48 protein-coding genes and 1 pseudogene (2 of these 49 cut by a window edge) are annotated in these 56,409 nt (G+C 71.3%); 20 read left to right on the top strand and 29 right to left on the bottom strand.

The window, feature by feature from the left end; all coding sequences use genetic code 11:
• From ACBI99_RS17175 to ACBI99_RS17160, 4 genes are all read right to left on the bottom strand, one after another.
• Positions 1–317, bottom strand: partial view of a DUF742 domain-containing protein gene (locus ACBI99_RS17175; RefSeq protein WP_219498903.1) — the 5' portion only. The gene continues 46 nt to the left of window position 1, outside the view; the window shows 317 of its 363 coding nt (coding positions 1–317); its start codon is at positions 315–317; its stop codon lies beyond the left edge, outside the window.
• Positions 314–718, bottom strand: a complete 405-nt coding sequence (locus ACBI99_RS17170) for a roadblock/LC7 domain-containing protein (RefSeq protein ID WP_049557807.1) — start codon at positions 716–718, stop codon at positions 314–316. Before ACBI99_RS17170 ends, ACBI99_RS17175 begins: the two co-directional genes overlap by 4 nt.
• On the bottom strand, positions 715–2,784 hold the full coding sequence (locus ACBI99_RS17165; RefSeq protein ID WP_375072676.1) for a nitrate- and nitrite sensing domain-containing protein: 2,070 nt from the start codon (positions 2,782–2,784) through the stop codon (positions 715–717). The genes ACBI99_RS17170 and ACBI99_RS17165 overlap by 4 nt, the downstream gene beginning before the upstream one ends.
• A 189-nt stretch (positions 2,785–2,973) precedes the next feature.
• Positions 2,974–4,659, bottom strand: a complete 1,686-nt coding sequence (locus ACBI99_RS17160) for an FAD-dependent oxidoreductase (protein ID WP_375072675.1) — start codon at positions 4,657–4,659, stop codon at positions 2,974–2,976.
• Between the two features lie 255 nt (positions 4,660–4,914).
• On the opposite strand from ACBI99_RS17160, the gene ACBI99_RS17155 reads away from it, so the two are divergent.
• Complete coding sequence (locus ACBI99_RS17155) at positions 4,915–5,571, top strand: hypothetical protein (RefSeq protein WP_219498911.1); 657 nt, start codon at positions 4,915–4,917, stop codon at positions 5,569–5,571.
• Between the two features lie 94 nt (positions 5,572–5,665).
• Here ACBI99_RS17155 and ACBI99_RS17150 read toward each other — a convergent pair whose 3' ends face one another.
• Positions 5,666–6,271, bottom strand: coding sequence for a TetR/AcrR family transcriptional regulator (locus ACBI99_RS17150; protein WP_219498914.1), 606 nt, complete (start codon positions 6,269–6,271; stop codon positions 5,666–5,668).
• A gap of 62 nt (positions 6,272–6,333) precedes the next feature.
• Here ACBI99_RS17150 and ACBI99_RS17145 point away from each other — a divergent pair, with 62 nt between their 5' ends.
• Positions 6,334–6,741 carry a RidA family protein gene (locus ACBI99_RS17145; RefSeq protein ID WP_219498917.1) on the top strand — a complete coding sequence of 136 codons (408 nt, stop codon included), beginning with the start codon at positions 6,334–6,336 and terminating at the stop codon, positions 6,739–6,741.
• Between the two features lie 26 nt (positions 6,742–6,767).
• Here the strand turns inward: ACBI99_RS17145 and ACBI99_RS17140 are convergent, their stop codons facing one another.
• The 3 genes from ACBI99_RS17140 to wecB all read right to left on the bottom strand — a co-directional run bounded on the left by ACBI99_RS17140 (position 6,768) and on the right by wecB (position 10,614).
• Positions 6,768–7,337 carry a TOPRIM nucleotidyl transferase/hydrolase domain-containing protein gene (locus tag ACBI99_RS17140; RefSeq protein ID WP_219498919.1) on the bottom strand — a complete coding sequence of 190 codons (570 nt, stop codon included), beginning with the start codon at positions 7,335–7,337 and terminating at the stop codon, positions 6,768–6,770.
• Between the two features lie 43 nt (positions 7,338–7,380).
• Complete coding sequence (locus ACBI99_RS17135) at positions 7,381–9,417, bottom strand: glycosyltransferase (RefSeq protein WP_219498922.1); 2,037 nt, start codon at positions 9,415–9,417, stop codon at positions 7,381–7,383.
• Between the two features lie 66 nt (positions 9,418–9,483).
• Complete coding sequence (wecB, locus tag ACBI99_RS17130; RefSeq protein ID WP_357591732.1) at positions 9,484–10,614, bottom strand: non-hydrolyzing UDP-N-acetylglucosamine 2-epimerase; 1,131 nt, start codon at positions 10,612–10,614, stop codon at positions 9,484–9,486.
• A 173-nt stretch (positions 10,615–10,787) separates the two neighbouring features.
• Here wecB and ACBI99_RS17125 point away from each other — a divergent pair, with 173 nt between their 5' ends.
• The 6 genes from ACBI99_RS17125 (at position 10,788) to hisC (ending at position 18,472) form a co-directional block, all read left to right on the top strand.
• On the top strand, positions 10,788–12,353 hold the full coding sequence (locus ACBI99_RS17125; RefSeq protein ID WP_308125564.1) for a glycosyltransferase: 1,566 nt from the start codon (positions 10,788–10,790) through the stop codon (positions 12,351–12,353).
• Between the two features lie 118 nt (positions 12,354–12,471).
• Positions 12,472–13,734, top strand: coding sequence for a nucleotide sugar dehydrogenase (locus ACBI99_RS17120; RefSeq protein ID WP_219498932.1), 1,263 nt, complete (start codon positions 12,472–12,474; stop codon positions 13,732–13,734).
• A 19-nt stretch (positions 13,735–13,753) separates the two neighbouring features.
• Positions 13,754–14,842, top strand: a complete 1,089-nt coding sequence (locus ACBI99_RS17115; RefSeq protein WP_219498936.1) for a glycosyltransferase — start codon at positions 13,754–13,756, stop codon at positions 14,840–14,842.
• A gap of 43 nt (positions 14,843–14,885) precedes the next feature.
• Entirely contained in the window at positions 14,886–16,676 is a 1,791-nt protein-coding gene (locus ACBI99_RS17110; protein ID WP_375072674.1) for a DUF4434 domain-containing protein, read from the top strand.
• 30 nt (positions 16,677–16,706) lie between these two features.
• The gene (locus ACBI99_RS17105) at positions 16,707–17,372 is read left to right on the top strand and encodes an NUDIX domain-containing protein (protein WP_219498941.1); all 666 of its coding nucleotides are present in this window, start codon (positions 16,707–16,709) and stop codon (positions 17,370–17,372) included.
• A gap of 38 nt (positions 17,373–17,410) precedes the next feature.
• Positions 17,411–18,472: a histidinol-phosphate transaminase gene (hisC, locus tag ACBI99_RS17100; protein WP_375072673.1), complete on the top strand. Its 1,062-nt coding sequence runs from the start codon at positions 17,411–17,413 to the stop codon at positions 18,470–18,472.
• A 16-nt stretch (positions 18,473–18,488) separates the two neighbouring features.
• Here the strand turns inward: hisC and ACBI99_RS17095 are convergent, their stop codons facing one another.
• Positions 18,489–19,427: an EamA family transporter gene (locus ACBI99_RS17095; protein ID WP_219498949.1), complete on the bottom strand. Its 939-nt coding sequence runs from the start codon at positions 19,425–19,427 to the stop codon at positions 18,489–18,491.
• A gap of 163 nt (positions 19,428–19,590) precedes the next feature.
• Between ACBI99_RS17095 and ACBI99_RS17090 the strand changes: the two genes are divergently transcribed.
• Positions 19,591–20,037, top strand: coding sequence for a rhodanese-like domain-containing protein (locus tag ACBI99_RS17090; RefSeq protein WP_219498952.1), 447 nt, complete (start codon positions 19,591–19,593; stop codon positions 20,035–20,037).
• Between the two features lie 232 nt (positions 20,038–20,269).
• Here the strand turns inward: ACBI99_RS17090 and ACBI99_RS17085 are convergent, their stop codons facing one another.
• The 4 genes from ACBI99_RS17085 to purD all read right to left on the bottom strand — a co-directional run bounded on the left by ACBI99_RS17085 (position 20,270) and on the right by purD (position 25,155).
• Positions 20,270–21,559 carry a GTP cyclohydrolase IIa gene (locus ACBI99_RS17085; protein WP_219498955.1) on the bottom strand — a complete coding sequence of 430 codons (1,290 nt, stop codon included), beginning with the start codon at positions 21,557–21,559 and terminating at the stop codon, positions 20,270–20,272.
• Between the two features lie 201 nt (positions 21,560–21,760).
• The gene (murA, locus tag ACBI99_RS17080; protein ID WP_219498957.1) at positions 21,761–23,026 is read right to left on the bottom strand and encodes a UDP-N-acetylglucosamine 1-carboxyvinyltransferase; all 1,266 of its coding nucleotides are present in this window, start codon (positions 23,024–23,026) and stop codon (positions 21,761–21,763) included.
• Between the two features lie 78 nt (positions 23,027–23,104).
• Positions 23,105–23,941, bottom strand: coding sequence for a phosphoribosylaminoimidazolesuccinocarboxamide synthase (locus ACBI99_RS17075; RefSeq protein WP_219498959.1), 837 nt, complete (start codon positions 23,939–23,941; stop codon positions 23,105–23,107).
• Entirely contained in the window at positions 23,938–25,155 is a 1,218-nt protein-coding gene (gene purD, locus ACBI99_RS17070) for a phosphoribosylamine--glycine ligase (protein WP_219498961.1), read from the bottom strand. Before purD ends, ACBI99_RS17075 begins: the two co-directional genes overlap by 4 nt.
• A 324-nt stretch (positions 25,156–25,479) precedes the next feature.
• Between purD and corA the strand changes: the two genes are divergently transcribed.
• Positions 25,480–26,592: a magnesium/cobalt transporter CorA gene (corA, locus tag ACBI99_RS17065; RefSeq protein ID WP_219498962.1), complete on the top strand. Its 1,113-nt coding sequence runs from the start codon at positions 25,480–25,482 to the stop codon at positions 26,590–26,592.
• Here corA and ACBI99_RS17060 read toward each other — a convergent pair whose 3' ends face one another.
• The gene (locus ACBI99_RS17060) at positions 26,593–27,498 is read right to left on the bottom strand and encodes a glycerophosphodiester phosphodiesterase family protein (protein WP_219498964.1); all 906 of its coding nucleotides are present in this window, start codon (positions 27,496–27,498) and stop codon (positions 26,593–26,595) included.
• A gap of 64 nt (positions 27,499–27,562) precedes the next feature.
• The gene (locus ACBI99_RS17055; protein WP_219498966.1) at positions 27,563–27,982 is read right to left on the bottom strand and encodes a GNAT family N-acetyltransferase; all 420 of its coding nucleotides are present in this window, start codon (positions 27,980–27,982) and stop codon (positions 27,563–27,565) included.
• Positions 27,983–28,155: 173 nt separating this feature from the next.
• On the opposite strand from ACBI99_RS17055, the gene ACBI99_RS17050 reads away from it, so the two are divergent.
• Positions 28,156–28,725: a GNAT family N-acetyltransferase gene (locus ACBI99_RS17050; protein WP_375072672.1), complete on the top strand. Its 570-nt coding sequence runs from the start codon at positions 28,156–28,158 to the stop codon at positions 28,723–28,725.
• Here ACBI99_RS17050 and ACBI99_RS17045 read toward each other — a convergent pair.
• From ACBI99_RS17045 to fbaA, 3 genes are all read right to left on the bottom strand, one after another.
• On the bottom strand, positions 28,706–29,989 hold the full coding sequence (locus tag ACBI99_RS17045; protein ID WP_219498968.1) for an adenylosuccinate synthase: 1,284 nt from the start codon (positions 29,987–29,989) through the stop codon (positions 28,706–28,708). The two genes, ACBI99_RS17050 and ACBI99_RS17045, sit on opposite strands and share 20 nt — an antisense overlap.
• Positions 29,990–30,087: 98 nt before the next feature.
• Entirely contained in the window at positions 30,088–30,498 is a 411-nt protein-coding gene (locus tag ACBI99_RS17040) for a DUF3151 domain-containing protein (RefSeq protein ID WP_219498970.1), read from the bottom strand.
• Between the two features lie 34 nt (positions 30,499–30,532).
• Positions 30,533–31,555: a class II fructose-bisphosphate aldolase gene (gene fbaA, locus ACBI99_RS17035; RefSeq protein WP_219498972.1), complete on the bottom strand. Its 1,023-nt coding sequence runs from the start codon at positions 31,553–31,555 to the stop codon at positions 30,533–30,535.
• Between the two features lie 135 nt (positions 31,556–31,690).
• On the opposite strand from fbaA, the gene ACBI99_RS17030 reads away from it, so the two are divergent.
• Positions 31,691–32,113 (top strand): hypothetical protein, encoded by a 423-nt coding sequence (locus ACBI99_RS17030; RefSeq protein ID WP_219498974.1) that lies wholly within the window; start codon positions 31,691–31,693, stop codon positions 32,111–32,113.
• 1 nt (position 32,114) lies between these two features.
• Here ACBI99_RS17030 and pyrE read toward each other — a convergent pair whose 3' ends face one another.
• Positions 32,115–32,648 (bottom strand): orotate phosphoribosyltransferase, encoded by a 534-nt coding sequence (gene pyrE, locus ACBI99_RS17025; protein ID WP_219498976.1) that lies wholly within the window; start codon positions 32,646–32,648, stop codon positions 32,115–32,117.
• A 121-nt stretch (positions 32,649–32,769) separates the two neighbouring features.
• Between pyrE and ACBI99_RS17020 the strand changes: the two genes are divergently transcribed.
• The gene (locus tag ACBI99_RS17020) at positions 32,770–35,118 is read left to right on the top strand and encodes a sigma factor (RefSeq protein WP_375072671.1); all 2,349 of its coding nucleotides are present in this window, start codon (positions 32,770–32,772) and stop codon (positions 35,116–35,118) included.
• Positions 35,119–35,302: 184 nt separating this feature from the next.
• Positions 35,303–36,565, top strand: coding sequence for an NYN domain-containing protein (locus ACBI99_RS17015; protein ID WP_219499452.1), 1,263 nt, complete (start codon positions 35,303–35,305; stop codon positions 36,563–36,565).
• Between the two features lie 135 nt (positions 36,566–36,700).
• Here the strand turns inward: ACBI99_RS17015 and ACBI99_RS17010 are convergent, their stop codons facing one another.
• A complete protein-coding gene (locus tag ACBI99_RS17010) occupies positions 36,701–37,456 on the bottom strand; it encodes a TetR/AcrR family transcriptional regulator (RefSeq protein WP_375072670.1) in 756 nt (251 codons plus the stop codon).
• Between the two features lie 102 nt (positions 37,457–37,558).
• Here ACBI99_RS17010 and ACBI99_RS17005 point away from each other — a divergent pair, with 102 nt between their 5' ends.
• Both ACBI99_RS17005 and ACBI99_RS17000 read left to right on the top strand, forming a co-directional pair.
• Positions 37,559–38,758 (top strand): DUF418 domain-containing protein, encoded by a 1,200-nt coding sequence (locus tag ACBI99_RS17005; protein WP_375072669.1) that lies wholly within the window; start codon positions 37,559–37,561, stop codon positions 38,756–38,758.
• Positions 38,759–39,068: 310 nt separating this feature from the next.
• Positions 39,069–40,143: pseudogene (locus ACBI99_RS17000) on the top strand (serine hydrolase domain-containing protein).
• Positions 40,144–40,182: 39 nt separating this feature from the next.
• On the opposite strand, the gene ACBI99_RS16995 reads toward ACBI99_RS17000, so the two are convergent.
• Complete coding sequence (locus tag ACBI99_RS16995) at positions 40,183–40,809, bottom strand: two-component system response regulator (RefSeq protein WP_219498983.1); 627 nt, start codon at positions 40,807–40,809, stop codon at positions 40,183–40,185.
• Between the two features lie 3 nt (positions 40,810–40,812).
• A complete protein-coding gene (locus ACBI99_RS16990) occupies positions 40,813–44,988 on the bottom strand; it encodes a HAMP domain-containing protein (RefSeq protein ID WP_219498985.1) in 4,176 nt (1,391 codons plus the stop codon).
• A gap of 120 nt (positions 44,989–45,108) precedes the next feature.
• Here ACBI99_RS16990 and ACBI99_RS16985 point away from each other — a divergent pair, with 120 nt between their 5' ends.
• Positions 45,109–46,653 carry a PP2C family protein-serine/threonine phosphatase gene (locus ACBI99_RS16985; RefSeq protein ID WP_246643607.1) on the top strand — a complete coding sequence of 515 codons (1,545 nt, stop codon included), beginning with the start codon at positions 45,109–45,111 and terminating at the stop codon, positions 46,651–46,653.
• A 368-nt stretch (positions 46,654–47,021) separates the two neighbouring features.
• On the opposite strand, the gene ACBI99_RS16980 is transcribed toward ACBI99_RS16985, so the two are convergent.
• The 3 genes from ACBI99_RS16980 to rho form a co-directional block, all read right to left on the bottom strand.
• Positions 47,022–48,788, bottom strand: coding sequence for a prolyl oligopeptidase family serine peptidase (locus tag ACBI99_RS16980; RefSeq protein ID WP_357591712.1), 1,767 nt, complete (start codon positions 48,786–48,788; stop codon positions 47,022–47,024).
• A 144-nt stretch (positions 48,789–48,932) separates the two neighbouring features.
• Positions 48,933–49,898: a putative RNA methyltransferase gene (locus ACBI99_RS16975; RefSeq protein ID WP_219498989.1), complete on the bottom strand. Its 966-nt coding sequence runs from the start codon at positions 49,896–49,898 to the stop codon at positions 48,933–48,935.
• Positions 49,898–50,962, bottom strand: coding sequence for a transcription termination factor Rho (gene rho / locus ACBI99_RS16970; RefSeq protein WP_219498991.1), 1,065 nt, complete (start codon positions 50,960–50,962; stop codon positions 49,898–49,900). Before rho ends, ACBI99_RS16975 begins: the two co-directional genes overlap by 1 nt.
• Positions 50,963–51,278: 316 nt before the next feature.
• Between rho and ACBI99_RS16965 the strand changes: the two genes are divergently transcribed.
• Complete coding sequence (locus ACBI99_RS16965; protein WP_219498993.1) at positions 51,279–51,419, top strand: hypothetical protein; 141 nt, start codon at positions 51,279–51,281, stop codon at positions 51,417–51,419.
• 9 nt (positions 51,420–51,428) lie between these two features.
• Entirely contained in the window at positions 51,429–52,172 is a 744-nt protein-coding gene (locus tag ACBI99_RS16960) for an MBL fold metallo-hydrolase (protein ID WP_308125566.1), read from the top strand.
• A gap of 25 nt (positions 52,173–52,197) precedes the next feature.
• Here the strand turns inward: ACBI99_RS16960 and ACBI99_RS16955 are convergent, their stop codons facing one another.
• Both ACBI99_RS16955 and ACBI99_RS16950 read right to left on the bottom strand, forming a co-directional pair.
• Positions 52,198–54,099 carry a nitrate- and nitrite sensing domain-containing protein gene (locus ACBI99_RS16955; protein ID WP_375072668.1) on the bottom strand — a complete coding sequence of 634 codons (1,902 nt, stop codon included), beginning with the start codon at positions 54,097–54,099 and terminating at the stop codon, positions 52,198–52,200.
• Between the two features lie 108 nt (positions 54,100–54,207).
• Complete coding sequence (locus tag ACBI99_RS16950) at positions 54,208–54,648, bottom strand: hypothetical protein (protein WP_375072667.1); 441 nt, start codon at positions 54,646–54,648, stop codon at positions 54,208–54,210.
• 96 nt (positions 54,649–54,744) lie between these two features.
• Between ACBI99_RS16950 and ACBI99_RS16945 the strand changes: the two genes are divergently transcribed.
• Positions 54,745–55,272, top strand: coding sequence for a DUF6886 family protein (locus tag ACBI99_RS16945; protein WP_375072666.1), 528 nt, complete (start codon positions 54,745–54,747; stop codon positions 55,270–55,272).
• Here the strand turns inward: ACBI99_RS16945 and ACBI99_RS16940 are convergent.
• Positions 55,238–56,209, bottom strand: a complete 972-nt coding sequence (locus ACBI99_RS16940) for a ketopantoate reductase family protein (protein ID WP_219499000.1) — start codon at positions 56,207–56,209, stop codon at positions 55,238–55,240. The two genes, ACBI99_RS16945 and ACBI99_RS16940, sit on opposite strands and share 35 nt — an antisense overlap.
• 59 nt (positions 56,210–56,268) lie before the next feature.
• A protein-coding gene (locus ACBI99_RS16935) for an AAA family ATPase (protein ID WP_219499003.1) crosses the window boundary here: on the bottom strand, positions 56,269–56,409 show its final stretch. It continues 381 nt past the right edge of the window; 141 of the gene's 522 nt are visible here — the last part of the coding sequence; its start codon lies off the right edge, out of view — the gene reads right to left on this strand; it ends in the stop codon at positions 56,269–56,271.

Below are 56,409 nucleotides of genomic sequence, written 5' to 3'. Positions count from 1 at the left end.
TTCGGGCGCGACCCAGCCGCTGCGGGGGCCGACACAGAGATGAGGCCGTGGTCACGCAGGTCGCCGAGCATCACCCGGACGACGCCGACAGGCAGGTCGAGCTCGACGGCCACGTCGGCCACCGAGATCGGATGACGTGCGACACGCAGGATGAGCGCCTGTTCGGGGCCGAGGTCTGCGGGAGGTTCCCCGACGGCGCTCACGGTGGCGATGAGATCGAGATTGTCCCCCGAGGACCTCGTGCGGCCGCGGATGAGGGCGTAGGGCCGGACGACCGGCCCCGCGTCCTCGTCCAGCCACCGCGGGGTCTCGCTCACGGTGTTGCTCGCGGATTGGTGGTGATGTGCTGGCCCACCCGCTTGACCAGCATCGCCATCTCGTAGGCGATGTGCCCGACGTCCACGTTGGCGTCGGCCAGCACCGCCAGGCAGGTGCCCTGTCCGGCCGCCGTCACGAACAGGAACGCCGACTCCATCTCCACGATGGTCTGGCGCACGTCGCCGCCGCCGAAATGCCGCCCGGTGCCGCGCGCCAGGCTCTGGAAACCGGCCGCCACGGCTGACAGGTGTTCGGCGTCCTCCCGGCTCAGGCCCTTGGAATGGCCGACGGCCAGGCCGTCGGTCGACAGGATGACGGCCTGCCTGACCGCGCCCACCCTGGTCGTCAGGTCGTCAAGCAGCCAGTTCAGCTCACCGGTGTTGGTCGTCGGCACACTCATGCCTCCCCCTCCTCGTTCACATCTTCTCGGGCACGTTGGGTTCCCCGCTGGAACGCGGAGAACAGGTCGCGTACCTCGTCGGGAGAGCGTTCGTTCTTCCGCTCAGGTCCCGGCTCGGACCGCTGGAGCCGGGATGAAAGGTTGGCCTGCCTGACCCGCCTTGGCAACCCCGCGTGCGTGCCGCCGCTCACGACGGCGAGGGCCTTCTTCCGGGTACGGCTGGGCAGGGCGGGCAGTTCGTCACCGGAGGCGGTCAGCTCCTCCTGGTCGGTGACGAGCGGGCGCGGCACCAGCAGGATGGCGGTGGTGCCGCCGAAGGGGGAGCGGCGCAGCACAACCTTGATGCCGTGCCGCTCCGCGAGCCTGGCGACCACGAACAGGCCGAGCCTGTCGCTGTCGGCCAGGTCGAACTCGGGTGGGTCGACCAGCAACGCGTTGTACGCGGCGTACTCGTCGGCCGACAGCCCCAGCCCGCGGTCCTCGACCTCGATCGAGTAGCCATTGCTCACCCGGTCGCCGCGGACTTCGACGGCGGTGTCGGGCGGGGAGTAGATGGTGGCGTTCTCGACCAGCTCGGCGACCAGGTGGGTGAGGTCGGCGGCGGCCGCGCCGTCGATCGCGCCCGAGGGCATGGTGGCGACCGTGACGCGGGTGTAGTCCTCGACCTCGGCGACGGCGGCGCGCACGATGTCGACCACCGGCACCGGCTTGCGCCAGGCCCGGCCGGGCGCGGCCCCGGACAGGATGATCAGGCTCTCGGCGTGTCGCCGCATGCGGGTGGTCAGGTGGTCCAGGCGGAAGAGCTCCTCCAGCCGGTCCGGGTCGTGGGTGCGGCGCTGCATGCTGTCGAGCAGCGAGAGCTGGCGGTGCAGCAGCCCCTGCTTGCGCCGGGCGAGGTTGAGGAAGACCTGGCCGACGCCGCGCCGCAGCGCCGCCTGGCCGACGGCGGCGTGCACGGCCGTGCGCTGCACCGAGCCGAACGCCCTGGCCACGTCGGTGATCTCGGCCGAGCCGCTGACCTTGATCGGCTTGGCCTCCTTCTTGACGTTGACCTCCTCGCCGGTGCGCAGCCGCTCGACCAGGCCGGGCAGGCGCCGCTCCGACAGCTCGACGGCCGCCGAGCGCAGCCCGGCCAGCTCGGCGCCGAGCCGCCGGCCGAAGCGCACGGAGATGATGATGGAGGCGAGCACCGCGAGCAGTCCGACGCCGCCGGCCACGCCGATCTCGATCTTGGTAGTGGTCGCCCCGGAGGCCGCCCGCGAGGCCAGCGTGAGCGCCGACTCCGAGCCGATCCGGTCCAGCTCGGCCATCAGCCTGTCGGCCGCCGCCGCCCAGGACGGCGCGTCGGGGGGCGGCGCGCCGGTGCGGATGATCCGCGCCTCCATCGTGGCGAACGACTGGAACGTCTGGCTCTTGAACAGCTCCTCGTACGGGGCGCGGAACTGGACGTCGAGCCCGGCCTGGCCGCGCGCGTGCAGGAACTTGCGCGAGGACACGTACTCGGTGAAGGCCGCCGCCTCCGGCTCGGTGAGCTGCCGGTCGAGGAGGGCCGCCTTGATCAGCGCCCGCTCCCTGGAGAGGAACTCGCGGGCGTTGCCCATCGTCTGCAGGGCGGAGGCCTGCTGGTAGATCGTCAGGTCGGGCACCGGGGTCAGGTGGTCGTAGAACCGGAACACCGCGTCGAGCACCCGGTTGTACTCGGTGAGCCCGGTCAGCCGCGAGCTGTAGCCGTCGTCGATGCCGTCGCGGATGGGGCCCAGCCGGCGCAGCTCGGCGTCGAGGGCGTCGATCTGGCCGCGCAGCTCGGCGCTGACCGCGCCGCCGGCCTCGGTGACGGCCTGGCGGAACTCGCCGAGCGCCTGGTCGGTCTGGGCACGCTGGGCGCCGAGGTCCTCGGTGAGCTTACGGGTGGTGACCGCGACCATGGACCGCTCCCGTTCGGCCTGAAGCTGAAGCCCCAGGTCGGTGGAGGCGATGCCGATCGTCTGGTAGAGGGTGTCGCCGCGGAGGAGGGCCTGGCCGTCGCTCACGGTGAGGTTGAGCACGAAACCCCAGAGCGCGCTCAAGGACAGGAGGGGTAGCAGTAACAATAAAAAGATCTTGAACCGAATTGACCGGTTTTGCGAGCCCATGTCCCAACCTCGGAGTCGAGGGCATTTCACACCTTCGTGTAAATACACCTCCGGAAGATCGCACAGGAGACTAGCACCGATTATGCGTCTGGCGCAGGGGGAGCAAGGGGATGTTCAACGCGATTACCCGGCGAGGAGTTCCGTCACGGCGCGGTGTGCCGCGCTGATGGCCGCGTCGGCCCGCGCGCCCGGCACGGCGTCGGATCCGGCGATCGCGATCCGGCCGAACCGCCGCCGCGCGGCCTCCGCCGGCGACGGCCCGTCCGGATGGAACGGGTGCCACGGCCGGCAGTACTCCGGCGCGAACCCGTGCCCCCACCGGTAGACGGTGATCGCCTCGACGTCCCCCGCCGGGTCGAACCCGCTCCCGAGCAGCCGCCCGAGCTGGTCGCGCACGCCCTGCTCCAGCGCCGCGTAGGACGTCCTGAAGAGCTCCCGCCGCCCCGCCGCGGCCCCCTCCGCCGGGCCGAGCTCCGAGCGGCACGGCGCCGCCACCAGGTGCGCCCGCGTGCCGTCCACCTCCGTCGCCGTCCAGTACGCCCCCGTCCAGCGGGCCCGGCCCCGCCACTCCTGCGGGCGGCGCAGCCGTACCACGGCCTCCACCAGCGGCATCTTGACCGCCTGCCGCAACGCCGCGCGCTGATCGTCCGGCAGGTCCGGCACCAGGTACGGGATGACCATGTGCCAGCAGGCCAGGATCGCCGCCCCGGCGCGCACGGTCCTGACGGCGTGCCCGTCGAAGTAGCCCACGACCACCCCGGCCCCGTCGTCGCGCACCGACACCACCGGGCTCGACAGCCGGAACCGCGCCCCCGGCATGCGCCCGGCCATCCGCGCCACCAGCGACCGCACACCCCCGGTCAGCCGGTACGCGGGCCGCTCCCACTCCTGCTTGACCGTGGGCGAGTTGAACCGCGACGGCTTGCCCCGGTCCAGCCCGAGCCCGCCGAACCCCGGGTACGCGCTCGCCCAGGCGTCGATCGCGCCGAAGGCCCGCGTCCCGTAGCCCCAGGCCGCGCTGGACATCGTCCGGCAGAACCGCTCCACGTCCGGATGCGCCCGGCACACCTCCAGCAGGAACGCCGAGTACGTCAGGCCCGCCAGCCGCTCCTCCTTCTCCTCCTGCGACAGCCCGGGGAACCAGTCCGGCGGGTCCCGGTGCAGCCGCACCAGGTCCCGCCTGGCCTGCCCGGCGATCGGCAGCCGCCCGGCCCACGCCTCGACGTCGCCGTCCTGCCCGACCAGCACGTCGGAGCCGAAGCTCTCCCGGTCGCACATCACGCTGTCGTACGCCCGCGTCCTGACCGTCGTCCCGGTGGACTCGGCGGGGACCCCGAGCTCCTCGACGAGCGCCCTGGCCTCGGGCGTGCGGATCACGGCCCCGGGCCAGCCGCCCGGACGCAGCTCCTCGCCGCGCGTGTGGCCGCCGAGCTCGTCGTGGTTGTCCAGCACGAGCACCCGCGCCCCGGGCTCGCGGCGCAGCCACGCGTAGGCCGCGCTGACGCCGCTGACGCCGCCGCCGACCACCACCAGGTCGTACTCCTCGCCGGTGGGGGCGCCGGGGTCCGCGTACTGCCAGAACCGGCCGTCACGCAGCGCGTGCGGCACGCTGAGCGCCTGCGCGGTGTCGCCCCGCAGCCCGCCGGCCGGCCCGGTGAGCCCACTCAGCCCGGCCGGTCCGGTCAGGTCCGCCGGGCCGCCGGCGGCGAGGGCCGCGTCCGGTGACGCCAGCACCGCGGCGCCCGCCGTCACGGCGACGCCGTCGAAGAAGTCGCGGCGCGAAATGGACGGTCCGGTGAAGTCACTCATCCCGCGATCATCGAAACTCCGGTACGAATGCCGCGTCATGCCGCGCAGAAGGCCGGGCAACATTTTGCAGGACCTGGTACCGGAAATTCCCCTTTGCCGCGCCGCAAAGGGCTCACTGACCAGGGCTTACGCGACAAAGCCTCACAATTTCGCGTTGCCCGGCTCCGGCACTCGGACTTCCCTTAGCGTTTATCCAATGCCGTGCCGACGAATGGAGCGACCATGCTCAGGGCCCTTTCCGCAATATGTCTCACCATGACCGCCGTGACCGCGATGACCGGCTGTTCCGCCGACGAGCCCCCCGCCCAGAGCAAGCCCGAGGCCGCCCCGCCCGCCGCCTCCACCGCCCCCCAGGCAGGCAAGCTCCGCACCGCCCTGCTCCCCGCCCCCAAGGGCATGCGCGTCGCGTACGGGCCCGAGATCGGCACCTTCGGCAGCCTGAAGTCCGTCAAGGAGGGCCTGGCCGCCGTCCGCCAGACCAAGCTCGACCGCCCCGAATGCGCCGGCGCCACCCAGCTCGACCCGGCCAAGCCCGAGATCGCCGGCGCCCCGGCCGCCGTCATCGCCTTCGCCTCGCCGCGCGGCTCCATCACCCAGGCCGTCGTCGAGCTCCCGCGCGGCGCCTTCCCGGTCGCCCTCCCCAAGCAGTGCACCGCCTACCACGCCGACGTGCAGGGCACCAAGGTCACCTACCGCACCCAGCACCTCGCCATGCCGCGCCAGGGCGACGAGTCGCGCGCCTACCTGACCACCGCCACCGGCGGCGACCGCAACGCCCAGATCGGCTCGGTCGTCATCCGCCGGGGCAACGTCGTGATGAGCCTCATGGTCGTCGGCCAGAAGGTCAAGCGCGCCGGACTCATGGAGCTCGGCCGCCTCGCCGACCACAACCTCTCCCGCGCCACCGCCTGACCGAGCCCGAACGGGGTGAGGGCCGAGCGGGGTGAGGGCCGAACGGGGTGAGGGCCGAACGGGCAGGGACCGGACGGGGTGCGGGCCGGGCGGGTCAGGGGTGCCAGCCCTGTTCGACCGATCGGCGGCAGCGGTCGGGGGTGTCGCCGGCGCTGACGAAGAGGGCGGTCAGCAGGGGGACGCCGTGCGCAAGGGTCTGCGGCGGCAGGGGGCCGGTGGCGACCAGTGACGCCAGGCCGTGTCCGATCATCCAGCTCTGCGTGGCCAGCTCCAGCGGGTCGACGCCGGCGCGGAAGCGGCCGGCCGCCCGGGCGCGGTCGACGCCGGTGACGAGGCAGTGCAGGGTGTCGTCCGCGGCGGCTGCGTCCGCCAGCTCGAAGCGGGCGTCGAACATCACGCGATACAGGTCGGGGCAGGCCAGGGCGTTCGAGAGGTAGGCCGCGCCGAGTGCCGCGAGGTCGCGTACGGGGTCGTCCGTGGGGGTGACGGCGGCGAGGCGGGCGGCGAGCCGGGTGAAGCCTTCCTGGCGCATCGCGGTCCACAGGCCGTCCATGCCGTCGAAGTAGGTGTAGACGGCCATGGTCGACACGCCGGTGCCGGCGACCAGGGAGCGGAGCGTGACGGGCTCCCGGGCGGCGAGCATCTGGGCCGCCCGGTCGATGAGCAGGGAGCGGATCGCCGGGTCCTTCGTTCGCGCCATGTCCCCACAATACATAGCGCTGCTATGTTATGAGCGGATGCCCGACGAGTGAAGGAGCAGGGATGAGCGTGACGCTGGTCAACCCGGACGGGTTGCCGAAGCCGGAGGTCTACCGCCAGTTGTCGATCGCCAGCGGGTCGAGGCTGGTGTTCCTGGCCGGGCAGGTGGCGCGTGACGCCGACGGGACGCCGGTGGGAGCGGGGGACCTGGCGGCCCAGGTCGAGCAGGCGTACCTCAACATCGGCACGGCGATGGCCGCGATCGGCGGGTCCTTCGACGACGTGGCCAAGCTGACCGTCTACGTCGTCGACTGGACTCCCGACAAGATGCCGCTGCTGGGTGAGGGCGTCGCCAGGGCGGCGGCCAGGCTGGGCGTCGACCCGGTCAAGCCGATCACGCTGCTGGGCGTGGCGGCGCTGGGCGAGCCCGACCTGCTGGTGGAGGTGGAGGCCACCGCCGTCCTCGACTAGGACGTAAACAGGCGTACCAGGACGTGCTAGGACTGCCGGATGTGGGCCAGGAGCAGGGCCAGGGGGCGCGGCACGCGGTCGAGGTCCAGGGCGTCGACGAGCAGGCTGGAGTAGCGGATCTTGCGGCCGCTGCCCGACCCCATGAACCGGCGGAGCTGGTCGTGTGTGTTGCCCGCGCGCCAGGCGGGCTGCCGCTGGAGCGTGCGGAACGAGCCGAGGTCGCCCTCGGCGTCGATGACCCGCTCGACGGCGTCGGTCCCGAGCGCGCGGATGAGCTCGTCCTCCAGGTCGGCGACGCAGACGAAGAACCCGAGCGCCTCCAGGCCGTCGCGGCCGAGGTCGGCGCCGAGCCCGGCGCGCTCCAGGGCCTTGCGGAAGTCGCCTTCCTCCCCGGCGTCGCACAGACCGGCCAGGCGGAGGCCGAGCCCGGCGGGGCCGTACTTGCCGACGTAGGCGCCGATGTTCGTGGCGCCGCCCATCGCCACCGGGGAGACGCCCTCGGCGGCCAGGTCGAGGCCGTGGCGCCGGGCCAGCGCCTCGACCGCCGCCCTGTCGCTCTCGCCCTCAAGAAGGATCACGGTACGCGTGTTGCTCACGGGCCCAGCCTCGCACCGGGCCCGGAGGGATTCATCCCCTTTATCAGATGAGCACGTGGTCGTCCGGCCGCCCGACGAAGGAGAACTGGGCGTTGCGGGTCAGCTTGATGTGGTCCGCCTGCCAGGTGTGCATGGAGGCGTCGGCGCTGCGCCAGTAGACGAAGTTGAACCGGTCGGCCGAGTAGATCTTGACCCCGTCCTCCTTGAGGCGGCGGACCAGGTGGGTGTCCTCGCCCCGCGTCAGGTCGGGGAACTGGTAGGAGCGGAACATGTCGGCCTTGCCGAGGAACGAGCCGCCCTGCACCAGGAACGAGTAGCGGTGCTCCAGGCCGGGCAGGCGGAGCATCGTGGTGTTGGTGCCCTCGAAGTAGGAGTAGTGGGCGCCCTTGCCGGTCAGCTCGGCGTCGGTGTAGTCGAAGGAGCGGGCCAGGTCCGACAGGTAGTGCTCGCCGTACAGGTTGTCGTCGTCCATCTTGGCGATCAGCTCGCCCTCGGCGGCGTCGATGCCCAGGTTCATGCAGGCGCCGAGCGAAAGCTCGGGGGCGGCGGGCAGGACGACGACGTCGGTGATGCCGGCCATGCGGGCCTTGTCGGCCACCACGACGGGGTCGATGTCGAGGCCGTGCAGCACCATGACGAGCTGGAGCGGCCGGTGGATCTGCTTGGCCACCGAGGAGATCGCGTGCTCGATCTGCGAGGCGCGGTTGGTGGGCAGCACGACGGAGATCGACCGGGTGCGCGGGGTGACGGGGCGGCCGAGAAGCTGGAGGATCTGGTCCACCCGGTGCGAGAACAGGTGCTTGTCGAACACCTCGCGCATCGCCAGGTGCCCCATCCGGGCGCGCAGCTCGGGGCTGTTGATCAGGTGCAGGACCTGGTTGTACGACTCGATCGGCTCGCGGGCGATGGGGACGAGGTCGCCGAACGTCTCCTCGATGGCCCGGGACCAGCCGGAGACGACCGGGGTGGCGCAGGCCGACAGCTCGAAGACGCGCCGCGCGCACATGGTGGGCGAGTCCAGCACCGAGTTGACGTTGAGGAAGACCTTGTACATCCGGTACGCGGCGAGCATCTGGTCGTAGGGGAGCTCGCCGACGATGTGCGGGCGGTACTTCTCCGGCCAGGCGTACTTCTCGTCCACCTCGCCGTTGCGGGCGAAGATGTGCAGGCCGAGCTCGCGGACGGGGTCGAGGACGATCTCCATCTGCTCGCGGCGCTCGGGGTGCTTGTCGCGGAAGTACATGCCGCCGAAGACGACGTCGTGCAGGCGGCCCTGCTTCTGCTGGATCGGGTTGTGCACGCGCGGCTGCGCCGCGAACTGCAACACATCAACCCGATCATGTCCCAATATTTCGCGATATTTCGGCACCATGTCGCCGTCGCACGTGAACACGTAGTCGAACAGCTTGGCCGTGTCGATGAAGAAGTCGAAGTTGGGCGGATCTTCCTTGTTCCAGAAGACCGTGGGAATGCCCTCCGCCTTGCACCAGGCGACCAGCTCCCGCAGCGGCTCCTTGGGCGCGTTGGTCCCGGTCATCTGGTAGCGCCAGCGCCCCTGGTTGCCGTGCCAGGCCGACTCGCAGAACAGCAGATCGGGCCGCCGCTCGGCGAAGATCTCCGGCCAGTCCTTGAGCCCGAACTCGATCTGGTCCCATTCGTAGCGGAACGCCATCCTGGAGAAGTCGTCCAGGATCACGGCCACCTTCAGGTCCGGCCGGTTGACCGGGCCGAGCGGCCACTTGACCGGCGGGATCTCGACCCGGGGCGGCCGCTTCCCGGCGGCCTCGACGACCTCGGTGACCGGGACGGGCGGCTTGGGGGCGCGCTCGCGGGAGCGGACGGCGTCGAGCACCCTGCCGGGGCTCTTGGACCCGATCGCCTCGCCGAGCTTGAACGTCCGCTTGGCCTGGGTGGCCTCCAGCTTCCAGGTGGCGTAGGCGGCCTTGGCCTCGGCGATCTCCAGCCGCCTGCGCAGCTCCACGACCTCCGCCTCGTAGCGCTCGACGACCTTGCGCTCCTCAGGCAGCCAGTTGACGGGACCGAGCCGCTGGAACGCGGGCTCTTCTGGGGTTTCGGCCATGGGGTATCGCCTATCGCTCTGCGGAGGATTGTCATAGTACGGCGGACACCGTACGAAATGGGGGTTTTACTCGGATCGGGTCCCCTGGGCGGCGGGCGAGAGGTTGTCCCCCTTCAGCCAGGCCGAGATCACCCGGGCGATGCGCGGCCCGGCGGCGCCGTCCCACAGCGGCGGCAGCTCGCCCGAGGGCGTGACCGCCCCGTCGGCCAGCGCCTTCTCGGCGGCGGCCGGCAGCAGGGCCGGGGTGACCAGCCGGTTGGTGCCGTGCGTGATCGTGACCGGGCGCTCGGTGTTGGGCCGCACGGTCAGGCAGGGCACGCCCAGCATGGTCGTCTCCTCCTGCACGCCGCCGGAGTCGGTGACGACCAGCGCGGCGCCCCGTACGAGTGAGAGAAAGTCCACATAGCCCAGCGGGTCGACCACCTTGATCGACGGGCCGTCCACGAGCCCCGCCTCGGCCAGCCGGGTGCGGCCGCGCGGGTGGATCGGCACCACGATCTGGATCTGCCGCGACACCTCCAGCACGGCCGAGACCAGCTCACGGGCCGCCTCGGGGGTGTCGACGTTGGCCGGGCGGTGCAGCGTCGCCACGGCGTAGCGGCCGGTCAGGCCCAGCCGCTCGACGACCGGAGCCGGGTCCAGCGACGGCAGCGCCGAGAACAGGCTGTCGATCATCGGGTTGCCGACCAGGTGCACCTTGGAAGCGGGCACGCCCTCGGCCGCGAGGTGCGACAGCGCGTCAGGGGAGGTGGCGAACAGCAGGTCGGACAGGGAGTCGGTGACGATCCTGTTGACCTCTTCCGGCATGCCGCGGTCGAACGAGCGCAGCCCCGCCTCGACGTGCGCGGTGCGGATGCCGAGCTTGGCGCAGACGAGGATGGCGGCCAGCGTCGAGTTCACGTCGCCGTAGACGACCACCAGGTCGGGCTGCTGCTGCTCGAACGTCTCCTCCAGGCCGACGAGCAGCGCGGCGGTCTGCTTGGCGTGGCTGCCGGAGCCGACGCCCAGGTTGGCCACCGGCTCGGGCAGGCCCAGGTCGGCGAAGAACACGTCCGACATCAGGGCGTCGTAGTGCTGACCGGTGTGGATGATGCCCTGCCGCACGCCGAGCTCGCCGAGTGCTCGCACCACCGGGGCCGCTTTCACGAAATTGGGACGAGCGCCCAGAACGTGCAGGACCAGGGGGTTCTCCCTCATTGACCTCGCCTTTCATAGCGGAAGGGAAAAAACGCTGCCTATGGTACGGTCACCGCGTGGCATCCGACGCCAGTCGTCAAGACTCCTCAAAAGTTTCCGCTGGGGTTTCCGCGAAGTCTGCCCGTGCCGGCGTCGGTGGACTTCTGAAGGGCTTCATCCAGCATCCGATCATCGTGACCCGCGTCGTCGTGACGAAGGTGCGGGCCGATCCGGTCAGGGCCGCCCAGGCGGCGGCAGACGCCATGCCGCCGCGCCTGCGTCCGGTCGTGGGCAGCGTCGCCTGGCCCGCCGCGCGCAAGGCCCGGCACATCGCCCGCAAGCTCGGCATGCGCATGGTCCGCGCGCCCTGGGACGAGGCCAAGGAGCACTGGAACACCGGCCGCGTCAGCCAGGCCGGTGACGTGCTGGAGCCGTTCATCAAGTACCCGTTCGTCAAGCGCCGCTACCAGTACTACCGGGGCGAGCTGGCGGCGATCAGCCCCGACCCGATCCCGCCGGGCCCCAAGGTGGCGATCCTGGAGCGGGTGGCCGGGCGAGTGGTCCACCTGGTCACCAACGCGCTGCCCTACACGCAGGCCGGCTACACGGTCCGCACCCACCGCATCGTCACCGCGCAGAAGGCCGCCGGCCTCGACCCGCACGTGGTCACGAGCTGGGGCTGGCCCATGCTCCAGGGCCACGCCGACGCCGCCCCGTACGAGGAGATCGACGGCATCCCCTACTACCGCCACATGCCCGACGGGCACGGCGAGGTGCCGTTCGAGATGCACGGCCGCATGGTGCGGGGCGCCGACGCCGTCACCACGCTGGTCGCCCAGCTCCGGCCGCAGGTGCTGCACGCCGCCACCGACCACCGCAACGGCTCGGTGGCCCACGCGGTGCGCGAGCGCACCGGCACGCCGTTCGTGTACGAGGTGCGCGGGTTCCTGGAGGAGACCTGGGCCTCGCGTGACCCGGTCCGCATCGGCAGCCAGCGCCACGTGCTCCAGCGCGAGCGCGAGGCGTTCCTGATGAACGAGGCCGACGCGGTCGTCACGCTGGCCGAGACGATGGCGGCGGAGATCGTCGAGCGGGGCGTGCCCCGCGAGCGCATCCACCTGGCCCCCAACGCGGTCGACGACGCGCTGCTGACCGCCCACTACGACGGGGCGTCGTTCCGCCGCGAGATGGGCATCGGCGACAAGGAGATCGTCGTCGGCTCGGTGTCCAGCATCGTCGCCTACGAGGGATTCGCCACACTGCTGCGCGCGGCGGCGCTGCTGCGCGACGAGGGCGCCCCGGTGCGGGTGCTGCTCGTCGGCGACGGCACCGAGCGGGCCAACCTGCTGGAGCTCGTCGAGGAGCTGAACCTGACCACGGCGATCCTGCCCGGCCGGGTCGGCCCCGACGAGGCGCTGCAGGCCCAGGACGCCATCGACATCTTCGTCTGCCCCCGCGAGGACCTGCGGGTCACCCGGCTCGTCACGCCGCTCAAGCCGGTCGAGGCGATGGCGCTGGGCAAGCCCGTGGTGCTCAGCGACCTGCCGGCGCTGTCCGAGCTCGTCGGCTCCGACGGGGCGGGCATGCTGGTGCCGCCCGGCGACCCGGAGGCGCTGGCCAAGGCGCTGGCGGGGCTCGCCCAGGACCCGGCCAAGCGCGCCGAGATGGGCGAGGCGGGCCGGGCGGAAGTCGCGGCGAAGCGCACGTGGAGCCGCGTTGCCGAGACATATCAGGCTCTCTACCGATCGCTTGCCGAATGATGACCTACGGATTGGCTGTCTGTTGTGACGGGTTCGGTCGCATTAGGCGTGAGCTAGGTGGACTTGAGATAACCTTTGCGACCATGAAGTGTTGTTTCCGGCTCTCCAAGGCACTGCTGTGACAGAAATCGACTTGGCTGTCATCGGTCTGGGCTACGTCGGCATGCCTCTCGCCAAAGAGGCTGTGGCCGCCGGGCTGCGGGTCGTCGGCGTGGACGTCGACCCCCGGAAGATCGACGCGCTCAACGCCGGGCAGTCCTACATCGATGACCTGACCGACGCCGACCTCGAGCACATGCTGGCCAACGGTTTCCGCGCCACGCTCGACGAGTCCGTACTGGCCCGGAGCAACACGATCGTCATCTGCGTGCCGACGCCGCTGGATGAGGACCACCGCCCCGACCTGTCCGCGGTCGAGGGCGCCACCCAGACCGTCGCGCGCAACCTCACCAAGGACACGCTCGTCGTCCTGGAGTCCACCACCTGGCCCGGCACCACCGACGAGGTGGCCCGCCCGCTGCTCGAAGCCTCCGGCCTCGTCGCCGGCGAGGACTTCCACCTGGCCTTCTCGCCCGAGCGCATCGACCCGGGCAACCCCAAGTACGGCCTGCGCAACACCCCCAAGGTCGTCGGCGGCTACACGCTGACCTGCCGCGACCGGGCCACGGCCTTCTACGGCCAGTTCATCGAGCAGGTCGTCCCGGTCAGCGGCACCCGCGAGGCCGAAATGGCCAAGCTGCTGGAGAACACCTACCGGCACGTCAACATCGCGCTCGTCAACGAGATGGCGATCTTCTGCGACGAGCTCGGCGTCGACCTGTGGGAAGCGATCGAGGCGGCGGCGACCAAGCCGTTCGGGTTCCACAAGTTCCTGCCGGGGCCGGGCGTCGGCGGGCACTGCATCCCCGTCGACCCGTCCTACCTGTCCTACACGGTCCGCAAGCTCGGCTACCCGTTCCGGTTCGTCGAGCTGGCCCAGGAGATCAACGAGCGGATGCCGTCGTACGTGGTGGCCCGCGTGCAGCGCCTGCTCAACAGGCACAAGAAGGCAGTCAACGGCGCCCGGGTGGTCCTGCTCGGCGTAACCTACAAGCCGGACATCGCCGACGAGCGTGAAACCCCGGCCCTGCCCGTGGCGCGTGCGCTGCTGGAGCTGGGGGCCGAGCTCACGTTCGCGGACCCGTACGTCAAGGAGTGGTCGGTAGACGGCACGCCCGTCGGGCGTGAGGAAGATCTGGCCCAGGCCGTGGCCGACGCCGACGTGACGCTGCTGTTGCAGCAGCACGCCGCGTTCGACCTCGGCATGGTCGAGGCTAAGGCCCGGCTCGTGCTCGACACCCGCGGTGTTCTCACCGAGGGTGAACGCGTCGAGCGGCTGTAGCGACGGAAGGCTGCGCGCAGTGCACGTGCTCGTCATGACGGTGGTGCATAACCCCGAGGACGCGAGAATTCTGCATAGGCAGATCCGCGCACTCGTGGATGCCGGTCATGAGGTCACGTACGCCGCCCCCTTCACCGCCCACGGCGTGGTGCCGAGGCCGTGGGTGAACGGCGCCGACCTCCCGAGGGCCGTCCAGCGCAAGAGGCTGTCGGCCACCTGGCAGGCCCGCAGGCTGTTCAAGCGGATGCGCGGCAAGGTCGACCTGGTGCTGATCCACGACCCTGAGCTGCTGTTCGCCGTCTGGGGCGTGCGCAACAGGCCGCCGGTCGTGTGGGACGTGCACGAGGACACCCCGGCGACGCTGTCGCTCAAGCCGTGGCTGCCCGCGCCGCTGCGCCCGCCGGCGCGCTTCCTGGCCCGCATGCTGGAGGGCGCCGCCGAGAGCAACCTGCACCTGCTGCTGGCCGAGACGGCCTACGCGGGCCGGTTCAAGCACGCCCACCTGATCGTGCCGAACGAGACGTGGGTGCCCGACTCGGTGACGCCGCCGGGCGACGACCGGGTGGTCTACCTCGGCTGGCTGTCCAGGGCGCGCGGGGTGATGGAGTCGATCGAGGTCGCCAAGCTGCTCCAGCCGTACCGGGTGACGGTCGAGCTGATCGGCTACGCCGACCCGCAGAGCCGGCCGCTGCTCAACCAGGCGGTCGCCGACGGGCTGCTGGAGTGGCGCGACTTCATGCCGAACGACGAGGCGCTCAAGCGGCTCGACGGCGCGCTGGCCGGCCTGTCGCTGCTGCACGACGAGCCGAACTACCGCCACTCGATGCCCACGAAGATCGTGGAGTACATGGCGCACGGCATCCCGGTGATCACCACGCCGTCCCCGCGCGCGGTCGAGCTCGTGGAGCGCTACGAGAGCGGCGTCGTGGTGCCCTGGGAGGACCCGAAGGCCGTGGCCCAGGCGGTGCTGACCTTGAGGGACGACGTGCGCGAGCGCCGGGCGCAGGGCGCGCGCGGCTACGCGGCGGCACGCGCGAACCACCACTGGCCCAACTCCGCCAAGCGGTTCGTCTCGCAGCTCGAAGCCTGGGCCGGCGTCAAGCGATAAGCGTTTATCCCGGGCAGATCATGAGGGCGGTAGGTTCCTGAACGTGCGCTGGCTCTTCGTACTCCTGGGGGCAGCGATCCTGGCCGCGGTGGGGGCCGTGATCGTGGTGCTGCCCGACGACGAACCCGTCAGGACCGCCACCCGCACCGCGCGCCCGACGCCGAGCGAGACCGAGCGGACCCCGTCGGTCCCCGGCTTCACCGACCCGTGCGGAACGTTCGACACCGGCGAAAAGGCCCCGTACGCCGTCACCGGCTACTGGGTGACCCCCCGGTCCAACCCGTGCACCTGGCGCCGCCAGTTCCAGGAGATCCACCAGGTCGGCGGCGACACCGTCATCAGGATCGGCTACGGCCTGCAGTACCGCACGGTCGACGACGACGGCTTCGTCCAGGCCAAGGACGGCACCGTCGACGCCCGCTACGAGGACTGCGTCGAGGACGGCCTGTCCTGCCACGCCGCCGCCGTGCGCGACCTGGAGGCGGCCAACCCGGACAACCGCATCGGGCGCACGTACGTCTACCGCACCGACGAGTCGTTCGGCCCCGGCCTGTTCAGGTGCGCGCCGATGGAGCGCACGATCCGGGGCGGCAAGCACCTCTACTTCCGCGTCCTGGCCCCGATGGACGGCTCCGACGACCCGACCTGCGACTTCAGCCGGGCCAGGACGTACGACCTGATCCTGATCGCGGGCGCGCCCGAGGACAGCCTGACCGAGCTGCTCGACCTGGGTGACCGGTTCGGCGTGCGGGTGTTCCCGGCGTTGCCGCTGGCGCCGCGCGACCCGAAGGTGCAGATCAGGGCCAACCCGGAGCATCTGGGCACGCTGACCACGCTCACCCGGCGCATCCTCCAGGACTACGGCGCGCGCTTCGCCGACCGCGGGTCGCTCGGCGGCGTCTACCAGCCGTTCGAGGTGCAGATGAGCGAGTCGCTGACCGACGAGCACCCGACCCTCCAGGTGTACGCCGACCAGCACAAGATCGTCCAGCAGGAGCTGCCGGAGAAGCCCATCCTGATCAGCCCCTACCTCGACGCGCGCAAGCGGGTCGCCTTCGGCCAGACGCCCGCCCAGGTCGCCGCCGCGTTCAAGGCGCTGACCAGGACCGGGGTCGGCATCATCGCCCCGCAGGACAGCCGCGGCACCGGCAAGGTGGGCCTGTTCTGGCCCGACCAGCGCGACGAGGAGGTGGACGAGCGGCTGCGCTCCATCGTCGGCGAGACCACGTACGGCATCGCCTACCACGGCTCCACCCGCGACTACTACCGCGAGATGGCGACCGCCCGCGAGGAGATGCTGGAGGCCGGCTTCAACGTGCAGCTCTGGGCGAACGTGGAGGCGTTCGAGCCGTCCGGCGACAAGCCGTGCGCCCCCCAGGGCACCCGGGGCAAGACCGACAAGAAGCGCCTCGACCAGGCCGTCACCATGGCCGGCCGCTACGTGCAGAAGATCGTCTCGTACATGTGGAGCGACTACATGACCTGCGGCACGCCGTCGCTGGAGAGCGAGCTCAAGAAGGACTGGCAGCGGCCCATCGCCGTCGACGCCATCAGGCGCGCCCGCGCCCCCCAGGACGGCGTCGAGGTGCGCGGCTACAACCTCAAGGACGGCACCGTCAGCATCGAATGGTCCGGCGGCTCCAAGGAGATCGTCGTCGCCGAGGCCGGCTGGCTGGACCTCGACCCGCTGGAGGAGCTGCCCGAGCACATGGTCACGGCCTGGGTGCCGTTCGACTGGACGCTGGTCCCGGCCGGGGAATGGGTCAGGATCCGCGTCAGGACCGCGGCGGGCCAGGAGACCACCGAGCCGCTGCACGTCCGCATCGCGGCCTGACCGGCGCCGGGGCCGTGTAACGTGCCTGGCATGGTTCCGAGCATCCCGGTCAGCGTCGACCTGGTCGTGCTCACCGTACGACACCAGGCGTTGAGCGCGCTCGTGTGGCGGCGCGACAACCCGCCGTTCCTGCGCCGCTGGTCGCTTTCGGGCGGGTTCATCCAGCTCGACGAGGACCTGCCGGCCGCGGCCCACCGCATCCTCGCCGAGCGCGCCGGCCTCCCGGGCGCCCCCGTCCACCTGGAGCAGCTCCAGACCTACGGCTACCCCGACCGCGACCCCCGCCAGCGCGTCCTCAGCGTCGCCTACCTCGGCCTGGCCCCCGACCTGCCCGCCTCGGAGAAGGCCCACATGAGCTGGCAGCCGGTCGACACGCTGACCGTCATGGCCTTCGACCACCGCCGCATCATGCTCGACGGCGTCGAGCGGGCCCGCAGCAAGCTCGAATACACCGCGCTCGGCGCCGCCTTCTGCCCGCCGGAGTTCACGGTCGCCGACCTGCGCCGCGTGTACGAGATCGTCTGGGGCCGGACGCTCGACCCGCGCAACTTCCACCGCAAGGTCACCAAGGCCGAGGGCTTCCTCGTCGAGACCGGCGCCACCACCACCCGCGACGGCGGCCGCCCGGCCAAGCTCTACCGCCGCGGCCCCGCCGAGCTGCTGCATCCCCCGATGCTGCGCTCCCTCAAGGAGTGACCGGGAAGGCCCCCGACCGGCTGCCATAAGGTAAGGCCATGCCTCGTTTCCGCACGATTCTGGACACGATGCCCGCCTACAAGCCGGGCAAGGCCGTCACCACCCCCGACGGCCGGTCGTACAAGCTGTCCTCCAACGAGTCGCCCTATGACCCGCTGCCTTCGGTGGTGGAGGCGATCGCCGAGGGGGCACGGCAGGTCAACCGCTATCCCGACCCCGGCGCGATCAAGCTGACCGAGGCGATCGCGGAGCGGTTCGGGGTGCCGTTCGAGCACATCGCGCTGGGCGCCGGGTCCGTGACGGTGGCGCAGCAGCTGTTCGAGACCGTGGGCGAGCCGGGCGCGGAGGTCGTCTACGCGTGGCGGTCGTTCGAGGCGTACCCGCTGCTGGCCGACCTGTCCGGCACCACGTCCGTACGGGTGCCGCTGGCCGACGAGCAGCACGACCTCGACGCCATGGCGGAGGCGATCACGCCCGAGACCCGCATGGTGTTCGTGTGCAACCCGAACAACCCGACCGGCACGGCGGTCCGCGAGCGCGAGCTGGTGGCGTTCCTCGACCGGGTGCCGCAGGACGTGCTGGTGGTGCTGGACGAGGCCTACCGGGAGTACGTGCGCGACGAGTCGGTGCCCGACGGCCTGACCCTCTACCGCGACCGGCCCAACGTGTGCGTGCTGCGCACGTTCTCCAAGGCGTACGGGCTGGCGGGGCTGCGGGTCGGTTATCTGGTCGGGCACGAGCCGGTGGCGACGGCGGTGCGCAAGACGATCATCCCGTTCGCGGTCAACCACCTGGCGCAGATCGCCGCGATCGCCTCGCTGAAGGCCGAGGACGAGCTGCTCGAACGGGTCGACGCGGTGGTCAAGGAGCGCACCCGGGTGCGCGAGACGCTCATCGCCCAGGGCTGGACGGTGCCGCCCACGGAGGCGAACTTCGTCTGGCTGCGCACCGGCGAGCGCACGATGGACTTCGCCGCCGCCTGCGCGGTGGAGGGCGTGGCGGTGCGGCCGTTCGAGGGCGAGGGCGCCCGGGTCTCGATCGGCGACCCGGAGGCCAACGACGCCTTCCTGAAGGCCGCGGGCGCGTTCCTGAAGGGCTAGGGCCTGTCCCGAGGGGTCAGACCTTCACCGCCTCCCCTTCGGCCTTCCTGGACGCTCTGGAGCGTCGCTCGGTGGACACCACGAGGGCGACGCCCACCAGGATGACCAGACCGCCCAGCACGATCTGCCCGGTCACCTGCTCGTCGAGCACCAGCATGCCGAGGAGCACCGCCACAACCGGGTTGACGTAGGCGTACGTCGACACGAGCGAGATGGGCGCGTTGCCGAGCAGCCAGCTGTAGGCGGTGAAGCCGATCAGCGAGCCCACGAGCACCAGGTAGGCCAGCGCCGCCCACGAACGGCCGGAGACCGCGGCGAGGTCGAGCCGCTCGCCGGCCGTCAGGCCCACGGCGATCATGCCGGCGCCGCCGACCACCATCTCGATCGTGCTGGCGGCGAACGGGTTGGCGGGCATCTGGATGCGGCCCGACAGGAACGAGCCGATCGACCAGGACGCGGACGCCACCAGGATCACCACGACGCCGGCCGTGTCGCCGGTCGCGCCGCCGCTCAGCGACACCGCGGCGACCCCGGCGAAGCCGACGAGCACCCCGGCGAGGGTGAGCACGCCGGGCCGGTCCCTGGCCGCGATGCGGAAGACCACCAGCCACAGCGGCACCGAGGCGACGAGCAGGGCGGCCAGGCCGCTGGAGATGTGCTGCTCGGCCACCGCGACCATGCCGTTGCCGCCGGTCAGCAGCAGCAGGCCGACGAGCGCGGCGCCGCCGAACTGTCGGCGCGTCATCCGGAACGCCGCCGTGCCCTTGCGCACCAGCAGGATCCCGCCGAGCAGCACCGAGGCGGTGATGAAGCGCAGCGCCCCGCTGAGCATGGGCGGCATCGTCTCGATGACGATGGCGATGCCGAGGTAGGTGGAGCCCCAGACCACGTAGACGATGGCCAGCGCTCCCCACACGAGGAGCGAGGATCGCCGGTCAGTGGTGTCACGTGTCATGACTCATGACAATAGACCCCGGCTCCGACAGCTTCCCGGCGGGTACCGGACGAGGAAATCTGGCGAGATCTTATCGATAGTCGGCATTCGTGCCACTTCTCCGCCGGCGCGCGGGCTGACAGCATCGAACCCGTCCCCGACCTGCGAGGAAACGAGAGAAACCATGCCCGTTGCGTCCGTCGTGACCGCCGTGCCCGCCGCCGACACCCCGGCCGCGCTCGCCCACTTCGCCGCCCGCCTGGCCTTCGAGACCGACGTCTCCGACGTGGCCGCCGACCTGGCCGCCGGGGTCACGGGCCTGGTCGTCGTCGACTCGCGCGACGAGAGGAGCTGGGACCAGGGCCACATCCCCGGCGCGCTCCACCTGCCCACCGCCGAGATCGCCGCCCGCGCCCCCGGCCTCGTGCCGCCGGACGCCACCGTCGTGACCTACTGCTGGGGGCCCGGCTGCAACGGCTCCACCCGGGCCGCGCTGGAGTTCGCCAAGCTGGGCTACAAGGTCAAGGAGATGATCGGCGGCTTCGAATACTGGGCCCGTGAGGGGCTGGCCGTCGACTCGATCGACGGGCCCGCCGGTCGCCCGGTGGACCCGCTCACGTGCGCCTGCTGACGGGGAGCGGCGGAGGCTTTTGGTGCCCCCGTCCGAATCCTGTCGATCGGGGGCGTCGCCATTCATACCCGTGTTCCGGCGCGGCCAACCCCTGAATCTCACCCAGAGTGAAGACGACCCACCCCTCACTCGGTGAAGAGGTCCGCTGCCGTACACCCCGCACCCGGTGAAGAGGCCCGCCGCCGTCAGAGGGGGAAGGGATGACGGCGGGCCCGTACCTGGAGGAGAAGCGTCAGCGCGGGCCGAGCTTCTCCACGATGAGCCGGTAGAGCTGGCGCGGGCGCCCGGGCTGCGGCGTGCGGTTCGGCGGCAGCGGCCACGCGAGTCCCTCGTCAACCAGCGTGCGCAGCAACCGCCGAGCCGTACGCGGCGTCACCCCCAGCATCTTCCCGGCGCCCTCGGCGTCCACCACGGTGTCGCCGCCCTCCAGCTTGGCGGCCAGCCGGGCCAGCACCTCGACCCCCTTCGGCTTGAGCGCCGTGGACCCCGTCGGCGGCATCCGGGGCGCGGGGATGAGCGCCCGCCCCTCCCGGTCCACCGCGAACCCCTGGGCCTGCTTGCCCGCCTGCGTGCGCGCCAGCGCGGCCCGTGCGTGCGACTCGGCGTCGTGCGTCGTGCGGCCCATGCCCACGCCCACCTCGACCGCCAGCCCCAGCTCGTCGCGGATCCTGGCCGCGAACGGCAGCACCCGGAACCCGTCGGTGGCCGAGGCGATCGAGCCCCGGGTCGCGGTGACCAGGTAGCTGTGGTCGTCGATCGGCCACACCGTGGCGTTGATCCGGTTGGCCTCCTGGACGAGCAGCCGGTGCAGCGACAGCCGCAGCTCGTCCCGCCAGTAGCGGGGAGCCGCGCGCCGTACCGGCTCGCGCAGCGTCGGCACCTCCACCAGCACGACCGTGAGCTGTGACTCCTCAAGCCGGTGATGCGCGCCCAGCAGCGCGGCCGTGTGCAGCGCGGTGCGCACCGCCGCCGACGTCGGCCGCACCCGGATGACCGGAACGCCCGCCGCCTGCAACCGCTCCGCCACCGCCGGCAGGCACGTCAGCGCCCCCGTCGTGGCGCCCTGGCGCGACAGCCGCTCGTGGAAGGCGGCGATCGTCCCGGTCGCGCCGGGCTCGTCACGGCTGTGCACGTCCGCCGCCGGAATCCCGAGATCGGTGTACGCCTCCTCGACGTCGGCCCGGCTGACCACGTCCACGCTGACCCGTTGCGGGTCGACGCGCGGATCCAGCGCCGCCTTGGCCAGTGCCGCCACCAGTGCCGCCCCGCCCAGCTGGACGTACGTGGCGGGCATCGTCAGCACGCCGGAACGCCTCGCCAGGTCGTACGGGACCGGGCTGGCGAACAGACACGCGTCGACGCCCGGGCCGAGCCGGGTCACCTTGTCGGGCGCCTCCTGCTCGTCACGGTAGGCGGCCGCCACGAGACGGCACGGCAGCGGTGCCGCCGCGTGCCCCATGAGCATGACCCGCTCGACCAGATCATGGGGCCCGACCACGCCAATAGTGAGGTCCGGTGTCATGGCGCCCGGGCGTGACACTCGGGGTGTTTCTTCGGCCCTCTCGACCAATGTTCGTCCCATCCTGCGATCCGATGCAGTGCTCTCTTTTGGAACGATCGCTCGCGGGGGCCGTAATGTCACGCCCGACTTTTCCGGAAAGACGTTCTGGTTGACCGTCCGTCAAGGTGTTTTAGCAGCTCAACGAGGTTTTCCAGGCTCTTTTCAGTCTTCGGAAATCTCTCGTGTAATGTCCGCGCCGAGTGCCCGCATTCGCACGGCGAGATCTGCGTGGCCGCGATCGATCAGGTAACCCGAGTCGATGACGGTCTCGCCTTTGGCCGCCAGTCCGGCGAGAACCAGGGCAATACCGGAGCGCAGATCATGGGCGGTTACTCGGGCGCCGGCGAGAGGCGTGGCGCCGCGCACGATCGCCCGGCTGCCGTCGACCTCCACGTTGGCGCCCATCTTGTTCAGCTCGCCGGCCAGGGCGAAACGCCCGTCGAAGATCCGCTCGTGGATGTAGCTGGTGCCGTCGGCCAGCGCGGCCACCGTCATCATCGGCGACTGCAGGTCGGTGGCGAAGCCCGGGTAGGTGTCGGTGATGATGTTGATCGGCCGCAGCGGCCGGTCGCAGCGCACGTGCAGCACCGCGCCCTGGCGGGCGAAGTCGACGCCCATCTGCTCCAGCTTGTAGCGGACGACGCCCAGGTCGAGGCCGGTGCCGACGAGGCTGAGCTCGCCCTGCGTGATGGCCGCGGCCATCGCGAACACCCCGGCGTCGAGCCGGTCGGGCATCACCGTGTGCTCGACGGCGTGCAGCTCCTCGACGCCCTCGACGGTGATGAAGCCGGTGCCGCCGCCGCTGATCCGGGCGCCCATCTTGGTGAGCATGTCGATGACGTCGAGCACCTCGGGCTCCAGCGCCGCGTTCTCGATCACGGTGGTGCCCTTGGCCAGGGCGGCGGCCATGATCAGGTTCTCGGTGCCGGTGTGGGACGGGGTGTCGAGGTAGAGCGTGGCGCCGGTCAGGCCGGACGCCTTGACGTGGATGACGGTCTCGCCCTCGTCCACCACGGCGCCCAGCCGCTTGTAGCCCAGGTAGTGGAAGTCGAGGTTGCGGCTGCCGAGGTTGCAGCCGCCGACGCCCTCGACGATGGCCTCGCCCAGCCGGTGCAGCAGGGCGGGCGTGAACAGCACGGAGCCGCGGAAGCGCCGGGCGATCTCGGCGGGCAGCACCGGCCTGTTCAGGCGGGAGGCGTCGATCACCAGCGTGCGCTCGGACTCGTGCAGCTCGACGTAGGCGCCGACGCACTCGGCCAGCTCGACGGCGCGGCGCACGTCCTCGATGATCGGCACGTTGCGCAGGACGGTGCGGCCCTTGGCGGCCAGCAGGGCCGCGCCGATCATCGGCAGCACGGCGTTCTTCGCGCCCTGGATGAAGGCGGTTCCACGCAGTGCGTTGCCACCGCGCACGCGGTAACGGACCATTCCTGCGGCTCCTTGCAAATTATCGGTGGGGCTAGATCCGGCCAACAGTAGCCGCTATCACCACGTGACCCGGCCGAATCATCCGGTAAAGGAAGTGCCCGTAAGGCGCTCGTAGGCGTCGAGATAGCGCTGCCGGGTGCGCTCGACCACGTGGTCAGGAAGGCGCGGTGGGGGGTTTCCGGAGTTTTTGTCCCATCCGGATTCGGGCGACGTTAGCCAATCCCGGACATACTGCTTGTCGAATGACGGCTGAGAACGCCCCGGCTGCCACTCGTCGGCCGGCCAGAAGCGCGAGGAGTCGGGCGTGAGCACCTCGTCCCCCAGCGTCAGCACCCCGTCGGAGTCCCAGCCGAGCTCGATCTTCGTGTCGGCCACGATGATGCCGCGCTCGCGGGCGATCTCGGCGCCCCGCGCGTAGACGGCCAGCGTGATCCGGCGCAGCTCCTCGGCCGTCTCCGCGCCGACCTCGGCCACCACCCGCTCGAAGGCGATCGGCTCGTCGTGCTGCCCCATCGGCGCCTTCGTCGACGGCGTGAAGATCGGCTCAGGCAGCCGCGAGCCGTCCTCCAGCCCGGCCGGCAGCGCCACTCCCGACACCGTGCCGGTCTCCCGGTATTCGGCCAGCCCGCCGCCCGTCAGATAGCCCCGGGCCACGCACTCCACCTGGACCATCTCCAGCGGGCGCACCAGCACACCACGCGGCTCGGCCCCCCGCGCCACCACGTGGTTGGGCACCACGTCACGCAACTGCTCGAACCACCACAGCGACATCTGCGTGAGGATCGCCCCCTTGTCGGGGATGTCGGGCTCCAGCACGTAGTCGAACGCCGAGATCCGGTCGGAGGCCACCATCAGCAGCAGCCCGTCGTCCGTCTGGTAGAGATCGCGAACCTTGCCGGAATGCAGGTGCTTCATCGGGCGATGTCCGTCCGGTAGTGGGAGCCGCGCAGCTCGACGCGCGAGACCAGCTCGTAGGCGTTGCGCCGGGCGCTGTCCTGGTCGGGACCGGTGCCCACGACGGTCAGCACCCGCCCGCCGGCCGACACGATCCCGCCGTCGCCGTCGCTCGCCGTGCCCGCGTGGAGCACGTACGCGCCGGGCGTCGGCTCCAGCCCGCCGATCACGTCACCCTTGACCGGCGCCTCCGGGTAGCCCTCCGACGCGATCACCACCGCCACCGCCGCGCCGTCGCGGAACACCGGGTCGGGCCCCAGCTCACCGGTCGCGCACGCCATCAGCAGCCCGCCCAGCGGCGTCTCCAGCCGGTCGAGCACCACCTGCGTCTCCGGGTCGCCGAAACGCGCGTTGAACTCGATCACCTTCGGGCCCTTCGACGTCAGGGCCAGCCCCACGTACAGCACGCCCTGGAAAGGCAGCCCGCGCCGGCTCAGCTCCCCGATCGTCGGATGCACGACCTCGCGCATCACCTGGTCGGTCAGGCCCTCGGGAGCCCACGGCAGCGGCGTGTAGGCGCCCATCCCGCCGGTGTTGGGCCCGGCGTCGCCGTCGTGGGCCCGCTTGAAGTCCTGCGCCGGCTGCAGGGCCACCGCCGTGCTGCCGTCGCACAGCGCGAACAGCGACACCTCGGGCCCGTCGAGGAACTCCTCGATCACCACCCGGCCGCACGCCCGCGCGTGCTCCAGCGCCGCGTCGCGGTCGCCGGTCACCACGACGCCCTTGCCCGCCGCCAGCCCGTCGTCCTTGACCACGTACGGGGTGCCGAACTCGTCGAGCGCCGCCGCGGCCTCCTCCGGCGTCACGCACACCCGGGACCGCGCCGTCGGCACGTCGGCCGCGCGCATGATCTCCTTGGCGAACGCCTTGGAGCCCTCGATCATCGCCGCCTCCCGGGACGGCCCGAAGCACGCGATGCCCGCCTCGCGGACCGCGTCGGCCACGCCGGCCACCAGCGGCGCCTCCGGCCCGACGACGACCAGATCCACCCCCAGCCGCCCGGCCAGCCCCGCGACCTCCTGCGGGTCGAGCGGATCGACGCGGTGCAGGGTCGCGACCTCCCCGATCCCCGGGTTGCCGGGGGCACAATGAAGCTCGCCGACCTGCGGGTCGAGGCGGAGCGAACGGCACAGGGCGTGCTCACGCCCACCGGATCCAATGACTAGAACGCGCACCCGCCCATTCTCGCAGCCCACCGCCCCGAACCGGCCCCGCCCCCGGGAAGCCGCCGGAACCGGTGCGGAGCTCGTCGGCGTGTACGCGGCGCTTGACTGGCGCTCCTGTGGTAAGTTAGGGCGGCTTTCTGGCGTCCCCACGCGATTGGAGGTGGTCCGGGATGAATCCTGGTGATCCCAGCAGTACGTGCTCACCCACGTACTCCCCGAATACCCCCGACCACTCCAATCCGGCAGCCTGATCGTGCCTCCACGCATGCGTGTTGATTGAGGTGACTTTTCGTCGCGCGTGGAGCGTGCCAGGTCGGGCGGAAAGGGACTGCCATGCGCTCGTCCACGCTTTTCCGTCGCATCAACCGTCACCCTGTGCAGCCGCACGCCCCGCGTCAGCGCCCGCAGCCGGTGCGTGAAGCCTGCGTGCCCCCTGTTGACTCCATCGTCGAGTACGGCGCGTACATCGACGGCAAGAAGGCTCCCGCCACCGGCATAGCCGAGTCCGTCGAGCTGGTCCGCGCCCACAACCGCGTGGCCTCGGCCGGGCCCCGGGCGTTCGTCTGGGTCGGGCTGCACGAGCCAGCCGCGCCCGAGGTCGAGTGGCTCGCCGAGGTGTTCGGCCTGCACCCGCTGGCCGTGGAGGACGCGGTCAAGGCCCACCAGCGCCCCAAGGTCGAGCGCTACGGCGATTCGCTGTTCATGGTCCTCAAGACGATCGCGTACCTGGACCACGACGAGCTGACCGCCACGAGCGAGATCATCGGCGCGGGCGAGATCATGGTGTTCCTCGGCGTCGACTTCGTGGTGACGGTGCGTCACGGCGAGCACTGCCCGCTGGCTGAGGTGCGCGAGCGGATCGAGACCAAGCCGGAGCTGCTGGAGCGCGGCCCGGCGGGCGTGCTGCACGCGATCTCCGACCACGTGGTCGACCGCTACCTCCAGGTGGCCGACCTGATGCAGCTGGAGCTGGAGGAGGTCGAGGCGACGGTGTTCGCCGACGTGAGCTCCCGCGACATCAACCGGATCTACCAGCTCAAGCGGGAGATGCTGGAGCTCAAGCGGGCGGTGACGCCGCTCCAGGCGCCGCTGGCGGCGCTGCCCCAGCGGCGGGTGATCCCGTCGGAGATGCGCGAATACTTCCGTGACGTGGGCGACCACCTGTCGAGGGTGTGCGAGCAGGTCGACTCGTCGAACGAGCTGTGCAGCTCGATCCTCCAGGCGGCGCTGGCCCGCTCGAACGCGCTGGCCAACGAGGACATGCGCAAGATCTCGTCGTGGGTGGCGATTCTGGCGGTGCCGACGATGATCGCCGGCATCTACGGCATGAACTTCGACTTCATGCCGGAGACCAAGCAGGTGTGGGGCTATCCGGCGGTCCTCGCGGTGATGATCACCGCCTGTGTGCTGCTGCACCGCGGTTTCCGCCGCAACGGCTGGCTCTGACTAGACGCCGACGGGCTTGAGCGGCTCGACGGGGTCGGGCAGCTCCAGGCCCCGTTCGGCCCACACGGCGCGCATGCGGTCGGGATAGTCGGTGACGATCCCGGCCGCGCCGAGGTCGAGCATGCGGGCGGCGAGCGCGGCGTCGTTGACGGTCCACACGGCCACGTCGAGCCCGGCGCGCGACGCCTGCGCCATCAGCTTCTCGTCGACCATCACGTGCTCGGGGGAGAGCGTGGTCGCCCCGGCGTCGCGGGCGGCGGCGGGGATGTCGTCGCCGAGCGGGCCGTTCCAGCCGAGCGTGGCGCGTTCGACGAGCGCGAAGCGGCGCGTGTCGGGCGCGAGCTTGGCGGCGTAGCCGATGATGCGCCAGTCGAAGCTGAGAATCGCGGCGTTGCGCAGCCTGTTGTGCCGGTCGAGCTCGTCGACCACCATCTCGGTGTAGAGCTCGGGGTCGGGCGTGAGCGCGGGCCTGGTGGGGTCGGACTTGAGCTCGACGTGCACCCGTACGCTCTCGGCCGCGTAGGCGTTGACCAGGCCGAGCACGGCGCCGAGCGTGGGCATCCGGGTCTCGGGCATCGCGACCTGGGTGAGCGCGAACGGGTCGTCGGGGTGGCGCGGCAGGCGCACGCCCACGTCGAGCGTGCGCAGTTGCGCGAGCGTCAGCGCGTTGATCGGCTTGCCGACGTACGGGAAGGCGGGGTCGCCGGGCGTGACCGGGCGGGTGTCGGTGCTGGTCACGGCCGAGACCGTGAGGTCGTGCGTCAGCACGAGGCGCCGGTCGGCGGTGAGCGCCACGTCGAGCTCCAGCGCGTGGACGCCGAGCTCCATCGTGCGGCTCATGCCGGGCAGCGTGTTTTCGGGCCAGAGGCCTCTCGCACCCCGATGACCATGTATCTCAACGCGCACACCGGGGACCCTACCTGGCCCGGCGTGCCTTCACGCGCCGCCACGCCGTGCCCATTTTGTACGGTTACGGGCTTTGTTCGTAGGTCCATGAGTAGACGACCTGGTCCCATTCCGGCGAACCGCCCGCGCTTTCGTACGTGGCCTGGGCCGGTTCGTTGTCCTCGCCGGTGGCCGTCCACAGCCCGTAGCAGCCCCGCTCGCGCGCCAGCCTGCCGAGCGCCAGCACCAGCGCCCTGGCGATGCCCTGGCCGCGGTACGCCTCGTCGACGCCGAGCTCGTACAGGAACATCTCGGTGCCCTTGTCGGGGTGGGTCATCTCGACCCCGGTGACCATGCCCGCGGGGACGTCGTCCACGTAGGCGACGAGCAGGTGGTGCCTGTCGTCGGCGAGGAACCTCTCGGTGGCCTCGCGCTCGGGCGCCGCGTCGAAGAGCCGGCCGGCCGCCTCGACGGCCTCGGAGCGGGTGACGCGTCGGATGTCCATGAGGGGGAGAGTAGGCAGCTCATCCCGATGATCGCACCCGAATTTAACGCGATAAATGCAACAGTCTTGCAATAAGATGCACAACCATGACGGGGGCTCTCAAAACTACCCAAATAGACACGGTCAGGGCATGGGTCGACGGGTGGGTGATCTCCCGCGACACCCCGCCCCCCGTGCCCGAACCCTGGGGCTACCGCGTGGACGTCGGCCTGCCCGGCCACCTCGTCCGCCACGTCCTGCCCGCCCCGACACCGGCCCTCATCCAGCACCTGACCGGTACGATCACCGCCCCCGGCACCTGGCTCAAGCTCTGCGCCCCGGCCGACCTGATCGCGCCCTGGCTGCCCGCCGGCTGGGACATCGAGCCGCCCGAGTTCATGATGACCGCCGCGCTGCGCCCCGAGCCCGTCAAGGCGCCCGCCGGCTACACGACGGCCGTCACCACCCGCTCCGGCGTCACCGTCGCCCGCCTCCTCACGGCGGCGGGCGAGATGGCCGCACGCGGCCAACTGGCCGTCGCCGGCCGCACCGCCGTCGTCGACCGGGTCGAGACCGCCCCCGGCCACCGGCGGCGCGGCCTCGGCAGCGTCGTCATGCGCACGCTGACAGCCGCCGCCCACGCGGCGGGCGCCACCGGCGGCGTGCTGGTGGCCACCCCCGAGGGCCGGGCGCTCTACGAACGCCTCGGCTGGCGGCTGCACTCGCCGATGACGGCGGCCGTGCTCAGATCAGCGAGCGGATGACCAGCGTCTGGTCACGGCCCGGGCCGACGCCGATCGCCGAGATCGGCGCGCCGCTCATCTCCTCCAGCGTGCGCACGTACGCCTGGGCGTTCGGCGGCAGGTCCTCGAACGTCTTGGCGCCCGTGATGTCCTCCTGCCAGCCGGGGAACTCCTCGTAGATCGGCTTGGCGTGGTGGAAGTCCGTCTGCGTCATCGGGATCTCGTCATGCCGCGTGCCGTCCACGTCGTACGCGACGCACACCGGGATGCGCTCCAGGCCCGACAGCACGTCGAGCTTGGTGAGGAAGAAGTCCGTGACGCCGTTGATGCGGGTCGCGTACCGGGCGATGACCGCGTCGAACCAGCCGCAGCGGCGGTTGCGGCCGGTCGTGACGCCGTACTCGCCGCCCGTCTGGCGCAGCCACTCGCCCATCTCGTCCTCCAGCTCCGTGGGGAACGGGCCGGAGCCGACGCGGGTCGTGTAAGCCTTGAGGATGCCGATCACCCGCGTCAGCCGCGTCGGCGGGATGCCCGAGCCGGCGCAGGCGCCGCCCGAGGTGGGCGAGGACGACGTGACGAACGGGTAGGTGCCGTGGTCGATGTCGAGCAGCGTGCCCTGCCCGCCCTCCAGCAGCACGAACTTGCCCTCGTCCAGCGCCTTGCTCAGCACCAGCGAGGTGTCGGCGATGTGCGGCTTGAGCCGCTCGGCGTAGCCGAGGTACTCCTCCAGGACGGCCTCGGGCTCCAGGCCCCGCCGGTTGTAGAGCTTGGTCAGCACCTGGTTCTTCTCGCCCAGCGCGACCTCGATCTTCTTGGCCAGGATGCCCGGGTCGAGCAGGTCCTGGACCCGGATGCCCACGCGGTAGATCTTGTCGCCGTAGGCGGGGCCGATGCCCCGGCCGGTGGTGCCGATCTTGGCCTTGCCCAGATAGCGCTCCGTGACCTTGTCCAGCGCCTTGTGGTGCGGCATGATCAGGTGCGCGTTGGCGGAGATGAGCAGCCGCTCCGCGGAGATGCCCCGCTCGGCCAGGCCGTCGATCTCCCCCAGCAGCACGCCGGGGTCGATGACGACGCCGTTGCCGATCACCGGGACCACCTCCGGCGACAGGATGCCCGTAGGCAGCAGGTGAAGCGCGTATTTCTGGTCACCGATGACCACGGTGTGACCCGCGTTGTTGCCACCCTGGTAACGGACGACGTAGTCGACGTCGCCACCGAGCAGATCGGTGGCCTTGCCCTTGCCCTCATCGCCCCACTGGGCGCCCACGAGAACGGCAGCCGGCATTGTTCAGTCTCCCGAGCACAAAACGAAACCCCTGGCGCAAGCGCGACAGGGGCTCTTGCGTAGAGAGACTACCCGAACGTGCGCATTCGTCCCAAGAGCTAGCCCTTGGTCAGCGCGTCGTAACCCGTCTGGGTGCTGTCCCTGAGGAACTGCGCGCACCGCTCGGCCTCGTCCTTCTCGCCGATCGCCTGAGCCGCCCGCGACAGCGCGTACAGGCAGCGCAGGAACCCCCGGTTCGGCTCGTGCTCCCACGGGATCGGCCCGTGTCCCTTCCAGCCGCTGCGGCGCAACTGGTCGAGGCCCCGGTGATAGCCGGTGCGGGCGAACGCGTAAGAGGTGACGGCATGACCCTGCGCGAAGTATTCCTCTGCGAGCGCGGCCCAGGCCGCCGGGAAAGCGGGGAAGCGGGCGGCCACGTCCGAGGCCTTGGCGCCGGATTCCAGGGCCTCCCGAGCCTCGGGCAGGTCCGGCAGGTGAGTCGGGGGTGGCCCGGCGAGAAGGTTATCCATAGGACAAGTCATACCCGCCGGGCCGCGTACGTGGCTAGGAGATCTTCGTCCCACTGGACTTCAGGTGCTCGCACGCCTCGGCCACCCGGGCCGCCATGCCCGCCTCGGCCGCCTTGCCGTAGGAGCGCGGGTCGTACGCCTTCTTGTTGCCCACGTCGCCGTCGACCTTGAGCACGCCGTCGTAGTTGCGGAACATGTGGTCGGCCACCGGCCGGGTGAACGCGTACTGCGTGTCGGTGTCGACGTTCATCTTGACGACGCCGTACGAGATCGCCTCGTGAATCTCCTCCAGCAGCGAGCCGGAGCCGCCGTGGAAGACCAGGTCGAACGGCTTGTCCTTGCCGTACTTGGCGCCCACCGCGTCCTGGATCTCCTTCAGCACGCTCGGCCGCAGCTTGACGTGACCCGGCTTGTAGACGCCGTGCACGTTGCCGAACGTGGCCGCCAGCATGTAGCGGCCCTTCTCGCCCAGGCCGACGGCCTCGGCCGTGGCCAGCGCGTCACCGGCGGTCGTGTAGAGCTTCTCGTTCATCTCGCCGACGACGCCGTCCTCCTCGCCGCCGACGACGCCGATCTCCATCTCCATGATGATGTTGGCGCGGGCGCACTTGTCGAGGAGCTCCTTGGCGATCTCCAGGTTCTCCTCAAGCTCCACGGCCGAGCCGTCCCACATGTGGGACTGGAACAGCGGGTCGAGGCCCTTCGACACCCGCTCCAGCGAGATGTCGATCAGCGGCCGCATGAAGCCGTCGAGCTTGTCCTTGGGGCAGTGGTCGGTGTGCAGCGCCACCGTGACCGGATACTTGGCGGCCACCACCCTGGCGTACTCGGCCAGCGCGGTCGCGCCCGTCACCATGTCCTTGACCGTGGCCCCGGACAGGAACTCGGCGCCACCGGTGGACACCTGGACGATGCCGTCGCTCTCCGCCTCCGCGAAGCCGCGCAGCGCCGCGTTAAGGGTCTGGGACGAGGTCACGTTGATCGCCGGATAGGCGAACCCGCCGGCCTTGGCACGGTCGAGCATCTCGGCGTAGACCTCTGGAGTCGCGATAGGCATGAGTCATCTCCCTGAGAAGTAACGGCTTCGCGCAGCCAGTATCCCGGTCTGTTACCCGCCGTGGTAGAGACAACGCCCGCGCGATCTTTCGCGACCATCCGGAACGGAGCGTTACCACCGGGTACTCTCCCCACTGTGGGACGCCACAGGTCGGATCCGATGGGCCTCGCCCGCATGGCACTCGCCGTGCTGGCCGTCATCGCCGTGGTGGCGCTGCTGGTCATCGGCGTACGGGCACTGCTCAGCTCGCTCGACACCACGGCGCCGCCCGGCCGCGCCCACACCTCGGGCACGCCGTCGAGCGGCGGCCGGGTGCCCACCGTGCGCATCGAATGCCTGGCCGACACCTGCCCGATGGTCACCGTCCGGGTTCCCGGCGGCGACGTGCTCCAGCACCGCGACATGACCCGCGGCGAGGAGGTCAGCTACTACGAGCCGGAGCTCGACGTGGTGCTGACCGACGCCGGCACCGTACGGGTCACCGAGAACGGCAGCACCAGGCCCCGCGGCGACGCGGGCGAGCAGGAGGAGTTCACCGTCACCGGCCCCGGCGAGTGAGTCAGAGCCCCAGGTCGGCGAGCGTGAAGGCGGTGCGGTAGTCGAGGCCCTCCTCGGCCATCCGCGCGGCGGCGCCCCGGTCGACGATCGTCGCCACGGCCACCACCTCGGCGCCCGCCTCGCGCAGCGCCTCCACGGCGGTCAGCGGCGACGAGCCCGTCGTCGAGGTGTCCTCCACCGCCAGCACCCGGCGGCCCTTGACCTCCGGGCCCTCGATCCGACGCTGCATGCCGTGGGCCTTCTGCGCCTTGCGCACCACGAACGCGTCGAGCGAGCGCCCCTGCGCCGCCGCCGCGTGCAGCATGGCGGTCGCCACCGGGTCGGCGCCCAGCGTCAGCCCGCCCACGGCGTCGAACTCCAGGTCGGCCGTCAGCTCCAGCATCACCCTGCCGACCAGCGGCGCGGCGACCCCGTCGAGCGTGATGCGGCGCAGGTCGAGGTAGAAGTCGGCCTCCCGCCCGGAGGAGAGCACCACCCGGCCGTGCACGACGGCCTTCTTCTTGATCTCGGCCAGCAGGCTGTCGCGGTCACTCATGTCCCCAGCTTAGGACCACCGCTCCGGGGGCCTGACGCAGGCAAAGACACGCGATCGGTTTAACCACGGGGGTGGGTGCGGAATGACTCCCAGGGCAACGGTTCGTAACCGTGAGGTCACTATGAGTGCCGAAACATCCCAGAGCGACGCAGAACTCATCCAAGCCGTCCGAGGAGGCGACGCCACCGCATACGGACGGCTCTACGAACGCCACGTCGCCGCCGCCCGCGTCCTGGCCCGCCGGCTGGTGCCCGACGACGAGGCCGAGGACGTGGTGGCCGAGGCGTTCACCCGCGTTCTCGACGTGATGGGCCGAGGCGACGGCCCCGAGGCCGCCTTCCGCACCCACCTCCTCACCGTCGTCCGGCGCACTGCCGACCACCGCACCCGCCTGTCCACCGGCCCCGAGACGGCGGACGACGAGCCCGTGCGCGCCCCGGCCGCCGTCGCCTACCAGTCGCTGCCCGAGCGCTGGCGGGCCGTCCTGTGGCACGTCGAGGTCGAGGGCGCCCGGCCTGCCGAGGTCGCGCCGCTGCTCGGGCTGTCGGCCAACGGCGCGGCCGCGCTCGCCTACCGCGCCCGCGAGGGACTGCGCCAGGCCTACCTGCAGACCCGGCTCACCGCCTCGCCGCCCCTGGAGTGCCGCCCGGTGCTCGGAAAGCTCGGCGCGTACGTCAAGGGCGGGCTGACCAGGCGCGAGTCCAAGCCCGTCGACGAGCACGTACGCGGCTGCGACGCCTGCCGGACCGTCCTGGCCGAGCTGACCGACGTGCGCCGCGCCCTGCGCACCGTCGTCGCACCGCTCCTGCTCGGCCCCGCCGCCGGCGGCTACGTCGCCGCCATGTCCTCGCCCGTCAGGCTCCGCGTCCGCCGCACCCTCGCCTGGGTCCGCGCCCTGCCCGGCCGCCAGCACGTCGTGGTCGCCACCGGGGCGCTCACCGTCATGGCCGTCGCCGCCGCCTTCGCCCTCGTCTCCGCCGACCGGCCCGAGACCGCGCCGGTCTCCCAGCCGCTGCCCATCGAGCCGTCGCACGCCGAGCCGCCGTCGTCCCGGCCGCGTCCCGCCCCGCCGTCGCGCGTCCCGGCCCCGCCGTCGCGTGTCCCCGCCCGCGAATCCGCCGGCCCGCCTGCCGGAACCCCCGCCAAGGCCCGCCTGACGGCCACGATCAGCGCCATGGGCGCCCTGGTCCGCGACCGCCCCGGCATCGTCGCCATGCGCCTGCGCAACACCGGCAAGAAGGCGACCGCCCCGGTCTACGCCGCCATCGACCTCCCGCCGGGCGTCACCCCCGTGCCCCCGGGCACCCGCCCGTCCGGCGTCACCTCCTCGGCCCGTACGTCCCCCGCCACGCACGGCCGGGCCGCCCCGGTCGGCGCGGTCGACGGCTGGTCCTGCCGCCTGGCCGGGCAAGGCGTCAGGTGCGCCCGGCGGCCGCTCGGTGCGGGCGAGGCCACGGCGGTGTTCCTGCGTGTCCAGGTCGCCGCCTCCGCCCCGGGCGGCGAGGGGCCGATTCTCAGGGTCGAGGCAGGCCCCCTCCGCGCGCGGGCCGAGTCGGCGGCGGGCGTGCGCGCCTCCGGCGCCCCCGCCAGGTTCGCGGCGGACGGCAAGGTCGCCGTACGGGCCACGGGCAACTCGTTCGTCGACTGCCCGGACGGCCACGACGACTGCGCGATGGCCCGGCGACGCCACGGCGACCAGCGCGACAACGACCTGTGGCCGATGCGCCCGCAGGACCAGGACGACGAGCCTGACACGCCCGTCTCCAGCGCGGCCCGGCTCGCCCTGCCCAAGGGCGCCCGCGCCGTCTGGGCGGGCCTCTACTGGTCGGCGGGCGCCCCGGAGGCCGGCGAACCCCAGGAGGTCGCGCCCGTCAGGCTCAGGGCCCCGGGCCGCAAGCGTTACGTGGAGATCCGGCCGACCCACGTCGACTGGGCGGAGCTGCCGTCCGGCCCCGCCTACCAGGCGTTCGCCGAGGTCACCAGCCTGGTCAACGCCGTCAACAGGTCCGGCACGTGGTGGGCCGCCGCCGGGCCCGCGGACCTGCCCGGGCATGCCGGCTGGAGCCTGGTGGTCGTCGTCTCCGCCCCGGACGTCCCGTACAGCAGGGCCGTCGTCCTCGACGGCGCCACCGTGGTCGGCGGCGAGCACGATCTCGTACGGATGCCGCTCGGCGGGCTGGGACGCGGGGCGGCCGACGCCAGGGCGCAGGTCGTCGTCTGGGAGGGCGACGCCGATCTGAAGGGGGACAAGGTGTCGCTCGGCACGGGTCCGCTCACGCCGTCGGGCGGCGACCGCGACCGGGACAACGTCTTCGACGGCTCGTCCGGCGGTGCCGGCGGGATGACGTTCGGGGTCGACGTGGACACGATCACCGGGCGGCTCGGATCGCGGCCGTGGGTGTCGATCGCCTCGGAGCGGGACGCGGTGATGTTCGGGGTCGCGGCCGTGAGCGTGCGCGCAGAGCCGTGACCAATAACGGGACAAAATGGTACCGTGCGGCTTGTTGGTCAGGCATAACGTCGGCGGCGGGGCGAATCGTCGGGATTAACCCTCGCGCGATCACTTGCTTTCATTACCCTGGGACAGGGCCGCCGAGTCCGGCTCTCACGGTGCGGAGCCAGCAAGTCGGACCACCAGGAAAGGGGCCGTGTCAGTGGATCGCTGCGCGCTGTTCGTGGACGCCGGCTATCTGCTGGCTGACGGGGCGATGGCCGTGCATGGGACTCGCCATCGCGAAGCCGTCTCCTGGGACTATCCGGGGCTGTTGCAGCTCATGTCGAGCCTGTCGCGCGAACGCACCGGCCTGCCGCTGCTGCGCTGCTACTGGTACGAGGCGACGGTCGAGGGCCGGCACACCCCCGAGCACGACGCGCTCGCCGACATCCCCGGCCTCAAGCTCAGGCTGTCGCGCATCCGGCCCGGCCGCCGCGAGGGCGTCGACGCCCAGGTGCACCGCGACCTGATGACGCTGGCCCGCAACAACGCCATCTGCGACGCGGTCGTGGTCAGCGGCGACGAGGACCTGACCCAGGTCGTGTGCGACGCCCAGGACCTCGGCATCCGCGTCACCGTCGTCAACATCGCCGCCGAGGCCAGCTCCGCGAGCTGGGCCGTCTCGCGCACGCTCCGGCAGGAGAGCGACGACCTCATCGAGCTCGGCGGCGCCCACCTGCGCCCGTACGTCACGCTCGTCACCGGCGCGACCGAGGCGTCCAACGGCCACCACCACCAGCCGCTCGGCAACGGCCAGGGCGCCCATTCGCTCCCGGCCGCCGCGCTCCCGCCGTCGCTGCCGTCGGCCCCCACCAGCACCGGCAGCCACGCCGTCCCGCAGCCCGGCCCGAGCACCCCGCCGCCCGCCCAGCCGTCACCCCAGCCGTCCTCGGGGTCGTCGCCGGGCCGCGCCCAGCCGCCGCCCGCGCTGCCCACCTACACCTTCCAGGCCGACCCGGCCCCGGCCCCGGCGTCTTCGCCCCCACCGTCGCCGTCACCCGCCCCGGCCACGGGCCCCGTCCCCCAGCAGCAACAGCAACCGCAGCAGCAGTCGCCGACGACCGGCCAGTTCTCCTCGCCGTCCAGCGCCGGCGCCTACCCGTCGCAGCTCGGCACCTCCTACACCGGCCCCCAGGCCGCCCCGGTGTCACCGCCATCGGCTGCCACGGCCGGAGCCACGACGCTCGCCGACGCGGTCAAGTCCGCCCACCGCGAGGGCCACGACTTCGGCGAGTCGGTCGCCCGCGACGCCCCGGCCCTCTGGCTCGAAGCCGTCCTCGCCCGCAAACCGCGCATGCCCTCCGACCTGGAAGCCCGTCTGCTGCAGGGCTCGTCGCTGCCCATCGACTTCCTCCTGCACGACGAGGTCCGCCACGCCCTGCGCCGAGGCTTCTGGGACGCCCTCGAACGCGCCCGCCACTAAAAGGTGTTGCAGAAGTGCGTGTATGAGCAGGTCAGCGCGTTCTGCGGCAGCGGTGCTCATGCCGTGAGGGCGAGGTTGTGATAGCACGACCCGAGCGCCGGTCTCCTTGGCGTGGGATCAACCGGATCCGGCTTGTCAGGGACTGGAGCGTTCGATCCGTACGGCGACGCCGTCGAGGATCAGCTCCAGCCCGAGCGAGAAGTCCGCGTCGGCGATCGCCGCGTCGAGGGTGTCCGACGTCGGCTCGAACAGCCCCGAGGAGAACAGCCGGGCCGTCTCGGGGAAGCGCTCGGGATCGACCAGCCGGACCAGCGCGCGGCCGTAGTCGCGCTCGGCGTCGGCCTGCCCCTGACCTTCGGCCCTGCCTTCGGCGAGCTCGCTGTGCTGCCGTACCGACTGGACCACGTAGCCGTTGATCAGCGTCAGGATGCCGACCTTGTGCGCCCAGTCAAGGCCGGTGCGCGCCATGATCGCGAACGCGGCTTCCATCCAGGCGATGTGGTTCGGGCCGGAGGGCGGCCCCGAGGCGGGCACGCGCGTCAGCCACGGCCGGCGCCGGAACACCGCGCGCTGCGCGTTGGCCCAGTCACGCAGCCCTTCGCGCCAGCCGTCGGTGTCCAGGTCCGGGGGCGTGCCCATGGCGGCGTCGGCCATGAGCGTGAGCAACTCGTCCTTGGATCCGACATGCCGGTAGAGCGACATCCCCGTGAAGCCGAGGCTCTTCGCGACCTTGGGAATCGTCACGCCGCCGATCCCGTCACGGTCGGCGATCTCCACCGCCGCGGCGACGACCCGGTCGACGTCGAGGGCCGCGGGCCGCCCGAGACGCGAGGACTCCGGCATCCGCCACAGTCGGCGCAGCGCCGCCGGAACGGAGTCCTCGCTGGTCATGGCTCCCTCTTTCGCCCCGGAGAGTGGGGGCTCATTATGCCAGCCTCCTTTTAGTTTATGTGTGATACTTTCTCTCTTAAACTAAACGGGAGAGGGTCGGACATGAGCATTGACGCCGCCTCGCAGACATCGAGAGGGCCGGTCCGGCGCGCCGAACGTGCCCTCGCGCCGGACCTCGCCCGGGGCGCGATGCTGCTGATCATCGCGCTGGCCAACGCCGCCGGAGTCGTCTTCGCCACTCAGCCCGGCCTCGACGCCACGCCGGAAGGCATCGAGCGCGGCCTCAACGTCCTGCTCTTCGAACTCGTCCACGCCCGTGGATACCCGGTTTTCGCAGTGATGTTCGGCTACGGACTCGTACAGCTCGCCCGCCGTCAGGAAGCCTCCGGCGCCACACCGAAGCAGGTCCGCTCGGTGCTGTTACGCCGTAACCTCTGGCTCGTCGTCTTCGGGTTCGCGCACGCCGCCTTGCTGTACTACGGCGACTTCCTCGGCGCGTACGGCATCGTCGGGATCGTGATGACCTTGGCTCTGCTGCGCCGCGGCGGCAAGTTCCACCGGATTGTGCTGGTGATCTGGACGGGGGCGGCTGTCCAGGTCGTGGTCATGGGCGCCGTCGTGGTGGGCGGCCTCATCGGGGGTCCAGGCGGGTCGGCCCCGCTGCCGACGACACCCGTCGGCTCTCTCGCCGCGCCCGGATACCTGGAGTCCATGCTGGACCGTCTCGGCGAGTGGCCGACGCACACCCTGACCGTCCTGCCGTTCGTCCTCCTCGCCTGGCTCGGCATGTGGGCCGCCCGCCGCAACATCCTCGAAGAGCCGGCCCACCACAGGACCCTGCTCAGGTGGACCGCCGTCCTCGGACTCGGCGTCGCCATCGCCGGAGGTCTCCCGGCCGCCCTCCTCAGTGCCGGGTGGCTGCACGTCAACGAGTCGGCCGCCGGTCTGATGCTGAGCCTCCACGGCGCCGGCGGCCTGTTCGCCGGCCCCGGTTACGTGGCGGTCTTCGGCCTGATCGCCATGCGGGTCAGCCGTCCCGGCCCCGTCGTCGGCGCCCTTTCGGCCCTGGGCCGGCGTTCCCTGTCCGGATATCTCTTCCAGTCGGTGGCCTGGCTCGTCCTCCTGGCGCCCTTCACGCTCGCACTCGGCGACCGTTTCGGCAGTCCCACGGTGACCGGTCTGATCATCGCGGTGGCCGTCTGGCTCGCCACCGTTCTGATCGCCGGGCTGCTCGACAAGCGAGAGCAGGCCGGTCCCGCCGAGATCGTCCTGCGCCGCCTGATCTACGGGCCCCGGGCTTGAGACGTCACGGTTGGTGCATGGGGCGAGGTGACTCAACGAACGCGGAGTGGGAACGACTCGAGCAGCTTTGATCAACGCGCCCACGGCCGGGGGACGGCCCACCGGCTTCGACGCCGAACGATACAAAGCGCGCAACGTCGTCGAACGGGCGATCAACCGGCTGAAGAGCTTCCGGGCGGTGGCCACTACAGCTCCTAGCCCGCAGGAGTGAGGCCGGGATTCACCCCATGAACACCCGTCGATCCGCCCGGCCCGCCTGTCTCACGCTGGCCGCGGCCTGCCGGTCGTCCGGCCCGACCCGCCCCAGCGGGTGCCCCCGATCGCCGAGGGCGAGCTGAAGGCGACGATCGCCGGGCTCCCCGCGGCCGACGCCACCGCCGCCATCGTCAGGATCGGCGGCCCGGCCGGCACCTGGCAGGGCCACAACGGCACGGCCGACCTGCGCACTGGCAAGCCTGCCGACCCCGCAGCGCGCGTCCGGGTGGGCAGCGTGACCAAGGTCTTCACCACCGCGGTCGTCCTCCAGCTCGCCGCCGAAGGGCGGCTCGACCTCGCCGACCGCGTCCAGGACCAGCTCCCCGGCCTGCTGCCCGCCCACTACCCCGGACATCACGCTCGCCCAGCTGCTCAACCACACGAGCGGCCTCCCCAGCCCCGAGCTGCCCGCCGACTTCGACTGGACCTACCGCACCCGGTTCAAACAGTGGACACCCCACGCGTGCGTACGGGAGGCCGTACGCAAGCCGATGGAGTTCGCCCCCGGCACCCGCCAGCACTACGTGAACGTCAACACGCTCATCGCCGCGCTGGTCATCGAGCGGGTCACCGGCGACGACTACGAGCACGAGGTCGCCCGGCGCATCCTCCGGCCGCACGGCCTGCGCGACACCTACCACCCCCGCACCGCCACCCGCATCCGGGGCAGGCACCACCGCGGCTACCAGGCCGTCGACGGCCGCATGGTGGCCGTCACCGTCTGGTCGCAGACCAGCACGTGGGCCTCAGGCGACCTCATCTCGACCGCGGCCGACCTGGAGCGCTTCACCGAGGCGCTGTTCGCCGGCCGGGTCGTCCCGCAGCCGTACCTGGAGCTCATGTTCACCGTGCCGCCCGCCCTCGCCCACGACGGGGACGACGACTGCCGCAACGACGCCCCCGCGACGCACACCACCGGGATGAGCCGGCTGGAACTCCCCGGCGGCCTCGTGGCCTACGGCAAGACCGGCGCCCGCTACGGCTACGCCGCCGGGATCGGCGGCACCCGCGACCGGGCCAGGACCCTCGTCTACTCGGTCACCTCCACCGACGCCAAGAGCAGCGGCCAGAACCAGCGCGCGATGCGCATCGCCCTGGCCGCCTTCGCCTCCGTGAAGAGCGCGTCCTGAGGCGGACGCCTCCCGGGGGGCGCCCTCCGTGCGCGCCTCCTAGGAGAGCGCGTCGAAGCCGGCGCGCAGGTGGAGGACGCGCTCGGCGAGGTCGCTCAGCGGCCCCGCCAGCGTGGGGTCCTGGGCCTTGCGGGCCAGCTCCCGCACCCGAGCCAGCTCGTCCTCGACGGCCGTCAGGCGGCGGGAGAGCTCCGGCAGGACGCTCCCGTCGGGGGTGTCCGGCGGCAGCTCGCCGGCCAGCCGCTCACGCAGCATCGACGCCTGCTCGGCCAGCCGCTTGTGCATGTTGTACAGCTCGGCGAACACCGACACCTTGGCCCGCAGCACCCACGGGTCGAACGGCTTGGTCAGATAGTCGACCGCGCCCGCCGCATAGCTGCGGAAGGCGTAATCGGGCGCGCTGTCGACCACCGTCAGGAAGATGATCGGGATGTTACGGGTGCGCTCCCGCCGCTTGATGTGCGCGGCGGTCTCGAACCCGTCCATGCCGGGCATCCGCACGTCGAGCAGGATGAGCGCGAACTCGGTGTTGAGCAGCGCCTTGAGCGCCTCCTCACCCGACCTGGCGCGTACCGGCACCAGGTCGAGCGAGCTGAGGATGGCCTCGAGCGCGATGAGGTTCTCCTCGCGGTCGTCGACCAGCAGGATCTTGGCCCGATCCGCCATGGATCACGACCCTTCCGGGGAGGAGGATTCGGGTGCGGCGGCGCGGCCGCGGCTCAGCCAGCCGCGCAGCCGTTCGAGCAGGCGGTCGACGTCGACCGGCTTGGGCACGTAGTCGGAGGCGCCGGAGGCGATGCTCTTCTCCCGGTCGCCGCGCATGACCTTGGCCGTGAGCGCGATGATCGGCAGGTCGGCGAACTGCGGCATGCGCCGGATGGCCGAGGTGGTGGCCCACCCGTCCATTTCCGGCATCATGATGTCCATCAGCACGAGTGCGACGTCCTCGTTCCGTTCGAGCTGCTCGATCCCCTCACGACCGTTTTCAGCGTAGACGACCGTGGAGCCGTGCCGTTCGAGCACGCTGGTCAGCGCGAACACGTTGCGGATGTCGTCGTCGACGATGAGGATCTTGGCGCCGTTCAACGGGTCCTCGCCCTGCCACTGGCTGGTCTCGACCGGGGCCTCCACCAGCTCGGGCAGCGGCAGGTCGAGCGGCAGCGGCGGCTCCGGCGAGGTCGACTCGGGCTCCTCGATCGAGGCGGTCATGAGCTGCCTGCGCGGCGCGCCGCCGTCGGTCGCGGCCAGCGGGCCCGTGTAGGAGGCCGGCAGGTAGAGGGTGAACGTGCTGCCCTTGCCCAGCTCGCTGTCGACGTGGATCTCGCCGCCCAGCAGGCGGGCGATGTCGCGGCAGATGGCCAGGCCCAGGCCGGTGCCGCCGTACTTGCGGCTGGTGGTGCCGTCGGCCTGCCGGAACGCCTCGAAGATGACCTCGCGCTTGTCGGGCGCGATGCCGATGCCGGTGTCGATCACCTGGAAGGCGAGCAGGTCGGGCGCGGCGTGCAGGGTCTCGTCGTCGAAGTCGACGTCGGTCGGCGCGGGCGCCACCCGCAGCTTGACCTCGCCCTTCGGGGTGAACTTGACCGCGTTGGACAGCAGGTTGCGCAGCACCTGCTGCAGGCGCTGCTCGTCGGCGCGCAGCTCCTGCGGCACGTCCGGGTCGACGTCGACGGCGAACGCCAGCCCCTTGTCGGCCGCCAGCGGCGCGAACGCGGCCTCCAGCAGGTCGACCATCTTCGGCAGCGACACCTGTATCGGGTGGATGTCCATCCGGCCCGCCTCGACCTTGGACAGGTCGAGCATGTCGTTGATGAGCTGGAGCAGCGCCGACCCGGCGCCGTGGATCGTCCGGGCGAACTCGACCTGCTGCGACGTCAGGTTGCCCTCGGCGTTCTCCGTCAGCAGCTTGGCCAGCACGAGCAGGCTGTTGAGCGGCGTGCGCAGCTCGTGCGACATGTTGGCGAGGAACTCGTTCTTGTAGCGCGAGGACACCGCGAGCTGCTCGGCGCGCTCCTCCAGGGTGCGGCGGGCCTGCTCGATCTGGAAGTTCTGGATCTCGATGGCGCGGTTCTGCTTGGCCAGCAGCGCCGCCTTGTCCTCCAGCTCGGCGTTGGACCGGCGCAGCTCCTCCTGCTGGCGCTGCAGCTCGTCGGAGCGTTCCTGCAGCTCGCGCGTCAGCCGCTGGGACTCGGTCAGCAGGTCCTCGGTGCGCGAGTTGGCGATGATCGTGTTCATCGTGACGCCGATCGTCTCCACGAGCTGCGTCAGGAAGTCGAGGTGCACCTCGCCGAACGGCGTGAACGAGGCCAGCTCCAGCACACCGAGCACGCGGCTCTCGAACAGGACCGGCAGCACCACGATCTGCGCCGGCGTCGACTGGCTGAGCCCGCTGTCGATCGTGATGAACTTCGGCGGCACGTCGTCGAGGATGATGTGGCGCCCTTCGGCGGCGGCCTGCCCGACGATGCCCTCGCCGAACGCGAACCGCTGACGCGGACCCCGATCCGGCCGCACCCCGTAGCCGCCGATCAGCAGCAGCTCGTGCTCGCCCTCGGGATCGACGCCGTAGAAGGCGCCGTAGCGGGCCGACACCAGCGGCGTCAGCTCGCTCATCGTCAGCTTGGCCACCTCGAACAGGTCACGGTGGCCCTGCATGAGCCGGGAGATGCGGGCCAGGTTGGACTTGAGCCAGTCCTGCTCCTGGTTGGCCTGGGTGGTCTCGCGGAGGTTGGCCACCATCGAGTTGATGTTGTCCTTCAGCTCCGCCAGCTCGCCCTGCGCCTCGACGGCGATCGACCGGGTCAGGTCGCCGCGCGCCACGGCGCTGGTGACGGTGGCGATGGCGCGCACCTGCGTGGTGAGGTTGCCCGCCAGCTCGTTGACGCTCTCCGTGAGCCGCTTCCAGGTGCCCTCGACGCCCTCGACCCGGGCCTGGCCGCCGAGCTGCCCCTCCGAGCCCACCTCGCGGGCCACGCGGGTGACCTCGGAGGCGAACGACGAGAGCTGGTCGACCATCCGGTTGATGGTGGTCTTCAGGGCCAGGATCTCGCCCTGGGCGTCGACGTCGATCTTGCGGGTGAGGTCGCCGTTGGCGACCGCGGTGGTGACCTCGGCGATGTTACGCACCTGCGAGGTCAGGTTGTTGGCCATGAAGTTGACGTTGTCGGTGAGGTCCTTCCACACGCCCGACACGCCGCCCACCCGTGCCTGGCCGCCGAGCTGCCCCTGGGTGCCGACCTCGCGGGCCACCCGGGTCACCTCGTCGGCGAACGACGAGAGCTGGTCGACCATCGTGTTGAGGGTGTCCTTGAGCTGCAGGATCTCGCCCTGCGCATCGACGGTGATCTTCTTCGACAGGTTGCCCTGCGCCACCGCCGACGACACCGCCGCGATCTGCCGCACCTGAGAGGTCAGGTTGTTGGCCATCGAGTTGACGTTGTCGGTGAGGTCCTTCCACACGCCCGACACGCCGCGCACCTGCGCCTGGCCGCCGAGCTGGCCCTCCGTGCCGACCTCGCGCGCCACGCGGGTGACCTCGGAGGCGAACGAGGACAGCTGGTCGACCATCGTGTTCATGGTCGACTTGAGCTCCAGGATCTCGCCCTGGGCGTCGACGTCGATCTTGCGGGTGAGGTCGCCGTTGGCCACGGCCGTCGTCACCTGGGCGATGTTACGCACCTGGTAGGTGAGGTTGTTGGCCATCGAGTTGACGTTGTCGGTGAGGTCCTTCCAGACACCCGACACGCCCTTCACCTCGGCGCGCCCGCCCAGCTTGCCCTCGGTGCCCACCTCGCGGGCCACCCGGGTCACCTCGTCGGCGAACGACGAGAGCTGGTCGACCATCGTGTTGAGGGTGTCCTTGAGCTGCAGGATCTCACCCTGCGCGTCAACGGTGATCTTCTTCGACAGGTTGCCCTGAGCCACCGCCGTCGCCACGGTCGCGATGCTGCGCACCTGGTAGGTGAGGTTGTTGGCCATCGAGTTGACGTTCTCCGTCAGGTCCTTCCAGACCCCGGACACGCCCGTCACCTGCGCCTGACCGCCGAGCTGCCCCTCGGTGCCCACCTCGCGGGCCACCCGGGTCACCTCCTCGGCGAAGCCCGAAAGCTGGTCGACCATCGTGTTGACGGTGTTCTTCAACTCGAACATCTCGCCCACGGCGTCGACCGTGACCTTGCGGCTCAGGTCGCCCTTGGCCACCGCCGTCGTCACCACCGCGATGTCACGCACCTGCGCGGCCACGCGGGACGACATCGTGTTGACCGCCTCGGTGAGGTCACGCCAGCTCCCGGACATGCCGCGCAGATTGGCGCTGCCGCCCAGCCGGCCCTCGGTGCCGGCCTCCCGCGCGACCCTCGTCACCTCGGAGTTGAACAACGCAAGCTGGTCGACCATCCCGTTGATCGCCTTGCCCAGGCGGCGCACCTCGCCCCGGGCCGACCGGTCCAGATCGATCCGGCGCGACAGGTCACCCTTGGCCACCGCGTCGATGACGTCGGCCGCCCCGCTCACCGGGCTCACCAGCGCGTCGATCAGCATGTTGACCGACTCCACGCTCTCCGCCCAGGCCCCCACGCCCGGCCCGGGCGTCAGCCGCTCGCCGAACCGGCCCTCCTTGACAACTTCCTTGCGCACCCGGACCAGCTCGTTGGCGAGGTGCTCGCGACGGTCCGCGACCTCGTTGAGCAGCAACCGCACCTCGCTGAGGATCCCCGGGGGCGCGTACGGGACCCGCCGCCGGAAGTCGCCGTCACGCCAGGAGAACAACGTCTCCAGGATCGGCACGAGATCCGACTCGGTATAGGTCCTCTCCTCAGGACTTGGCGCGGCCTTGGCCGTTGTCATGGGGCCTCCTTCACCCACCGGTGACTCCGGCGAGTGATTCAAGTCTGTCACGATGAGTAGCTCGTAGTCCTGTCCTTGGATTTACCCCAAGTCAGCGGGAAGTGTGGTAGGCACGTACGGATGACTGCTTCTCCCCATGCGGTGCTCGCCGCGACCTTCGCACCAGGCGAGACGGCCGTGACGGACGCGATGAGGTTCACGCGCGAGGTGATGACCGCGTGGGCCACCGGAGGCATGCTCCACATCGCCGAGCAGGTCGCGGGCGATCTCGCCGAGCAGGTGGTCGACGAACCGTTCGAGGTCATCTGGAAGCACCTGGGCGGCGCTGTCCAGGTCGAGTTGAAGCAGCGAAGCACATCATCGGGCGATCCGAAAGCTCCCTCCGTCACCGTCGAAGAGTGGGGGATCACCTTCGCGGGCGATTCCCGTGTCCATTGGGCTAGGCTCACGCTACCCGGCGCAAAGGGCGCAGAGTCCTCCGAATGGCTGGAGCAGACGTCCCGCGGCCCCCACTGGCTCGGCTTCCTCGCCGACGCGAGCGACCTGCTGGCCGGCACCCTCGACCCCGACATGGTGCCCGCCATCATCGCCCAGATCGTGGTGCCGCGCCTGAGCAGCTGGTGCGGCGTCTACACCGCCGAGAGCGAGGCCGGGCCGCAGCGCCTGGTCTACCTGTGGCACGCCGACGAGGCCCGCATCGACGCCCTGCGCGAACAGCTCGACGAGATGGACGTCACCGCCGTCGGCTCCCGCGCCACCTCCACCTTCCACCTGCCCGACGCCAACGTGCTCGCCGTCCCGCTGACCGCCCGCGGGCGCAGCCTCGGCGTCATGTGCCTCGGCCGCGCCGACCGCTTCCCCGACGAGGTCATCCAGCTCGCCGAGGACATCGGCAGGCGCGCCGCGCTCGCCATGGACAACGCGCGCGTCTACGCCCAGCAGGCCGCCGCCAACCGCGCCCTGCAGCGCAGCCTCCTCCCGCCCAACGAGCCCGAGGTGCCCGGCCTCGACTACGGCGTCGTGTACGAGCCCGCCGGCGAGGTCAACGAGGTCGGCGGCGACTTCTACGACCTGTTCAAGGCCGGCGACGACTCCTGGCGGTTCGCGATCGGCGACGTCTGCGGCACCGGGCCCGAGGCCGCCGCCGTCACCGGCCTGGCCCGCCACACCCTCCGGCTGCTGGCCCGCGAGGGCTACGGCGTCGCCGCCGTGCTCGGGCGGCTCAACCAGGCCATCCTCGAAGAGGGCGAACGGGCCCGGTTCCTGACGCTGCTGCACGGCGACATCTCGCCCGCCGACAAGGGGCTGGAGGTGCGGCTGGTCTCCGCCGGGCACCCCGAGGCGCTGCGCCTCAAGCCCAACGGCGTCGTCGAGGGCGTGACCACGCCGCAGTCGCTGCTCGGCGTCTTCCCCGAGGTCGTCTTCGAGGCCGACACCATCCACCTCGACCCGGGCGACGTCCTGCTCGCCGTCACCGACGGCGTCACCGAACGGCGCTCCGGCGGGCGTCTCCTCGACGACGACGGCGGCCTGGCCAAGATGCTCGCCGAATGCGCCGGCCTGTCGGCCCGCGCCGTCGCCGAACGCATTCGCCGCGGCGCCGCCGACTTCGCCGCCGGGCCGAGCGCGGACGACCTCGCCATCCTCGTCCTCCGCGCCCGCTGACGCACCTTCCAGGGAGACCCACCCCGGAGCGCCCCACCTTTGAAGGGAGGGCCGCTTCCACCCGGCCCACCCGAGGGGACGCCCCTGGGAAGCGCCACGCCTTCCAGACAGACGGGACGTCCCGCCTCAAGGGGGCGGCCTGAGGGCGCTTCCCGCCCCCTTGGAGCCTGCGCTCTCTCGTGAGGCGGTGCCCGGCGGGCGCGGCCTCGCGGCCCGCTTGCCGCAGTGCGGGCGTTGCGCCCGGGAGGCCCCTCTCCCCGAAGGCGCCCGCCTCCTCCCGGGCCCGGGGTGCTACGCCTGGGAGGTCCCTTCCCGAGAGGGGCGCCCGCTCCCGGCAGAGGGAACGCGCGCCCCGGAGGGGGTTTCCGTCAGGGGACGTGGAGGTGTTTGCGGGCGAAGTCGAGCTGCAGGGCCATCTGGGTGATGCGCTCGGCGACGACGAGGGTGCCGCGGACGGAGCTGTACGTGTACAGCTCGTGCTCGCAGCCGCGTTCGGCGAGCTGGTCGACGTACATGCGCACCTGCCGCAGCGGGCTGCGCATGTCGTCCTCGCAGGCGAGGATGAGCACCGGGCTCTTGACCTGGTCGACGTACGTGATGGGCGAGCTGGCGGCGTAGCGTTCCGGCTGTTCGTCGGGGGAGCCGCCGAGCAGCGCGCGGTGGTAGGCGCGCAGGCTCTCGCCCTCGTCCTCGTAGGCCGTCTGGTGGCAGGCGATGGGCAGGGCGGCGATGCCGGCGGCCCAGAGGCCGGGCTGGGTGCCGAGGCCGAGGAGCGTGAGGTAGCCGCCCCAGCCGGTGCCCGACAGGAGGATGCGGTCGGGGTCGGCGATGCCGCGGGCGGCGACGTACTGGCGGACGGCGGCGACGTCGGCGAGTTCGATGTGGCCGACGTCGAGGCGGAGGGCGTCGCGCCAGGCGGATCCGTAGCCGGTGGAGCCGCGGTAGTTGACGCGGATGACGGCGAAGCCGGCGTCGACCCAGGCGGCGACCTCGGGGGAGAAGGAGTCCTGGTCGTGTTCGGCGGGCCCGCCGTGGAGCATGAAGACGGCGGGGAACGGCGCGGAGCCGGTCTCGGGCCGGTTGACGAGGGCGTGGATGCGCCCGCCGGGGCCGTCCACGTCGAGGTCTTCGACGGGGACGCTGGGCGGGGCGGCGGGGCCGCCGGCGTTCATCACGACCTGGCCGGTGCTGGAGCGGATGACGGGCGGCCGGGAGGCGCTGGACCAGGAGTATTCGACGTGGCCGCCGGGGCGGGGGATGGCGTCGTCGATGACGCCGTGGGGTGTGTCGATGAGGGTGAGGCCGCCGCCGGCGAGGTCGTAGCGGTGCAGGTGGCTGCGGGCGCGGTCGCCGCGCAGGATGAGCAGGCCGCGGCCGTCGTGGTACCAGTCGGCGGTGAGGTCGCCGGAGTCCTTCAGCCAGATCTCGCGCTGTTCGCCGGTGACGGGGTCCCAGACGAGGGGTTCGTGGCGGTTGCGGCGTTCGTGCAGGGCGAGCAGGCGGCGGTCGCCGGGCACCGGGGCGAAGGTGAGGCCGTGGATGCCTTTGCCGGGGCCGTCGTAGAGCTCGCTCACGGTGGCGCCGTTCTGGCGGATGACGCGGAGCGCGGGGTGGCGGAAGCCGCCGTATTCGCCGTGGTTGATGGCGATGAGCTCGCCGTCGAGCGACATGTCGGTCACCCAGGCGGCGTCGGGGTGCTCGTACAGCAGGCGGCTGGGCTCGCCGGCGCGGGCCAGGTGGATGCGGAAGGCGCCTTCGCTGGCGAGGGTGAGCGCGACGAGGCCGGTGGTGGACAGCGCGATGCCGCCGGGCTGGCCGGGCGGCAGGTCGGGGGCGACGGGCTCGGCGGGGCCGCCGGAGAACGGCTGGCGGAACCATCGGCCGAATTCGTCGCCGTCGGTGTCGGCGAACCAGTAGACCCATTGGCCGTTGGGGTCGATGGCGGCGTAGGAGGTGCCGCCGGGGCGTTCGGTGACCTGGCGGGTGGCGCCGGTCGCCCGGTCCCAGGCGTAGACCTCCCAGGTGCCGGTGACGTTGGAGCGGTAGATGGAGCGGCTCGGCGCTCGTCGGGCCCAGGTGGGCAGCGACATGCGCGACGCGCGGAACCTGGCCTGCCAGCGTTCCTCCGCCTTCATCCGGCGAGCCCCCTCCCTCTGTGGCCCGTGCCGTCCCGGCGCGGGTTGCCGTCCAGTATTACGCCTGTGTCGCGGAAATACTCCGGAAATGTGGGGGAATTTCGGACTAAATGCCCCATCAGTAACACCTGTCCCACTCATCCGTCAAGGAACGGGTCTTGCGTAAGGTGTCACTTCGAAGGTAGATAGAGAAAACGCCGCCTTCACGACTACTTTTCCCCGCTTTTTCGTGACTCTGGGGGAGAAATAGCTCGAAATTCTCTCCTCCAGCTCCGCCGTCCCCGTGTGCCACGCGCTCGGTCCCATCCCCACGACCTGGAGCACGTCGGCCGGCCCCAGCTCCATCTCGAAGGCGACCTCCTGCCGCGCGGTCTCGGTGAACCCCTCCAGGCTCCGGGCCACCCGCCGCTCCTTGTCGGCGTCGACGGAGAGCAGCCCCAGCTCCTCGACCAGCGGGCTCAGGTGGTCGCCCGTCGGCGTCACGACCACGACCGCCCCGCCCGGCCGCAGGATCCGGCGGAACTCCGGCCCGTTGCGCGGCGCGAACACGTTGATCACCACATCGGCGGCTCCGTCGCGGATGGGCAGCGTGCGCCAGACGTCCGCCACGAACGCCCCCGCCCGGGGATGCGCCCGCGCGGCTCGCCGTACAGCATGTTTGGACACATCGAAGGCCATCCCAACGCCACGCCCCGCAGCCGTGAGCACCGCCGAAAGGTAATAGCCGGTCCCCGCACCGGCGTCAACGATCACCGGCCGGTCCGCAAGCGCTTGCGGTGCCGGGCCGGAACCCATTTCGGCACTACCGTACGCCTTCGCGGCCTCTCCGTCAGGCAAGTGTGAGAACGATTCGGTATGACTGAGAACGCTCCCACCGAGCGCCCTGGCGAGCGGCGCGTAATGCCCCGCTTCGAGGAAGCTCGAACGCGCCGCGACCATCTCCGCGCTGTCGGCGGTCCCGGGCGGGCGGGAGCCGACCAGCAGGCTCACGTAGCCCTGCTTGGCCACGTCGAAGGAGTGCCCCCGGGCGCACCGCAGCGCGTCGGCGTCGAGCCGCACCGGCTCCCGGCAGACCGGGCAGGCCAGGTGTCCGACGATGTCAGCCAGCATCAGGCCATTGTGGCCGAGGTCAGGAACGCCGCGTTGGAGGGGGTGTCGCGCAGCTTGCCGACGAGCATCTCCATCGCCTGCTGCCGGTCCAGGCCGCTCAGGCTGCGGCGCAGCCGCCACACGATCTGCCGCTCGCGGTCGGGCAGCAGGATCTCCTCGCGGCGGGTGCCGGAGGCGTCCAGGTTGACGGCCGGGTAGAGGCGCCGCTCGGCCAGGTCGCGGGCCAGGTGCAGCTCCATGTTGCCGGTGCCCTTGAACTCCTCGTACAGGCTGTCGTCCATCCGCGAGCCGGTCTCGACGAGCGTGGTGGCGAGGATGGTCAGCGAGCCGCCGCCCTCGACGTTGCGCGCGGCGCCGAAGAAGCGCTTGGGCGGGTAGAGCGCGGCGGCGTCGAGGCCGCCGGTGAGGGTCTTGCCGCCGCCGGGCGCCAGGTTGTTGTAGGCGCGGGCCAGCCGGGTCAGCGAGTCGAGCAGCAGCACGACGTCCTGACCGGCCTCGACCAGGCGCTTGGCGCGTTCGATGGCGAGCTCGGCGATCGCGGTGTGGTCGCGGTCGGGGTGGTCGAAGGTGGAGGAGAAGATCTCGCCGCGCACCGTGGCGCGCATGTCGGTGACCTCCTCGGGCCGCTCGCCGACGAGCAGCGTCATGAGGTGGACCTCGGGGTGGTTGCGCGTGACGGCGTCGGCGAGCGCCTGGAGGACCATGGTCTTGCCGGCCTTGGGCGGGGCGACGATGAGCCCGCGCTGGCCCTTGCCGATGGGCGCGAACAGGTCGATGACCCGGGTGCTGAGCGATTCGGTCTCCAGGTGGAGACGCTCCTGCGGGTGTACGGGGGTCAGCTCGGCGAAACGCGGCCGGTTCCGCCAGTCGGCGTGGCCGTTGACGGTCTCGACGCTGGCGAGCTTGCCGTCCGACGCCTCGGCGACGACGTGGTCGCCGGGACGCAGGCCGTACTGCTGGATCTGGGCCGGGCTCAGGCGCAGGTCGCCGGGGCCGGGCAGGTGGTCGATGCGGATGTAGGCGGCCTTTTCCCGTACGTCGAGAAGGCCCTTGTGAACAGACATGGTGAACCCCTTGAGGGTGCGCCGAACGAAGGAGAACGCCGGCGGGAAATGAGAAGACCGGCCCCGCGAAGAGGGGGCGGTGAGATCAGCGGAGCTTGAAGCTCAACGCTGGGGGCAACGTATCACACGTCGCTGTCCATGCAACGCCTAGTCCTGTTGGGCTATTCCCGGGGGATTCCTCGTGTCCCGGCGCGCGTTCGGGGCAGCGGAACGTAACAATGTTCTTCTCCGCTCCCTCTGCGTCCGAGCAAGCGAGCTGCAGGACCTTTGCAATGCGCCGAAGGTTCCATGGAGAAGAGAACCCTAGGGGGATGAGATGAACAGCACCCGCTGCCCGCGCTGCCACAGCGAGCTCGACGAGGGCCCGATCATGTACCGGTGCGCGACCTGCTGCCGCGCCGTCTACGCGGCCGACCTGGAGAACGAGTACGTGCCGCGCGAGCCCGTGGCCGCCTAAGCTGGGCGCGTGCCGCACGAATCGAAGATCGTTTCAGGCGTCGAGGTCACGCCGCTCTGCGACGCCGTGGGCGCGATGGGCGAGGCGATCCGCCGCCCGCTGCCGGAGATGTTTCCCGGCTCGGCGCTGCCCGACGAGCCGTGGGTGCTCCACTTCCACTGCTACCTGCTCCGCGACCGGGCCGGACGCCTGACGCTGGTCGACACCGGCATCGGCGGCCCCGGCTCGCTCGCGTCGAGCTGGGCGCCCGTTCCCGGCACGCTGCCCGGCGAGCTGGCCGCCGTCGGCGTCGCGCCCGCCGACGTCGACACGGTGATCCTCACCCACCTGCACAGCGACCACGCGAGCGGCGCCGTCTCCGACGACGGCCGGCCGATCTTCGAGAACGCCCGGTACGTGCTCCAGCAGGCCGAGCTCGACGCCGCCGAGAGCGCGACGCTCGACCGGGTGGTCACCCCGCTCAAGGCCCAGTTGCACGTCGTCGACGGCGACACCGAGGCCGCGCCCGGCGTGCGCGTCCACCTGACGCCCGGCCACACGCCGGGCCACCAGATCGCCCGCGTCGGCGACCTGGCCGTGACCGGCGACCTGGTCCTGCATCCCGCGCAGCTCGCCGACCCGGCCGTGCGCTACGTCTACGACGACGACCAGGAGCGGGCCGCCGCCACCCGCGCCGCCGTGCTCGCCGAGCTGCGCGCCGCCCGCGCGCTGCTCGCCACGGCGCACTTCGCCGACCCGTTCGTGCGGCTTTGACCGGCTCTGGCCAGGCTCTGACCGGCTAGGCGCCCGTGAGCGCGGGCTGGTCGGCCAGCAGCGACGCCGGCAGCGACACCCTGGCCGTCAGGCCGCCGTACGGCGACGCCGTCAGGGCGACCTTGATGCCGTGCCTGGCCGCCAGCCGGCCGACCACGAACAGCCCGAGCCGGTCGCTCTGCGCCAGGTCGAACTCGGGCTTCTCGGCCAGGCGGGTGTTGAGCTCGTCGAGCTCGGCCCGCGACAGACCCAGCCCGCGGTCCTCCACCTCCACGATCAGCCCGTACGGGGTCGCCGTGGTGCGCAGGTCGACCCGGGTGCGCGGCGGCGAGAACAGCGTGGCGTTCTCGATCAGCTCGGCCATCAGGTGGGCCACGTCGGTGACCGCCGAGCCGGTCAGCGCGACGGGCGGCGCCTGCAGCACCTCGACCCGCTGATACTCCTCCACCTCGGCCACGGCGGCGCGCAGCACGTCCAGGATCGGCACCGGGTTGCGCCAGCCGCGGCCCGGCGTCTGGTCGGACAGGATGATCAGGCTCTCCGCGTGGCGGCGCATGCGCGTCGTCAGGTGGTCGAGCTTGAACAGGTCCTCCAGCTCCTCGGGGTCCTCGGTGCCGCGTTCCATGCCGTCGAGCTGCAGGAGCTGGCGGTGCAGCAGCGACTGGTTGCGCCTGGCCAGGTTGACGAACACCTGGTTGACGCCGTGCCGGAGGCGGGCCTGGGTGACCGCGGCCTCGACGGCCGTGGACTGCACGCGGTTGAACGCCTGCACGATGTCGCGCACCTCGGACGTCTCCGCCTTGATCTCCAGCGGGGGGAGCTCGGCCGCGGACGGCGGCTGGGTGCTCGTGCGCAGCCGCTTGACCAGGTCGCGCAGGTGCACGTCGGCCAGTTCGGTGGCGGCGTCGCGGAGGCCGGCGAGCTCGCGTACCAACCGCTTGCGGAAACGCAGCGACAGCAGGATGGAGGCGATCACGGCGAGCAGCCCGATGCCGCCCGCGACGCCGATCTTGGTGAGGATGCCGGTGGCCGCGGGCGTGACCCGCTCGGTGATGGCCTTGGCGGTGACGCGCTGGGTGCGCTCGGCGGCCTTCCACAGGTTGGTGGCGTCCACCGGCCAGGTGGCGGCGTCGGCGGGCAGGCCGTTGATGATGGCCTGCCCCCTGATGGCGTCCTCGGCCTCGGTGAACTCCGTGTACATCGGGGAGGCCATGAGCTGCTGGTACGGCTTGCGCAGCCCGTCGTCGAGGTGGGACATGGCCTGGGCGTGGAGCAGCCGCCGGGTGGCCGTCCAGTCGGCGAACGCCTCGCGCTCGGCGGGCGTCACCCGGCCCCGGCTCAGCACCACGGCGATCATCGCGCGCTCGCGTGACAGCAGCTCCTTGGCCTCGCCCAGCATGGTCAGCGCGCGGGCGTTGCGGTAGAGCGTCATGTCGGGGACCAGCACCATCGCGTCGTACATGCGGAAGGAGGCGTCCACGATCTGGCTGTAGCCGTTGATCAGGTCGAGGGGGGCCGCGCCGGTGGCGTCGACGTCGCGCCGGACCTGCGCGAGCTGGTCGAGCCGCCGGTTCAGGGTGGTGAGCTGGGCGGTCATCTCCGGGCTGAGGCCGCGCTGGCCCGCCGCCAGCGCACGGAACCGCTTGGCCGCCGCGTCGGTCTGCGAGCGCTGGATCTTCAGGGTCTCGGCATTGCGTCTGGCGGCCACGTACTGGATCGAGGACAGCCGCTCGTTCTGCAGGTGGGTGGTGAGTTCCTCGGAGGGTTCGGCCAGGTTCGTCGCCAGCTCGTCGATCTCCAGCATGCGCAGCCCGTCGCCCGCCGTCAGACCGGCGGCGAACGCCCACAGGCCGACCAGGGAGGTCAGCGGGACGAGCAGGAGGATGAGGAGTTTGATCGCGATGGGACGGCCACGTGTGGGGGGCATGCGACCTCCGGGTGCATGATGAGCGCGCAACGCAGATTACACCCGTCATGCGAAGTATCGCCGCGAATCACCGGTGCGGGGCCACCCCGACACCCCGCACCGGTGAGGTCACCGCGCGCGCTCCTCACGGCCGGCGACCAGCCGGTCATCGGCGTGCCCGTCAGCGTGCCCGTCGGTGCGGCCATCTGTGCGCCCGTCAGCACGGCTGTCGGCGCGGCCCGCGATCGGCTTGCTGGCGGCGGCGTGCTCGCGTTCGAGCTTCCGCTCCAGCTCGCGCTTCTCGTCCTCCAGCCGCGCCACCTTGTCGGAGGCGTCGGCGCGTACGTGAGCCAGCCGGCGGCGACGGCGGGCGGACCGGCGCGAACCGGCGGCGATCAGCCAGAAGCCGAGCACCATCACCGCGGCCGCCGCCGCGCCCGCGAGGAACATCTCCACGTGGTCGGGCTGGAACGTGTAACCGAACAGGATGTACCGGGCGCTCTCCTCCGTGATGGCCACGACGGCCGCCGCGCCGGCGAGCAGGACCAGTAACAGACCCAGAAAGATCATTTCGTCTCACTCCTCGTCGTCAGAGCGAGATCCCCCTGCCCATCATCCGGCGCGGTATGCCCTGCCCACACGGGCTCGCAGGTCATGATGGCGGTCATGAGACCCGAACCAGGACAGGTGCTGCACTTCTCCGAGGACCCCACCATCGAGCGGTTCGTCCCGCACGTCGCGCCCACCTCACGGCAGAGCGAGCCGTACGTCTGGGCGGTCGACGCCGAACGCTGTCCCTCCTACTGGTTCCCCCGCGCCTGCCCCCGCGCGATGGCGTGGCCCGGACCGCGCACCACGCGGGAGGACGCCGACCGGATCATCGGCGCGGGCTGCGGCGAGCGGGTGCACGCGATCGAGTACGGGTGGCTGAAGGCGATGATGGACGTGCGCCTGTTCGCCTACAGGCTGCCTGCCGACGTCTTCACGCCGCTCGGCGACCCGCCCGCCGCGGTCGTGGCGACCGTGCCGGTGCTGCCGCTGGGCCCGCCCGAGCCGGTCCGCGACCTGTTCGAGCTGCACGAGGAGGCCGGGATCCAGCTCCGCGTGCTGGACAACCTGTGGCGGTTCTGGAACGAGGTGACGGCCAGCACGCTGGAGTTCAGCGGGATCCGGCTCCGGAACGCTCGGCGATGAGCGCCATCAGCGTCTCCAGCGGCATCGAGCCAGGCTCGCGGCGCTCCCTGGCGAACCGGTTGGCCTCCCGCTGGAGCACCTCGTTGGCCGGGGTGGCGATCCCGAGCTCGCGGGCCAGCAGGACGATCTCGCCGTTGAGGTAGTCGGCCTCGATCGACCCGGTCGCCCTGGTCAGGCTCTGCCACGACGAGCCGCCGCCGCGCATGCTGCCGCCGATCGGCAGCAGGTCCACCTGGTCGCGGCGCAGCTCGCGCTCCTCGCGCGGCGTGGAGTAGCAGATGCCGGCCTCCTCCAGCACGTGGGTGCCCTCGCACCTGGCCAGCTCCAGCACCTCCTCCACGCCCGGTTCGTGGCCGACGAGCGCCTCGACGGCGTTGGCCAGGTTGGCGAGCAGCTTGCCGTACTTCCAGCGCATCACCTCGGCCGACGGCAGCGCGACGAACCTGCTGCGGTCGAGGTCGATGGCGATCTGCTTGGCCAGCTCGTCGGAGCCGTGCGGGTAGCAGCCGACGTGCAGCAGCCCCGAGCGCGGCGAGCCGTAGGCGGCCACGGTGCCGGGCTCGGTGTGCAGCGCGGGCAGCCACACGCACATCCCGTAGACCCGCTCGAACCTGCGCAGCGCGGTGCGCTCGTTCTCGACGCCGTTCTGCGCGCACACCACCGGCAGGTGGGTCGGCCACGGGGCGAGCGCGGTCACGGTGTCCTGCGACTTGGTGGCGACGATCAGCACGTCGTCGTCGCGGCACGCCACCGGGCCGTCGGCCGCCGGGATGTCGAGGAGGTCGTCGGAGTAGGGCGTGAGGAGGCGCAGGCCGCGGTTCTTCAGCGTCTCGTAGTGGGCGCCCCGGGCGACCAGGAGCACGTCGTGCCCGCCCTGGAACAGCCGGGCGCCGATCGTGCCGCCCACGGCCCCCGCTCCGATCACGATGTAACGCATGCTTCCGAGCATGTCATCCGCTCGCTCACGAGCGCCACCGAGGTGCCCGAGTCGGCTCGCTAGACGCGCGCCTCTGCGGCCCTGGCCAGGATCTCGTCCACCGTCTGCGCCGGCGTCTGCGCGGAGGTGTCGAGCCACAGCCCCAGGCGGGGCGTGTCGCGGCGCAGTGCCGCGTCGAGCTCGGCGACCGTCCACGCCCC

The organism is Nonomuraea sp. ATR24 (assembly GCF_041950485.1).
Classification (GTDB): Bacteria; Actinomycetota; Actinomycetes; order Streptosporangiales; family Streptosporangiaceae; genus Nonomuraea; species Nonomuraea ceibae.
This window is presented reverse-complemented; position numbering and strand designations above follow the sequence as displayed.

Excerpts from the sequence above, each read along its gene's own strand:
- ACBI99_RS17160 (WP_375072675.1), bottom strand. The coding sequence starts at position 4,659 with ATGAGTGACTTCACCGGACCGTCCATTTCGCGCCGCGACTTCTTCGAC.
- ACBI99_RS17105 (WP_219498941.1), top strand. The coding sequence starts at position 16,707 with ATGGTTCCGAGCATCCCGGTCAGCGTCGACCTGGTCGTGCTCACCGTA.
- ACBI99_RS16940 (WP_219499000.1), bottom strand. The coding sequence starts at position 56,209 with ATGCGTTACATCGTGATCGGAGCGGGGGCCGTGGGCGGCACGATCGGC.
- ACBI99_RS16965 (WP_219498993.1), top strand. The coding sequence starts at position 51,279 with ATGAACAGCACCCGCTGCCCGCGCTGCCACAGCGAGCTCGACGAGGGC.
- ACBI99_RS17085 (WP_219498955.1), bottom strand. The coding sequence starts at position 21,559 with ATGACACCGGACCTCACTATTGGCGTGGTCGGGCCCCATGATCTGGTC.
- corA (WP_219498962.1), top strand. The coding sequence starts at position 25,480 with ATGCGCTCGTCCACGCTTTTCCGTCGCATCAACCGTCACCCTGTGCAG.
- rho (WP_219498991.1), bottom strand. The coding sequence starts at position 50,962 with ATGTCTGTTCACAAGGGCCTTCTCGACGTACGGGAAAAGGCCGCCTAC.
- murA (WP_219498957.1), bottom strand. The coding sequence starts at position 23,026 with ATGGTCCGTTACCGCGTGCGCGGTGGCAACGCACTGCGTGGAACCGCC.
- ACBI99_RS17055 (WP_219498966.1), bottom strand. The coding sequence starts at position 27,982 with ATGGACATCCGACGCGTCACCCGCTCCGAGGCCGTCGAGGCGGCCGGC.
- ACBI99_RS17010 (WP_375072670.1), bottom strand. The coding sequence starts at position 37,456 with ATGACCAGCGAGGACTCCGTTCCGGCGGCGCTGCGCCGACTGTGGCGG.
- ACBI99_RS17040 (WP_219498970.1), bottom strand. The coding sequence starts at position 30,498 with ATGGATAACCTTCTCGCCGGGCCACCCCCGACTCACCTGCCGGACCTG.
- wecB (WP_357591732.1), bottom strand. The coding sequence starts at position 10,614 with ATGAGGGAGAACCCCCTGGTCCTGCACGTTCTGGGCGCTCGTCCCAAT.
- ACBI99_RS16980 (WP_357591712.1), bottom strand. The coding sequence starts at position 48,788 with ATGAAGGCGGAGGAACGCTGGCAGGCCAGGTTCCGCGCGTCGCGCATG.
- pyrE (WP_219498976.1), bottom strand. The coding sequence starts at position 32,648 with ATGAGTGACCGCGACAGCCTGCTGGCCGAGATCAAGAAGAAGGCCGTC.
- ACBI99_RS17135 (WP_219498922.1), bottom strand. The coding sequence starts at position 9,417 with ATGGCCGAAACCCCAGAAGAGCCCGCGTTCCAGCGGCTCGGTCCCGTC.
- ACBI99_RS17075 (WP_219498959.1), bottom strand. The coding sequence starts at position 23,941 with ATGAAGCACCTGCATTCCGGCAAGGTTCGCGATCTCTACCAGACGGAC.
- ACBI99_RS17150 (WP_219498914.1), bottom strand. The coding sequence starts at position 6,271 with ATGGCGCGAACGAAGGACCCGGCGATCCGCTCCCTGCTCATCGACCGG.
- ACBI99_RS17045 (WP_219498968.1), bottom strand. The coding sequence starts at position 29,989 with ATGCCGGCTGCCGTTCTCGTGGGCGCCCAGTGGGGCGATGAGGGCAAG.
- ACBI99_RS16955 (WP_375072668.1), bottom strand. The coding sequence starts at position 54,099 with ATGCCCCCCACACGTGGCCGTCCCATCGCGATCAAACTCCTCATCCTC.
- hisC (WP_375072673.1), top strand. The coding sequence starts at position 17,411 with ATGCCTCGTTTCCGCACGATTCTGGACACGATGCCCGCCTACAAGCCG.
- ACBI99_RS16995 (WP_219498983.1), bottom strand. The coding sequence starts at position 40,809 with ATGGCGGATCGGGCCAAGATCCTGCTGGTCGACGACCGCGAGGAGAAC.
- ACBI99_RS17145 (WP_219498917.1), top strand. The coding sequence starts at position 6,334 with ATGAGCGTGACGCTGGTCAACCCGGACGGGTTGCCGAAGCCGGAGGTC.
- ACBI99_RS17090 (WP_219498952.1), top strand. The coding sequence starts at position 19,591 with ATGCCCGTTGCGTCCGTCGTGACCGCCGTGCCCGCCGCCGACACCCCG.
- ACBI99_RS16945 (WP_375072666.1), top strand. The coding sequence starts at position 54,745 with ATGAGACCCGAACCAGGACAGGTGCTGCACTTCTCCGAGGACCCCACC.
- ACBI99_RS17095 (WP_219498949.1), bottom strand. The coding sequence starts at position 19,427 with ATGACACGTGACACCACTGACCGGCGATCCTCGCTCCTCGTGTGGGGA.
- fbaA (WP_219498972.1), bottom strand. The coding sequence starts at position 31,555 with ATGCCTATCGCGACTCCAGAGGTCTACGCCGAGATGCTCGACCGTGCC.
- ACBI99_RS16990 (WP_219498985.1), bottom strand. The coding sequence starts at position 44,988 with ATGACAACGGCCAAGGCCGCGCCAAGTCCTGAGGAGAGGACCTATACC.
- ACBI99_RS17005 (WP_375072669.1), top strand. The coding sequence starts at position 37,559 with ATGAGCATTGACGCCGCCTCGCAGACATCGAGAGGGCCGGTCCGGCGC.
- ACBI99_RS16950 (WP_375072667.1), bottom strand. The coding sequence starts at position 54,648 with ATGATCTTTCTGGGTCTGTTACTGGTCCTGCTCGCCGGCGCGGCGGCC.
- ACBI99_RS17170 (WP_049557807.1), bottom strand. The coding sequence starts at position 718 with ATGAGTGTGCCGACGACCAACACCGGTGAGCTGAACTGGCTGCTTGAC.
- ACBI99_RS17020 (WP_375072671.1), top strand. The coding sequence starts at position 32,770 with ATGAGTGCCGAAACATCCCAGAGCGACGCAGAACTCATCCAAGCCGTC.
- ACBI99_RS16985 (WP_246643607.1), top strand. The coding sequence starts at position 45,109 with ATGACTGCTTCTCCCCATGCGGTGCTCGCCGCGACCTTCGCACCAGGC.
- ACBI99_RS17155 (WP_219498911.1), top strand. The coding sequence starts at position 4,915 with ATGACCGCCGTGACCGCGATGACCGGCTGTTCCGCCGACGAGCCCCCC.
- ACBI99_RS16975 (WP_219498989.1), bottom strand. The coding sequence starts at position 49,898 with ATGCTGGCTGACATCGTCGGACACCTGGCCTGCCCGGTCTGCCGGGAG.